Below are 56,004 nucleotides of genomic sequence, written 5' to 3'. Positions count from 1 at the left end.
TCAACCCTGCCTTCAGTTTCGCCACGACGATGATGATGCAGTGGCCGTGGATTTTGTCGAGCGGTTTCGAGGCTGTGTCAGGGAATGCGTTGGCTTGTTCGAAAGGCACGCGATGGTCGCCGTTGACTTCAACTGCGGTTATCTGGCCCGCGCCAGTTCCGAGGGGATACGGGCCACGCGTGTGCATCGCCCGTTGATCACTGCCGGTCTGGGAATGTACGTGCAAGGCGGGCAGCAGAAATCGATCATGAATTTTGCCCATAACAGGATCAACCGCGCGATGCCCGTTGTGACCCGACCCGATAGTCCTATGTGGGTACGGGGATTGAACCGGTTCAATGACTCACCGCGAACCAGAAACACGGATGTCGCGCTCAACCCTCTTACCCGGCAGCAGGAGCTCGAGTTTCAAACCCGTTTCGCCATTGATCCGGACATGGTCAGACGGCGTCACGCCAAACCCTGACGCTTACGTGCCCGGAACAAGGTGAACAGACCGGCACCCACGATCAGGACAGCACCCAGCATCGTCAGGCTGTCAGGCCATTCGTCAAACACGACCCAACCCAACCCGAGCGCCCAGATCAGGCTGGAATATCTGAACGGTGCAACGAATCCGACATCTCCCTGCCGCATGACCATGACGCTGAACAAATAGCCAAGCAACACAAACACGGCCGCCGCCGCGACCAGAGAACCCGCCGTTACCGAAACCGCAACCCATCCTTCGAAAACCGAAGCTATTGCCGCAGCCCCCGCTATGGAAACCGAGGTGGCAAGGGTAACCAGCATTGACGGCACGTCGGCTGACATGCGTCGTGTGATGAGGTCCCGAACTGTAATCGAAACCACTGCAACCAGCGCATAGATGGAATACACGCTGAACCCCTCTGGCCCGGGTCTTACGATCAGCAGCATTCCGACGAAACCCACGGCGATTGCCAAAGCGCGTCGCCAACCAACCTGTTCGGAAAAAACCAGAGCAGCACCCAATGTTACTGTAAGAGGCAATGCCTGAAGAATGGCCGTAACATTGGCAAGCGGCATGTTCTTCAGCGCCGTCAGGAAAAAGAATGTCGCCGCAAGCTCTGCAAGGCAGCGCAGTGCAACCAGCCACTTGTCATGGCGCGAAAAATTCAGATGCAACGTGCCCAGTGACCGGGCAAGCACATAGATCAGAAATACTGCCAGAAACCCGCGCATGGCCACCAACTGAAACAATGGCAGATCCTGCAAGGCAACCTTCACCAGCGTATCGTTCAGGGTAAAGGCAGCCATGCTGCCCATCATCAGCAAAGCGCCTTTGGTGTTTGGAGTCATGCTGCTTCGGGCTCCGGGGCTATTGATCGCCCCGCATTGGCCGCCGAGACGGGCTGGATGTCAACAACGCACAAGGGGTGCAGAGATCATCAACCGAATGGAAGGATGGTCCCGAACAGGTTCAGGCTGGAAGGCTCTGTCGTGTCTTTTACAAACTCTACCCAGTCTTCCCCGTATACAAGTTCGAAAAACACAGGATATTTCCACACGAAATTATGAAAGGAAAAGGTCGTCACCAACGCACCAACCGTGAGCGCCCCGGCGAACTCTCGCAGTTTACCTTTCAGAAACAGCATAACCATGATGCAGGCCCCGCCTGCGAGGCCGAGGCTTACGAAATCCTGCGTTCCTACCTTGCCGGGCACCGGAATGCCAACCGATTGGTATTGAATCAGGCGGGACAGGAAGACCGCAAAAACACCCAGTAAAAAAGCCCCCAGAAACGCAGCGGGATACCCCAGACGTTGCCAGATACTCTCGGTTCGAGGCATAGGCGACTTGAGTGTGTTTTCTGCCGAACGCTTTTTGATCCGCGCCACCCGGTCCTCGAAAGAGTTGCTTTTGGTGTCCATTGTTCAGCTCAAAATAATCCGAAAACACAGTACAGCGCTAAACCACCGATTGCAGAACCACAAGCCTGATGAAATCGCGTCAAAGGCTGTGCTCTGTCACTACGGTTCACAATTGCGTACCAGGAGAGGCGACAAAAAAAGGCCCCACGAAATCGCAGGGCCTTTTTTGGTTCTGAATGACGTGGTTTATTCGCGGCTTTCCGGTGTTTCGACCAGAACGTCCAGCTCATCCCCGACCATATCATCATCCATGATCGGCGCGGCCAGGGCGGCGGCGGCCTCGGCCTCTTCCCGGCGGGCTTCGATGACCACGTTGTCACGCGACTGCGCGATGTGGCGGACGGCCTGAGTGGCCCCACCGGTACCGGCGGGAATCAGACGACCAACGATGACGTTCTCTTTCAGGCCAACCAGCTTGTCTTTCTTGCCCTGAACCGAAGCTTCGGTCAGCACGCGTGTGGTTTCCTGGAAAGACGCCGCCGAGATGAACGAGCGCGTCTGCAACGAGGCCTTGGTGATCCCCAGCAGGATCGGCTCACCCTGAGCAGGGCGACCACCGCGGGCGATGGTCTTCTCGTTGGCCGCGTCGAACTCCTGCTTGTCGACATGTTCGCCCTTCAGCAGGGTGGTGTCGCCCGAATCCAGGATCTCCCACTTCTGCAGCATCTGGCGCACGATGACCTCGATGTGCTTGTCGTTGATCTTCACGCCCTGCAGACGATACACGTCCTGCACCTCGTCGATCATGTAATCGGCCAGCGCTTCGACACCCATGATGGACAGGATGTCATGCGGCGCAGGGTTACCGTCCATCAGGTATTCACCCTTCTGGATGAAGTCCCCTTCGGCGACCGGGATGTGCTTGCCCTTGGGCACCATGTACTCGATGGTCTCCATGGACTCGTCAGCCGGCTCGATGCTGATGCGGCGCTTGTTCTTGTAGTCGCGGCCAAAGCGCACATAACCATCGGCCTCGGCGATGATCGCGTGATCCTTGGGACGGCGCGCTTCGAACAGTTCGGCCACACGCGGCAGACCACCGGTGATGTCCTTGGTCTTGGCACCTTCGCGCGGGATACGCGCGACGACGTCACCGGCTTCGACCTTCTGACCGTCTTCGACCGACAGGATCGCATCCACCGACATCGGATAGTGAACCGGGTTGCCCGCATCGTTGCGGACCGGCTCGCCATCTTCGCCAACCAGAATGATCTCGGGCTTGAGGTCGCTGCCTTTGGGGGCGGCGCGCCAGTCGATCACGATCTTCTGCGTCATACCGGTTGCTTCGTCGGTCTCGTCGCGGACAGCGAGGCCCGAAACCAGATCGACATATTTCGCAGTACCGGCTTTCTCGGCGATGATCGGCAAGGTGTACGGGTCCCACTCGAACAGCTTGTCGCCACGGGCCACCTTGGTGCCGTCCTTGACGAACAGCTTGGAGCCGTAGCCCAGCTTGTGGCTGGCACGCTCTTCGCCGTGTTCGTCCTTGATCACCAGCTTCATGTTCCGGCCCATGACCAGGCTTTCGCCGGCTGCGTTGACCAGAATCTGCGGGTTCTCGAAGGAAACGATACCTTCCTGGCTGGCTTCTTGGAACGACTGCTGACCACCTTGCGCAACACCACCGATGTGGAAGGTCCGCATGGTCAGCTGTGTACCGGGTTCACCGATCGACTGAGCCGCGATGATGCCGACAGCTTCACCTGTGTTCACCATCGTACCGCGTGCAAGGTCACGACCATAGCAGGTCGCACAGACGCCTTCCTCGGACTCACAGGTCAGAGGCGAGCGGATGCGCATCGACTGAACGCCGGCTTCGTCGATGGTATCGGCCATACGTTCGTCGATCAGCTGACCGGCTGCGACGATCACCTCATCGGTGCCCGGACGCAGAACATCGTCAGCGGCTACACGGCCCAACACGCGCTCGGCCAGCGAGGCGACAACCTCACCGTCGTTCACGGCTGCTTCGGCTGTGATCGCACGCTCGGTGCCGCAGTCGATCTCACGAACGATACAGTCTTGCGCCACGTCCACCAGACGACGGGTCAAGTAACCCGAGTTCGCCGTCTTCAGAGCGGTATCCGACAGACCCTTACGGGCACCGTGGGTCGAGTTGAAGTACTCGAGAACGGTCAGACCTTCCTTGAAGTTCGAGATGATCGGCGTCTCGATGATGTCACCGTTCGGTTTGGCCATCAGGCCCCGCATACCGCCCAGCTGTTTCATCTGAGTGACCGAGCCACGCGCACCCGAGTGGGCCATCATGTAGACCGAGTTCGGCTCCATGTCCGACCCGTCTTCGGCCTTGGCAACGTCCGAGATCGTGCTCATCATTGCCTCGGTCACGCGGTCGTTACACTTCGACCAAGCATCGACAACCTTGTTGTACTTTTCGCCCTGAGTGATCAGGCCGTCCATGTACTGCTGTTCAAAGTCTTTCACCTGGCTGCGGGTGTCATCGACGATGCTCCACTTGTCCTTCGGAATGACCATGTCATCCTTGCCGAACGAGATGCCCGCCTTGAACGCTTCCTTGAAGCCCATCGACATGATCTGGTCACAGAAGATCACCGACTCTTTCTGACCGCAGTAACGGTAGACGGTGTCGATCACCTGCTGCACTTCTTTCTTCCGCAGCAGACGGTTGACCAGATCGAACGGCGCCTTGTTGTTCATCGGCAGCAACGCACCCAAACGCAGACGGCCCGGAGTGGTTTCATAGCGCTTCTGAACTTCGTTGCCTTCCTCGTCGATCTGCGTGATCCGGGCAGTGATTTTCGAGTGCAGATGCACCTCGCCCGCATCCAGCGCGTGCTGAACTTCTTCGATCGATCCAAAGACCTTGCCTTCGCCCGGCATGCCTTCGCGTTCCAGGGTCACATAGTACAGACCCAGGATCATATCCTGCGACGGAACGATGATCGGCGCACCGTTTGCAGGCGACAGAACGTTGTTCGTCGACATCATCAGAACACGGGCTTCCAGCTGGGCCTCAAGGCTCAGCGGGACGTGCACAGCCATCTGGTCACCGTCGAAGTCGGCGTTAAAGGCCGAACAGACCAGCGGGTGCAGCTGGATGGCTTTGCCTTCGATCAGGACCGGCTCGAACGCCTGAATGCCCAAACGGTGCAGCGTCGGCGCACGGTTCAGCATGACAGGGTGTTCGCGGATCACCTCGTCGAGGATATCCCACACTTCGGGACGCTCTTTCTCGACCAGTTTCTTCGCCTGTTTCACGGTCGAAGACAGGCCCTTGGCTTCAAGGCGCGAGTAGATGAATGGCTTGAACAGCTCCAGCGCCATCTTCTTGGGCAGACCACACTGGTGCAGCTTGAGTTCCGGACCGGTCACGATGACCGAACGGCCCGAGAAGTCGACGCGTTTCCCCAGAAGGTTCTGACGGAAGCGACCCTGCTTGCCTTTCAGCATGTCAGACAGCGATTTCAGCGGACGCTTGTTGGCACCGGTGATCACGCGGCCACGACGGCCGTTGTCGAACAAGGCGTCCACGGATTCCTGCAACATCCGCTTTTCGTTGCGGACGATGATGTCAGGCGCACGCAGTTCGATCAGACGCTTCAGACGGTTGTTCCGGTTGATGACGCGGCGATACAGATCGTTCAGATCCGAAGTCGCGAAACGGCCACCATCCAGCGGAACCAGCGGGCGCAGTTCCGGCGGAATGACCGGGATCACGGTCATAACCATCCATTCGGGCCGGTTGCCCGACTCGAGGAAGGCTTCAACAACCTTCAGACGCTTGATGATCTTCTTGGGCTTCAGTTCGCCGGTCGCTTCGGCCAGATCAGCGCGCAGCTGCTCGGCTTCGGCTTCCAGATCGATCTGGGCCAGCATCTCACGGATGGCTTCGGCACCGATATTGGCGGTGAACGCGTCCATGCCATAGGCATCCTGCGCGTCCATGTACTCTTCTTCGGTCAGCATCTGGCCATAGGTCAGGTCGGTCAGACCGGGCTCGATGACGACATAGTTTTCAAAGTACAGAACGCGTTCCAGATCGCGCAGCGTCATGTCCAGCATCAGACCGATGCGGGACGGCAGCGATTTCAGGAACCAGATATGTGCGACGGGCGCGGCGAGTTCGATGTGGCCCATACGCTCGCGGCGGACTTTTTGCAGGGTGACTTCCACACCGCATTTCTCGCAGACAACGCCGCGATACTTCATCCGCTTATATTTGCCGCACAGGCATTCGTAGTCTTTGATCGGGCCAAAGATACGCGCGCAGAACAGACCGTCGCGTTCAGGCTTGAACGTCCGGTAGTTGATGGTTTCGGGTTTCTTGATCTCGCCATAGGACCAAGACAGGATCCGCTCGGGCGACGCCAGCGAGACCTTGATCTCGTCGAAAACCTTCGGGGGCGTCAGCGGGTTGAACGGGTTGTTGGTGATTTCCTGGTTCATTTGTTACCTCAAATCTTGCGGAAGGGGGGACGGGAGAAAGGGCAGCGCCCTTACTCCTCAACCTCCGCATCCAGGAGTTCCATATTCAGGCCGAGGCCACGGACTTCTTTAACCAGAACGTTGAACGATTCCGGTACGCCCGCTTCAAAGTTATCCTCGCCCTTGACGATCGACTCATAGACCTTGGTCCGGCCGGCGACGTCATCCGATTTAACGGTGAGCATCTCCTGCAAGGTGTAGGCGGCGCCGTAAGCTTCCAGAGCCCAGACTTCCATCTCACCAAAGCGCTGACCACCGAACTGCGCCTTACCACCCAGCGGCTGCTGAGTAACCAGGCTGTACGGCCCGGTCGAACGCGCGTGGATTTTGTCGTCCACCAGGTGGTGCAGTTTCAGCAGGTACTTGATGCCCACGGTCACCGGACGCGCGAATTGCTCACCGGTACGACCGTCGAACAGGATCGACTGACCGCTTTCCGAGAAGCCCGCGCGTACCAGCGCGTCGTTGACGTCAGCCTCTTTGGCGCCGTCAAAGACCGGGGTTGCGATCGGAACACCGCGGGTGACGTTGCTGGCCGCTTCGATCAGCTGGTCCTCGTCCATGCCGCTGATGCCCTCTTCATAGACATCCTCGCCATAGGCGTGTTTCATCGCGTCACGTACCGGCGTCAGATCGCCCGAACGGCGGTATTCCTGTAGCGCCTCATCGATGTTCAGGCCCAGACCGCGTGCGGCCCAACCCATATGGGTTTCAAGGATCTGACCGACGTTCATACGCGACGGCACGCCCAGCGGGTTCAGACAGAAGTCGACCGGCGTACCATCGGCCAGGAACGGCATGTCTTCCATCGGAACAACCTTGGAAATCACACCTTTGTTCCCGTGACGACCAGCCATCTTGTCGCCCGGCTGCAACTTGCGCTTCACGGCGATGAAGACTTTGACCATCTTCATCACACCCGGCGGCAGATCGTCGCCACGACGGACTTTCTCGACCTTGTCCTCGAAACGGGCGTCCAGAGCGCGCTTTTGCACTTCGTACTGCTCGTTCAGAGCTTCGACGATCTGTGCATCCTGCTCGTCTTCCAGCGCCAGCTGCCACCACTGACCACGGGTCAGGGTTTCCAGCAGCTCCTCGGTGATCACCGACCCTGCCTTGACGCCTTTCGGGCCTTTGACAGCGGTTTTGCCCAGGATCAGACCTTGCAGACGCGCATAGATGTTGCGGTCAAGGATCGCCAGCTCATCGTCCCGGTCACGGGCCAGACGTTCGACTTCCTCACGCTCGATCTGCAGCGCACGCTCGTCTTTCTCGACACCGTGACGGTTGAACACGCGGACTTCAACGACCGTACCGTAGTCGCCCGGCTTCACGCGCAGCGAAGTGTCGCGCACGTCAGATGCTTTTTCACCAAAGATGGCGCGCAGCAGCTTTTCTTCCGGGGTCATCGGGCTTTCGCCCTTCGGAGTGATCTTGCCGACCAGAATATCGCCCGGCTCAACATCCGCGCCGATGTAAACAATGCCAGCCTCGTCGAGGTTGCGCAGCGCTTCTTCACCGACATTCGGGATGTCGCGGGTGATCTCTTCCGGGCCCAGCTTGGTGTCACGGGCGGCGACTTCAAACTCTTCGATATGGACCGAGGTAAAGACGTCGTCACGCGCGATACGTTCCGAGATCAGGATCGAGTCTTCGTAGTTGTAACCGTTCCACGGCATGAACGCGACGACCACGTTCTTACCAAGGGCCAGTTCACCCATATCGGTCGACGGACCATCAGCGATGACCTCGCCCTTCTGGACGGTGTCACCCACCTTGATCAGCGGACGCTGGTTGATGCAGGTATTCTGGTTCGAACGCTGGAATTTGCGCAGACGATAGATGTCAACGCCAGCGTCGCCCAGTTCCAAATCCTCGGTGGCGCGGATCACGATACGCTGGGCATCGACCTGGTCGATGATACCGGCGCGTTTCGCCTGGATCGCAGCACCCGAGTCGATCGCTACCTTTTCCTCGATGCCGGTACCGACCAGCGGCGCCTCGGCCCGCAGCAGTGGAACCGCCTGACGTTGCATGTTCGAGCCCATCAGAGCGCGGTTGGCGTCGTCATTTTCAAGGAACGGGATCAGCGATGCAGCAACCGAGACCAGCTGTTTCGGCGACACGTCGATCAGGTCCACATTCTCGCGCGGGGCAAGCGTGTAGTCACCAGCCTGACGGGTCGAAACCAGATCGTTGATGAACTTGCCATCCGTATCCAACGTCGCGTTGGCCTGCGCCACGGTGTGACGCATTTCCTCGGTCGCGGACATGTAGTGGACCTCGTCGGTCACCTGCCCGTCTTTTACGACGCGATAAGGTGTTTCGATGAAGCCGTACTTGTTCACGCGGGCAAAGGTGGCCAGCGAGTTGATCAGACCGATGTTCGGACCTTCGGGCGTTTCGATCGGGCACATCCGGCCATAGTGGGTCGGGTGAACGTCGCGCACCTCAAAGCCCGCACGTTCACGTGTCAGACCACCGGGGCCAAGCGCCGAAAGACGGCGTTTGTGGGTAACCTCGGACAGCGGGTTGGTCTGGTCCATGAACTGCGACAGCTGCGAGCTGCCGAAGAATTCACGAACTGCGGCCGCCGCCGGTTTCGCGTTGATCAGGTCCTGCGGCATGACGGTGTCGATCTCGACCGACGACATACGCTCTTTGATGGCACGCTCCATGCGCAGAAGGCCGACGCGGTACTGGTTTTCCATCAGTTCGCCGACCGAACGCACACGACGGTTGCCGAGGTGGTCGATATCGTCCACATCGCCTTTGCCGTCGCGCAGTTCCACCAGCGCCTTGATGCAGGCCACGATGTCTTCGCGGCGCAGGGTACGCAGGGTGTCCGGCGCATCCAGTGCCAGACGCATGTTCATCTTCACGCGGCCAACAGCGGACAGGTCATACCGCTCGCTGTCGAAGAACAACGTGTCGAACAGAGCCGACGCGGCCTCGACGGTGGGCGGCTCACCCGGACGCATGACGCGGTAGATGTCCATCAGCGCGCTTTCACGGTTCAGGTTCTTGTCCTGAGCCATGGTGTTGCGCATGTATGGGCCGACATTGACGTTGTCGATGTCCAGAACCGGGATGTCGGTGATACCCGCGTCGATCAGTTCCTTGACGGTACCGCCGATCAGGTCGCCATCCTTATCGTATTCCAGGGTCAGCTCATCACCGGCTTCGACATAGATCGCGCCGGTTTCTTCGTTGATGATGTCCTTGGCGACAAACTTGCCGACGATGTGATCAAACGGAACCAGCAGATCAGTGACGGTGCCTTCGTCGATCAGCTTCTTGACCGCGCGCGGGGTAACTTTCTTGCCCGCTTCGGCAATCACTTCACCGGATTTAGCGTCAACCAGATCATAGGTCGGGCGGGTGCCGCGCACGCGCTCGGGGAAGAACGGTGTGACCCAACCCTTGTTCTTGTCCAGCTTGTAGGACACGGTATTGTAATACGCGTCCATGATAGCTTCCTGATCCAGACCCAGCGCATAGAGCAGGGTTGTCACCGGCAGTTTGCGGCGACGGTCGATCCGGGCGAACACGATGTCCTTGGCATCGAACTCGAAGTCCAGCCAGCTGCCGCGATACGGGATGATGCGGCAGGCAAACAGCAGCTTGCCCGAGGAATGAGTCTTGCCCTTGTCGTGGTCAAAGAACACGCCGGGCGAACGATGCATCTGGGATACGATCACACGCTCGGTCCCGTTCACGACAAAAGTGCCGTTCGGCGTCATCAAAGGCATATCGCCCATGAAGACATCCTGTTCCTTTATGTCCTTTACCGATTTTGCGCCGGTGTCCTCATCGACATCAAAAACGATCAAACGCAGTGTTACCTTCAGCGGCGCGCTGTAGGTCATGTCGCGTTGCATACATTCTTCGACGTCGTATTTGGGCTTTTCCAGATCGTATTTCACGAATTCCAGAACGGAGGTTTCGTTGAAATCCTTGATCGGGAAAACCGACTGGAACACGCCCTTGATGCCTTCGCCGTCGGTGGGCTGCTCTGCATCGCCGGAGCGCAGGAAAAGATCATAAGAAGATTTCTGTACCTCAATAAGGTTCGGCATTTCCAGCACTTCGCGGATTTTGCCGTAATATTTACGAAGACGTTTCTGGCCAAGGAACGTTTGAGCCATGTCAGATGTCACCTTTCGATGTTCTCAGCGGGCAAAGACACCGTCGGGCCCCGGCATCTTGCACAATCGAGACAACACGTCCGGATCAATTCATGGCCACCGTCCCGAAGGCGGCCTCCCGATCCGAAAACCGTGTCTTAGAAAACGCCTCGCGTCTTGAGGCCCTTTCTAAGACAGGTTCGGCTGGACCCGGATTTCTCCGGACCCAGCCAAATTTTTCGGCACATCAGCGATGCACCTGAGGATAAGCTTAGGCCAGTTCGACTTCGGCGCCAGCTGCTTCCAGCTTGGCTTTGACGTCTTCTGCTTCTGCTTTGTCCACGCCTTCTTTGATCTTGCCGCCGGCTTCGACCAGTTCCTTGGCTTCTTTCAGGCCCAGGCCGGTGATGCCGCGAACTTCTTTGATGACGTTGATTTTCGATGCGCCGGCGTTCTTCAGAACGACGTCGAATTCGGTTTTTTCTTCCTCGGCTGCGCCGCCGGCGTCGCCAGCTGCACCTGCGACCATTACGGCGCCACCAGCTGCGGGCTCGATGCCGTATTCGTCTTTGAGGATGGTTTTCAGTTCTTGTGCTTCCAGCAGGGTCAGACCCACGATGCTTTCTGCGAGTGCTTTCAGATCAGCCATTTTATCAGCTCTTTCCGTTTACAGTGTGTGTTCCAACGTCAGGGCACATGCCCCACGCAGATCATTCAGTGCCAACCGCTTACGCAGCTTCCGCCTTCTCTTCGATGGTGGAAAGGATGCTTGCGATATTGCTTGCAGGTGCGCCAATCGCGCCGGCGATGTTCGAAGCAGGTGCGCCAATGCAGCCAACGATCGAAGCAATAAGCTCCTCGCGAGACGGCATTTTCGAAACAGCTTCGACGCCTTTGCGGTCCAGAGCGTTCTCGCCCATTGCACCGCCAAGGATTTCGAACTTTTTGTTCTCCTTGGCGAAGTCCTCGGCCACCTTGGCTGCTGCCACGGGGTCCTCGGAATAGGTCAGAACGGTCATCCCTGTCAGCAGGTCGGCCATGTTTGCACACGGCTTACCCTCAAGGGCGATTTTGGCGAGCCTGTTTTTGGCAACACGCACGGAACCGCCCGCTTCGCGTGCACGCGCGCGCAGGTCCTGCATCTCGGCAACTGTCAGACCGGCGTAGTGGGCAACCACTACGACGCCAGAGCTTTCGAAGATTTGGCCGAGTTCCTCGACCACTTTCTCTTTCTGGGCTCTATCCACAGTTCTCTCCAAGTTAGGGGCGAAATCTCACCCCGGCTCATATTTGCCGCAGCTTTCGCTCCGGCGTTCAGGTCCTTGTTACGGGATTGGCCAAAATGCGCCCGAGGGTGGGACCCCCAGAATTCTTTGGTCTTACCCGTCTCAGGCAGGGAATTAAGGGACCGAATGGACCCACCCACCGTCTTGGACGAAACGAAACAAAGCGCACGACGAATCGCACGCTTTGTTCCGCAGGTCTTCTTAGGGCAGATGGAGGGGGTTTCCAAGGGGTAAATTGCACCCAATTCAGATCATACAGCACCCAAATTCCAAGGGCATGTTTTCAGAACTTTCCGTTGTCGTTTTTCCATTCCTCGCGCGGCGGAACCGCTTCGATGGTGCTCCAATGTTCGACGATCTGATCAGCGTCCCAACGATACAAATCATAAAAGCTGGAATGCACCCCATTTCTTTCCCCTTCACACATGCAAAGGACGAAATTTCCCTCTGCCAAAACCCGATGCAAATGCTTGTAGACAAATTTTGTCCCGCTTTCGCTTGTTCCTTCCAACACGTTCTTGAGCGCTACGATTCCGTCGGCCATGTCCGGATTGTGCTGTTTTAGATCCTCTGCAACAAAGTCCGCCAATCTGTCAAACCTGCGCTTTATCAGAACGTCTGTTACAAACATGCTGCTAGCGGCCCGGTTTTCTTCCGTCTTCTCCAGGTCCGTTACTTCGGTGTGACCATCCAGCATTCCACGCCCAGAAAGGTTTGGACCGCGCAAGGGCTGAATGTTGTCCCAATGCTCTACGGCTTTGCCATCTTCGAACCGAAACACCTCGAACGCGGCGCGCAGGCTACTGAAATCGTACTCAATATGCGCAAAGGCAAAGTCGCCATCCTCGAAAACCCTTTTAAATGTAACCTTGGGTGAGGTTTTGGACAGCCTTGCGAACAGGTCGGCAATACCTTCGCTGCCTTCGTGAGTTTGAGGGTTGTGCTGGATGTACTTCTCTTCATTCACAACCGCTGCCGCCATGGCGTCACCGGTCTCCAAACCCTTAAGAAATCTTTGGAGGAGTTCGCGCTTAGTTTCCATAGCCATGGTCCGTTCGATTCCTAGAACTGAAATGCATGCGATTTATCTTCGCACCGAACCCGGCAAAATGAAAATCCCGGGCAGTTTGCACCACCCGGGATCAATTCTTTTCATCAGATTTGTCTGACTTACTCGCCCGAGGCCTCTGCTACATCAACGGTCACACCGGGGCCCATGGTCGAGCTCAGCGCGATTTTCTTCATGTAGGTGCCTTTGGCGCCCGACGGTTTCGCCTTGGCAACAGCTGAGACAAACGCGCGGACGTTTTCAGCCAGTTTGGCTTCGTCGAACGACGCTTTGCCAACACCGGCATGCACAACGCCGCCTTTTTCCGCCTTGAACTGAACTTCACCGCCCTTGGCTGCTTCCACGGCCGCTTTCACGTCCATAGTCACGGTGCCAACTTTGGGGTTCGGCATCAGGTTGCGAGGACCCAGAACTTTACCCAGACGACCGACAATCGGCATCATGTCCGGGGTCGCGATGCAGCGATCAAATTCGATGGTGCCGCCCTGAATGGTTTCCATCAGGTCTTCTGCACCGACGATATCGGCGCCTGCTTCTTTTGCTTCGTCTGCCTTGGGGCCACGAGCGAACACAGCAACGCGCATCGCTTTGCCGGTGCCGTTCGGCAGGCCGACAACACCGCGAACCATTTGGTCTGCGTGACGGGTGTCAACGCCCAGGTTCATCGCGATTTCGATGGTCTCGTCGAATTTCGCGGTTGCGTTGGCTTTGACCAGGGCAACTGCCTCATCAACCGACAGGTTTTCCTTGCCGACGACGGCTTCGCGCGCAGCGCGGGTACGTTTACCGAGTTTTGCCATCTTACTTCACCTCGATGCCCATGGAGCGGGCCGAGCCCAGGATGATCTGCATTGCGCCTTCGATGTCGTTGGCGTTCAGATCTTTCATTTTGGCTTCGGCGATTTCGCGAACCTGCTTCGAGGTCACGGTTGCCACGGTCTCACGACCTGGGTTTTCCGCGCCGCGGGGACGGTTACGCTTGCCAACCGGCTTCAGACCAGCTGCTTTTTTCAGGTAATAAGACGCGGGCGGCGTCTTGATGTCCATTGTGAAGGACTTGTCCTGATAATAGGTGATCACGGTCGGGCACGGAGCGCCGGGCTCCATGTCTGCTGTCTTGGCGTTGAACGCCTTGCAGAATTCCATGATGTTGATGCCGCGCTGACCCAGCGCAGGACCAACTGGCGGCGACGGGTTCGCCTGACCTGCAGGAACCTGCAGTTTCATTGTACCAGCAAGCTTCTTGGCCATTTGGTTTTCCTTTCAACTTGGGTGAAACGCGTCTCACCCAGATTATGTTGCGTGGTCCGGTCCAGGATCGCGACCCCGGCAACCTCCCACGAGAGAATCTCGCCCGAAGACGATAGAGGCGGCGTTTACATGGGATCAGGAGAGATGACAAGTGGTTGGCGCACCATTCGGGTTGTACCGAATCAAACCCTGAGAGGATTCTTGCTGCCTGCGTGATTAAACGCGAATGTCCGCGCGGTTTCAAATTCCTCTAACAATCTGCAAAGACATGTAAAACCGCCAGTTTGCAGCCAATCGAACGCGACATTGGCGCTTGCTTCGCCATAACGCAGATGACCGTGCTATACTCCTTAAAAATTGTGATTATTGGTGGAGGTTAATTATGATACTTCGTTTAGCTTTAACTCTTGGCATCGCCTTTTCTCTTGCTGCTGCCATCCCTCAAACGGCACGGGCCGACGCTGGAGAGTTTCTTGGTGGTGCGGTCGTCGGCGGGATCGTTGGTTACGCAATCGGCAAGGACCAACAAAAGAAAAAATCTCAGAGAACAACTTCATCGAACCGCACCTATCGGTCAGGTATTCCATCGACCACGCAAGGCGCGCAAACTCAGACCGCGCTCAATTACTTCGGGTACAATGCAGGAAGGGTCGATGGTCAGGTCGGTCGTGGCACCCGGTCCGCAATCGAACGCTATCAGGCCTCGATGGGTTATCCTGTAAACGGCTACGATTTTCAGCCGTATCAGTATGACTTTCTGATGCAAGCCTACTATTGGGCCACAAGCGGTGGACAGGCGGCCACTCAACTTGCGGGCCAACCGCTTCTAATGGCGTATCGCCGTCAGGTGCAAACGGGATCCGCTTTGGCTACTGCCCCTCAGGCTCCGGCACAAAACGCCCCGGCACAACCTGTTCCGGTTGCGACACCGCAAGAACCTGAGCCCGAGACAACCGAAACAACGTCTGCCAGCCTACCGAGCCTGTTTTCCGGCGGCACCGGAGGCCCGTCGCTGGCCAATCGCTGTAGCGGGGTCATGCTGCAAACATCTACCAATGGCGGCTATACGACCCTGGCGAACATGTCCGATCCCGACTTTGCGCTCAGCGAACAGTTCTGTCTTGCCCGCAGCTACGCGATGGCGCGCGGTGAAGATCTGATTCAGGATATCCAGGGGCTCACGCCGGATCAGGTGAGTGCCCAATGCGACTCGTATGGTGAAATGGTGGCGCCTCAGGTTGATGCCCTGTCGATCAACTCGAAAACCGAGGCTGAAACCCAGATGCGCAAGCTGGCGCTGGACTCGGGCCTCAGCCCCCAAGATCTTGCCGCAACAAGCAAGGTCTGCCTTGCGATTGGCTATCGTCAGGACAACATGGATGCCGCGCTTGGGTCTGCCCTGATGCTGGTCGCAATGGGTGAGCCCGCCTATGGCGAGCTGATTGGCCACCATCTGCGCGAAGGCTTCGGTGTGCAGAAACGTCGCGATCTTGCGATGCAGTGGTATGACGCAAGCCTGTCGGCACTGGACGCCGGATCGCAGGCTGTGTTCCTGCCTTCCCAGACCGACCGCCCGCAACTCTTGCGCGCGGCCATGGTTCAGGCGCAATAGGTCGATACGTTTTCAGCGAATACCCAAACAAAAAACGCCGCGTTGCCCTTGGCATCGCGGCGTTTCAATTCTCGAGAAACATTTCCTCAGCTTTGCTTGGTGACCTGCGTGAAATCCAGCTCGACCGGAGTTTCCCGGCCGAAGATCGAAACCGAAACCTTCAGCTTCTGGTTCTCGTCGTCCACACCTTCGACCATACCGTCGAAATCTTCGAACGGGCCGTCGTTGACTTTGACCTTCTCGCCGACCTCGAAGCTGATCATCAGCTTGGGTGCTTCTTCACCTTCCTGAACACGGTTCAGGATCTGATTCACTTCGGCGTCGCGCATCGGCATCGGGCGGCCTTGCGGGCCCAGGAAACCAGTGACGCGGTTGATCGAGTTGATCAGGTGATACCCCTGATCCGACATTTCCATATGCACCAGAACGTAACCAGGCATAAAGCGGCGTTCGGTCGTGACCTTCTTGCCCCGGCGCACTTCGATCACCTCTTCGGTGGGCACCAGAACTTCGTCGATATCGTCCTCAAGGCCCTGTTCAGCCACCGACGTGCGGATCTGTTCTGCGATCTTCTTTTCGAAATTCGAAAGAACGCTGACCGAGTACCACCGTTTCGCCATGAACCTGTCGTCCTTGTTTGTCTTCGGGGCATCAAGCGTACCGGACACACCCGTCATTAAAATCTTGTCACACCATCCGGAATAAAAAGCGGCGCGCAGCCCGAATCGCCACACGCCCATTCCGAATAGTACCGCGTCACCTACTCTGACATTGCCCGCAGCGCAAGGGGGCAGAGACGTTTCAGCGCGCTGATCCCGTCTAGCTGAAAGCACCCAGGATCAGTTGAAGACCACCCCGAATACCCAAATCGACCAAAGCGAAAAATACAGCCGTCAGCGCCGCCATGATGAAGACCATTACCGTGGTCAACAGCACCTCGCGCCGGGTCGGCCAGACGACCTTGGAGACTTCGGCACGGACTTGCTGAATGAACTGGATCGGATTGGTGGTGGCCATTTGGCGTGTTCTCTCTGCTAGCGGATGGGCCGGACATAGCCGGGCATTGCGGCAATTTCAAGGGCAGTTGGTTCAACTCTGCCTCTATGGGGCATTCGTTCAGGGTTTGGGTTTGTCATCCCATTCGTCGCTCAGGATCCGGCGCGCATCACCTTCGGGGTCTTCGTACTGGTTCGTACGAACGGTATATACGAAGGCAGCCAGACCAACGCCCCCCAGGAACAGGGAAATCGGGATCAGATAAGCAAGCACTTCCATTCAGGTTACCTCAGCCGCAGGGCGTTCAGGGACACGGTAATGGACGAGGTCGACATCGCCAGGGCCGCGATCAGCGGTGTCGCCAATCCGATCACGGCCAGAGGAACGGCGATCACGTTGTAAACGGTTGCGATCTGGAAGTTTTCGCGAATGCGTCTGGTGGCTTTGACGGCCGTGTCACACGCATCCGCAATGGGCGAAAGATCATTGCCCAACAGCACGATATCCGACGCGACCCGCGCCGCATCCAGCGCAGAGGCCGGAGAGATCGACACATGCGCCCCGGCCAAAGCGGCGGTATCGTTCAGCCCGTCGCCAACCATCAGAACTTTGTGGCCTTCATCGCTGAGATCCTGAATGCGTCTTGCCTTGTCCTGCGGCAAAGCCTCGGCGATCCAATCCGTGATTCCCAGTTTTTCGGCCAAGGCGCGCACCGCCCCCTGCGAATCCCCTGAAATCAAAAGTACACGTTTGCCCGAGGCACGCAGGGCATCCACCGCCTCAGCGGCGCCCGGGCGCAACGCGTCCGAGAATCGGAAGGCCACGGGTGCGTCCTCGCCGATTGCAAGCCAGGCCGAAGTATCGGTGCCCTGATCCGCGCCGACCCAGGCCGCCCGCCCCAGACGAACACGTTGACCACGGAATTCGCCCTCGGTGCCATAGCCGGGAACCTCGGCTATTCCCCGCACATTTGCTGGTTTGATCCCTGCCGCGCGCGCCGCTTTTGCCAGTGATACGGACAAGGGATGTGCAGAAGCCTCGGCCAGCGCCAGAGCGACCTCGACCTTGGCGCGTGCATGGTCTGCCAGATTGACCAGTTCCGGCGCGCCGGATGTCAGCGTGCCTGTCTTGTCGAATACAACCGTGTCGGCTTCGGACAGCCGCTCCAGTGCCGTGGCGTGCTTGATCAGCATTCCCTTGCGGAACAACCGGCCCGACGCGGCCGTGGTTACCGCTGGCACGGCCAGACCCAACGCACAGGGGCAGGTAATAATCAGAACAGCCGCCGCGATATTCAGCGCCGTGCGCAAGTCACCGGAATAGATATACCACCCAACAAAGCTGAGCACCGACAGAATGTGAACGCCGGGCGCATACAGCTTGGCGGCCTTGTCGGCCAACGAGGTGTACCGGGACCGGCCAGACTCGGCAATGGCGACCAGATCAGCCATACGATGGAGCGACGTGTCTTCACCCACCGCCGTTGCCCGGATTGTCAACGGACCCGTCAGGTTGACTTCACCCGCGCTCACAGCCTGCCCGGCCTCGGCAAAGACTGGCACCGTCTCACCCGTCAGAAGGGATCGATCCAGTTCGGACTGACCCGACACGATCTGGCCGTCCACGGGCATGCGCCCACCCGGTCGCACAAGGATCAGATCACCGACGCGCAACTCGGCAACGGGAACTTCATCTTCAACCCCATCGGCGACACGAATGGCGCGGGGAACTTCCAACGCGGTCAATTCCTCGGCCGCAGATCGCGCCGCGGCACGGGTGCGGTAGTCCAGATACCGTCCGGCCAGCAGAAAGAAGGTCAATGTCAGGGCTGCGTCGAAATAGGCATGTTCACCGCTCAACGCGGTTTCCCACAGCGACGTGACCAGCGCCAACAGGATCGCCAGTACAATCGGCACATCCATATTCAGCCGTCGCACGCGCAGGGCGCTCCAGGCATTGGCAAAGAACGGCTGGGCCGAGAACGCAATGGCCGGCAGCGCAATGGCCGCTGAAATCCAGTGGAACATGTCCCGCGTTGCATCCGTCGCACCGGACCAGACCGACACCGACAGCAACATCACGTTCATGGATGCAAACCCGGCCACGGCCAGCCGCATCAAAAGATCACGCCCGGCCTTGTCCGTCTGCGTTGCGGACAAAGCCCCCGGATCAAGCTCATGTGCTTCGAATCCTGCCTGTTCAAGCACCGGGATCAGATCGCTTGCACGCGTTTCCGGCGTGGCTTTGATCATCGCGCGTTTGAGCGTCAGGTTCACCCGGGCGTCTTCGACGCCGGGATGCGCGTTCAGCTCACGCTCGACCGTCGCGATACAGGCCGAGCAATGAATGCCCGGCAGCGACAAAGCGATCTGCACATCCTCCGGTATGGGCCGGGCCGGTTCGGCCGGGGCCGCAAGGCAGCCCGGACAGGCTGCTGTGCCGGATGAAAGCTGAGCCGTCATGCTTACCCCTTCACGTAAAGCGGGACGCGCTGCGAGAATTCGGCACCGTTTCCGTCACGCGCCACCAATCGGATGTTCCAGTTGCCCTTACCCAGTGTAGCAGGCGTGGCATAGGCTGTACCGTCGAACGTAAAATCCGGCACGAAGTCGTCGCGCACATGGGTTGCCCTGCCGACCACGGCCTGCAATTCGCTCACCTCAACCGGCGCACCGCTTTCGTCGGTGATGTGCAGGATCAGAAGGCCGCCTTGGGTTTCCGCCCGAACTGTCCAGCCCAGCGCCTGCTGCTCTTTCAGGCGCTCGTTGAACTCCTGACTGGCGACGTAGGAGTTCTTGACCTCCAGCCCGGGAAAGGTTTTCACCGCATTATACGCCAGCACGAGGTTCACCGCGATGATCACGCCAAAAGCGCCGACAAACACGGCCAAAGCGTGCTTTCCGGTGAATTTACGTTCGGCCATGATCAGTTTCCTCGTCCGTTAAACGTGGTGTCCTTGTAGGCGCGTTCGCCGCTGCTGAGGTCTTCGACCCAGATCCGTACTGGTGTCGCCTCTGCTGTGGCCGGATCGCTATCGCGAGAGGCCACGATATATACACGGGTCAATTGTGCCGTATCCGCCGTGACATTCACAGTATCGATTTTGGTTCCCTCGATTTCCAGTCGCATCGCCGGATCGCCCGCCAAAGACAGTTTGAACAGACGGTCCTCACCGTGCTTATTGCGCAGACGAACGTCATAGGTGTTGCGGATTGTACCGTCCGACAGGGTGACGAAAGTGGGGTTGCGGACCGGCGCGACCGTCAGATCGATGTCAGAACGGATGAAGAGCGCAAACAACAGCCCGAACCCGACCAGCGCCCACAATGCGGTGTACATGATCGTACGCGGCCTCAGAATGTGCTTCCAGACATTCTTGGCGGGCTCGCCGGATCGCTCATGCTCTTCATCGCTCAGCGCCATGTAGTCGATCAGCCCTCGTGGCTTTCCGATCTTGGCCATCATGTCATCACACGCGTCGATGCAAAGGGCACAGGTGATGCATTCCAGCTGCTGGCCATCCCGAATATCGATTCCGACAGGGCAAACATTCACGCAGGCCATGCAGTCGATGCAATCCCCCAGTTCAGAATCGGCCGTCCGCTTGCCTTTGCCGCGCGGTTCACCTCGCCATTCGCGATAGCCGACAACCAGCGTGTCCTCATCCATCATCGCCGCCTGAATGCGCGGCCAAGGGCAGGCATAGATACAGATCTGCTCGCGGGCGAACCCGCCGAAGAAGAAGGTTGTACCCGTCAGGATCAACATCGTCGTGTAGGCAATGGGATGCGCGTTGCCCGTCACAAGATCACGGGCCAGCGTAGGCGCATCCGCGAAATAGAACACCCAGGCACCACCTGTCGCCAAACCGATCAGAAACCAGACCGCCCATTTGGTGACCCGCAAGCGAGCCTTTCGGAAATCAAGCTTTTCCTGACGGTGCAGGCGCAGGCGGGCGTTTCTGTCGCCTTCAATCCACCGCTCGACCAGAATAAACAGATCCGTCCAGACGGTTTGCGGGCATGCATACCCGCACCAAACGCGACCCAGAGCCGACGTAAACAGGAACAGACCCAAACCTGCCATGATCAGCAGACCAGCGACAAAGTAGAATTCGTGCGGCCAGATCTCGATCCAGAAGAAATAAAAACGTCGATTTGCAAGATCCAGCAGGACAGCCTGATCAGGCAGGCTGGGGCCGCGATCCCATCTGATCCAGGGTGTCACATAGTAGATGCCCAGTGTCACGATGAGGATGATCCATTTCAGGTTTCGAAACGGCCCCGAAACACGTCTTGGAAAAATCGGCTCACGCGCGGCGTAAAGGCTGGGGGCGGGATCGGAATCGCTCACTGGCTGGCTCCACAAATGGGTCTTCTGAAGACGTCTTGTTCCAGATCATGCCTAGGCGAACTTTGACATGGGTCAAAAAGCGCATCGAGCAAACATCTTTTAAAGATCAGCCCATCTTGCCGGCACCGGAGATCAGGTATTTTAGCCGATTTTCAGCCTATTTTGGCGGAAAATCTACTTGTGGCGCGATACCAGCTGCACGTGGGACATGCAGTTTTCCAAGTGCCGACCAATTGTCGCAGCCCCGGGTCAGCCCTGCCCGAACGCGGGTGATCAGCCGTCGTTGCAAAGAACGGAATGGCAAAACAACAGGAATTCAGTGTAAAAAAGCACCGGCTGTTCAGGAAACGCGCGAACAGATGGAACAGCCGGTGCTACAGCCTTCGGGCGGCCAGCCGCCCGAAGGTGCCCTCTAGGTCTTACTGGCCACCACCCAACTGGTGGACATAGGCGGAAACCGCACGGATCTGCGCCTCGGTCAGTCGGGTATCCCAGGGCGGCATGACACCAAAGCGGCTGTAAGTCACTGTTTCGGTCAGAGCTTCTTCGCTACCGCCATAAAGCCAGATCGCGTCGGTCAGGTTCGGCGCCCCCTGGAAGATGTCACCTTTGCCATCTTCACCATGGCAGGACGCGCAATTGTCTTCGAAGACAACCTTGCCCGCCTGTGCCGCCGCGTCATCGGTCTGAGCGTTGCTCAGCGACATGACATACTGAACCACCTGCGTGATTTCGTCATGCTCCAGGATTTCACCGAAGGCAGGCATCTCGGAATAGCGCGCATCGTCACTTTCTTCGTTCCGGATACCATAGCTGACGGTGTAGACGATATCTTCCATCGTACCACCCCACAACCAGGCATCATCCAGCAGGTTCGGGAAACCCGGCGCGCCCTGCGCACCAGAACCGTGGCACTGTGCGCACCAGGTACGGAACACGGCACCGCCAGAGTTCACGGCATATTGCTGAAGCTCAGCGTCCTTCGCGATGTCTTCCAATGGTGTTTCCACTAGTTTGGCGTTCCAGGGTGCATTTGCCTCTTCGAATGCGACCATCTCCTGCTGGACCAAAGCCCGTGAAGACCAGCCCATGACGCCGGCGGTTGCCGACTGCACCAGGGGCCATGCTGGATACATGATCGTGTAGATCACGCCCCAGAAGATAGTGGCGTAGAAGGTCCATAGCCACCAGCGCGGCATCGGGTTGTCGAACTCTTCGATCCCGTCCCAGCTGTGGCCGGTTGTATTCGGATCACCCGGCTGTTTTTCAGGTGTCTTGCTCATTGCCGCGCCTCCTTGGATGTGGCGGGTTTGTCTTGATGCCGGAAGGGGATGTTGGCGGTGTCCTTGTATTCCTTGCTGGCACTGGGGCGGAAAACCCAGATGACGATACCAACGAAGAAGGCGAACAACAGCAGCAGCATCCAGCTATCCGCGAACTGCCTGAGAATTGTGTATTCTTCCATCACGATCCTCCTTTAGCGGCTTGCGTCCGGGGTGAAGGTCGAGAAATCGACCAACGTGCCCAACATCTGAAGATAGGCAACCAACGCATCAGCTTCGGTCAACTCGGGCTGGCCGTCGAAGTTGCGCACGTTGACCTTGTCGCCATAGCGCTCGAGCAGCCCGTCATAGTCGCTGTCCGGGTCAGCCTGAGCGAGGAAGTCGGCTTGTGCGTTTTCCAGCATCTCTTCGGTATATGGCGTACCGACCAGAGCATTGGCGGCCATCACATCACCGATGTACTTTCCGTCAATTTTGCGATGTTCGAGGAAGCCGTATTTCGGCATCACCGATTCCGGCACAACGGATTGCGGATCCCGCAGGTGGTCGACATGCCATTGGTCAGAATAGCGGCCACCGACACGCGCCAGATCCGGTCCGGTCCGTTTGGACCCCCACTGGAACGGGTGATCGTACATCGATTCCGCCGCCAGCGAGTAGTGGCCATAGCGTTCGACCTCATCCCGCATCGGGCGGATCATCTGGCTGTGGCAGACATAGCAGCCTTCGCGGATATAGATCTCGCGCCCCGCCATTTCGAGAGGGGTATAAGGGCGCATGCCCTCCACCTTTTCGATTGTGTTCTCAAGATAGAACAGCGGGGTGATCTGAACGATGCCACCGATGGTCACGACCAGAAAGCTGAAGATCAGCAGGAGGGTCGCGTTGGTCTCGAGGATCTTGTGTTTGTCGAGAATTGCCATTGCTCCGGCCCTCCTTATTCAGCCGGGACCGCGACGGTCAGGCTGGCCTCTTTGGCCGGCGCTTTCCGCACAGTCATCCACAGGTTGTAGCACATGATCAGCGAACCGGCGACGAACATCACGCCACCCAGAGCACGCACCACATACATCGGGAACTTGGCAGCCACGGTGTCGGCGAACGAGTTCACCAGGAAGCCGTTGGCATCCACTTCGCGCCACATCAGGCCTTCCATGATACCGGTGACCCACATCGACGCGGCGTAAAGTACGATACCGATGGTGGCGAGCCAGAAGTGCCAGCTGACCATTTGCAGCGAGTACAGACGCTCACGCTTCCACAGGACGGGCACCAGGAAGTACAGCGCACCAAAGGTGATCATGCCGTTCCAGCCCAGCGCGCCCGAGTGCACGTGACCAATGGTCCAGTCTGTGTAGTGCGACAGCGAGTTCACCGCGCGGATCGACATCATCGGGCCTTCGAAGGTGGACATGCCGTAGAAGCCGACCGAGATCACCATCATCCGGATCACCGGGTCAGTGCGCAGCTTGTCCCATGCGCCCGACAGAGTCATCAGACCGTTGATCATACCACCCCAGGACGGCATCCACAGGACCACCGAGAACACCATGCCCAGCGTCGAAGCCCAGTCAGGCAGCGCGGTATAGTGCAGGTGGTGCGGACCGGCCCAGATATACAGGAAGATCAGTGCCCAGAAGTGGATGATCGACAGCTTGTACGAGAATACAGGGCGTTCGGCCTGTTTCGGGATGAAATAGTACATCATGCCCAGGAAGCCGGCTGTCAGGAAGAATCCCACCGCGTTGTGGCCGTACCACCACTGGATCATGGCGTCTTGTACGCCCGACCAGACGATGACCGATTTCGAACCCCAGATGCTGACGGGAACGGTCATGTTGTTGACCAGGTGCAGCATCGCGACGGTGACGATAAAGGCGAGGTAGAACCAGTTGGCCACATAGATATGCGGCTCTTTCCGCCTGACGATCGTGCCCAGGAACACCGCCAGGTAGGCGACCCAGACAATGGTCAGCCACAGATCGACATACCATTCAGGTTCGGCATATTCCTTGGACTGCGTTCCGCCCAGAACATAGCCCGTCGCCGCCAGCACGATGAACAGCTGATAGCCCCAGAAAACGAACCAGGCCAGATTGCCGCCCCAAAGACGCGCGGCGCTGGTACGTTGAACGACGTAGAACGACGTTGCGATCAGCGCGTTGCCACCAAAGGCAAAAATCACTGCCGACGTGTGCAGCGGACGCAAACGACCGAAATTCAGATACCCCTGTGCCCATTCAAAGTTCAGCACCGGAAAGGCGAGCTGAAACGCGATGAAGGTCCCGGCCAGAAACCCGACCACGCCCCAGAAGGCGGTAGCGATCACGCCATAGCGGATCACGTCATCCATGTATTCGCCCGAGCGATCGACTAGAATATCTGGCTCGTCAGTGTTTCGAAGCGTCCAGATAAACAGGCCACCGGCGATAAGCATCACCAGCAGTGCATGTACCTGATACGCCAAATCGCGTGCATAATTGGTTCCGATCGCTGCAAACAGCGCGATCAGACCAAGCACGATCAGCTTGATGTAATTCGACATATTGCGTCCCTTTGCCATGCCCCGCGCGTTTTTGATTCTTGTACGCGCGAAACCCATTTGACTGGCTGCCGTTCTGAAGCACGGCAGCTGTTACTGCTTTGATCTGTATCAAGACAGTTCTGCGTTTTCTGTGACACGCATTGTAGAGGAAATAGGCCGACTGGTCACATGAGACCAAATGCCCGAATCATGAGGTCGCAATGACTTACAAATCACTACTCACTGTCATGACCGAAACACAGACGGCACCCGCCGCTCTGGCGCAGATGGTGGCCCTGGCAGAATCGCAGGATGCACATGCCGAAGCCCTGTGCCTTGGCGTCGATCGCAGTCAGACAGGTTATTACTATGCGGGTGCCAACGCGCTTATCGTTCAGGAAACACTGAGCCGGGCCAATGCCGAGGCCCAGGAGCTGTTGAACTTTGCCAATGACTACCTTGGCAAGTCCGGCGTTCGTTGGTCCGCCGAGCACGGCGTCGCGCAGATCGCCGATATCGGACGCCATGTTGCGCATAGGGCACGGTTTTCCGATCTGGTGGTCCTGCCGCACCCTTATGGCAAAGACCGCGGTGCCGAGGCCGAGCCGATCATCGAAGCCGCCATGTTCGAAGGGCATTGCCCGGTTCTGGTCGTACCGGACGACGTCGAGCCGCTGTCGGTGCCGCGCAATATCATGATAGGTTGGAACGAAAGCGTAGAGGCCATGTGCGCCATTCGTCACGCCCTGCCCTTCCTGAAACAGGCCGAGCTGGTCCGAATCGTGGTCATCGATCCGCCCCGCCATGGGCCGGACCGGTCTGATCCGGGCGGAATGCTGTCACAGATGCTGGCCCGACACGGGGTCAAATGTGAGATTGATGTGCTGAGCAAAAGCATGACGCGCGTGTCGGATATTCTCAACCGTCACGCATCCGATACAGAATCGGATCTGATCGTCATGGGCGCTTACGGTCATTCCCGTTTTCGCGAGGCCATTCTGGGCGGCGCAACCCGCAACATGCTGGAGCAGTCTACCGTACCGGTATTCCTGGCCCATTGATCCGCCCTTCAAAAGCCGCCCGACGTGGCGGCTTTTGTCATCCTCTCTTTTGTCATCCTCTGCGGATCAGGCCTATCAGGAACAACAGGATCACGGCACCTGCTGTTGCGAAGAGGATAGATGACAGCAGGCCGCCGCCAACGGCGAATCCAAGCGCCGGAAAAATCAACCCCGCCAGAAACGCACCTACGATTCCGACAACTATGTTTCCGAAAAGACCAAAACCCCTGCCCTCCATGATCTTTCCGGAAAGCCAACCGGCGATTGCGCCGACCAAAAGCATTGCCAACAAACTGGTAAATTCCATGCCGAGCTCCTGAATTAGATATCTCGCGAAAAAGACTGCGGCGGCTGTTCGTGGTCAAAAGCCGATTACGTCAGACCGGAAAGCCGCCATCCGAATCGTCACCTGCCTCTTCCATCAGGCGGCCCAGATCGGGGATGGTCACGTGTCGCTTTCCTTCAAGTGTGATCACCCCGTCTTTTTTCAAAGCTGATATCTGGCGACTGACCGTTTCCAATGTCAAACCCAGGTAATCCGCCATTGCTTCTCGGGTCAGGGGCAGGTCGAACACGATAGATCCAGTCAGACCCTTTTGGCTGACCGAAGCGTCCCGGCGCGCAATGATCGACAGCAGGCTGGCAATCTTCTCACGCGCCGTTTTGCGCCCCAGAACCAGCATCCACTCGCGGGCGGCATCAAGCTCGTCCAAAGTCATCTGCAAAAGACGATGGGCGATATGCGGGGTGTGGTCCATCAACTCTTCGAACGGTTTTTTGCGGAAACAGCACATCACGACATCCGTCGTGGCCTGAACATCATAGGGCGCAGTATCGCGACCCGGGCGGCCAACGAAGTCGCTTGGCAGCAGCAGACCAACCATTTGGGTGCGGCCATCTTCCATCGTCTGGGTCAACGATGCGATTCCGGCCACAACCGAGCCGACAAAACTCATCTGATCCCCAGACCAGATGATCGTCTGACCAGCCTCGAAACTTCTGTAATATTTAATGCTTTCAAGCTCTTCCAGCTCATCGGCATCACACCGGGCACAGACGGCGCGATGACGAATCGGGCAATCTCCGCAATTTGAATGGTCAAATTGTGCTTTTACTGTCATGCGCGTTCCCACTTGATCTCCATCAAAGCACCTGTGTCGCCTGTCGCATAAGGGTATCGCCATGATAGTGAAACCACAATTGGCAAAGCTTGGACTTTTTGACGCGAAAGTACCGCGTTACACAAGCTACCCCACCGCCCCCCACTTCAGCAACGACGTGGGAGCAGATATGTTCGGCGACTGGATTTCCGGGATCAAACCCGGCAGTGCAATTTCGCTGTACGTTCATGTCCCATTCTGCCGCAGGCTATGCTGGTTCTGTGCCTGCCGAACACAAGGGACACAAACCGATAATCCGGTAATCGCCTATGTCGATGTTCTGAAGGCCGAACTGGACCTTCTGGCGGCACGTCTACCTGAAGGAGTGGTTCTGTCGCGCCTGCACTGGGGCGGCGGCACACCAACATTGCTGAACGCCCAATTGATGCGCGAATTGGCACAACACATCCTGGGTATCGTACCCATGGGGCCGAATGCCGAATTCTCGGTCGAGATCGACCCGAACGAGATTGACGAGGCGCGTTTGGATGCGCTGGCAGACGCGGGCATGAACCGCGCCTCGATCGGGGTGCAGGATTTCGATGACGAAATCCAAAAAACCATAGGCCGTATTCAAAGCTATGACACCACGCGCGACGCCATCGACATGATCCGTGAACGTGGCATCACCAGCCTGAATGCGGATATCCTTTACGGTCTGCCACATCAGACCAAGGCGCGCATGACGGAAAGCGTGCAGAAACTCCTGTCGCTCAACCCGGATCGCGTGGCACTCTACGGTTATGCCCACGTGCCTTGGATGGCCAAGCGGCAGCAGCTGATTCCGTCGGACGCCCTGCCCACACCGGAACAGCGCCTTGAACTGTTCGACACGGCCCGACGTTTGTTCCTTTGGGACAATTATGCCGAGATCGGTATCGACCATTTCGCCACTCAGGATGACGGTCTGACCCACGCTTTGCGCGCGGGCCGCCTCAAGCGGAACTTCCAGGGTTACACCGACGATCAGGCCGATGTTCTGATTGGTGTCGGGGCCAGCTCGATCTCTCGTTTCCCGCAAGGTTACGCGCAGAACGCTCCGGCCACCTCTGCCCATACTAAAGCCATTCGCGATGGGCAGTTTTCGACTTCCCGAGGGCACCTTTTCAAAGGTCAGGACATTCTGCGTGCCCGTCTGATCGAGGCATTGATGTGCGATTTCAAGATCGACTCGGCGGAAATCCTGCGGGATCACGATATTTCGGCCTCTGACCTGGACGAGATGTACCGCGCAGCCAACGCATCTTTCGACGGAATGCTGCAAATCACCGAAGCCGGGCTTTTCATACCGCCCGAAGCGCGGGCGCTGACCCGGATGATCGCCCGCAGCTTTGACGCCTATGACCTCAGCAAAGCCGGGCACAGCTCGGCCATCTGACCCTTTTTCGGCGGGCAACATTCGGCCCGTGACGCGCAAAACACATCAGGGGCTTGACGCACGCCTGCGGTTTTTCCCACACTCATGTTGTAGGGCGGCATCTCGCTCTGCGGTCTGAGGCGGGCAAAATACAGACAATCCTTGTCGGCGCCAACGCGTCGGTCGGTCCCTTTCGTGTAGCCAATCTGCAACCTGAAAGAGGGACAACACTCATGCGCGTTTTCACCGTCCTCGGGCCCAGCCAATCGGGCAAATCTACGCTTGTCGAGGCCATCAGCCGCCTCGACGGGCGCCCCACCACATTCGATGTTTCCGGAACCGTGCATTTGCACGGTTTTTCTTACCTGGACGAGCCCTGGTGCGCGATCGCCGTCGATGGGGGCGGCGATGCACTGGCCTATGTCGGCCCTGCAATGGCGATTTCGGACGCCGCCGTGGTCGTGGTGCCCCCCGACCCGAATGCCGCCGTTCTGTGCGCGCCCTACCTGCGATTGGTCGAAGAGGCCGGCATCCCCTGTTTTCTGTTCATCAACCGGATGGACAACCCCAATGGCCGCGTCCGCGATATCATCGCCGCTCTGCAAACATACTGCACCCACCACATTGCGCTGCGTCAGGTGCCGATCCGCGAAGGGGATACGATCATCGGGGCGGTTGATCTGATCTCGGAACGGGCCTGGAAATATCAGGAGGGCCAGCCCTCGGCCCTGATCGAACTGCCTCAATCCGTCGAAGACCGCGAGCAGGAAGCGCGAACCGAGCTGCTCGAAACCCTGTCCGATTTCGATGACAACCTGCTGGAACAGCTGATCGAAGACAAACAGCCGCCAAGTGACGAGGTCTATGATCTGGCGGCACAGGTCCTGAAGAACCACCAGTTGATTCCCGCCTGCCTGGGTGCCGCAAGTCACGGCAACGGGCTGACGCGTCTGATGAAGGCGCTGCGGCACGAAGCCCCCGAATTTGACATCGCCGCCGGGCGCGACGAGGCCGCAGACAGCGCCCGCGCCATTGCCGGTTTTGCAGATGTCAAAAAGCACATCGGAAAAATCGTGGTTCTGCGCGGCCTGGGGGACGGCGTGCAAGCCCATGAAGCCTTGGGCGGTGAGACCGTCGGCAATCTGACAACGCTGGATGCCAAAACCCAGATCGCCACGCTTGAGGCCGGGCAGATTGGTCTGGCGGTGAAATCCGATCACCTAAACCCCGGCTATATCTACGACAGCAATTCGGCGACGGAACTGCCGGAATGGGCAGCCTCGCATCCGGTGGCGCATCGTCAGATCGTCTCGCCCGCGCATGAGCGGGACGATGTGCGCCTGTCAAACGCCCTGAGCCGCCTGGCCGAAATCGACCCCGGCCTTCACCTGCAACAGGATGAGCTTACCGGCCACGCCGTTCTTGGGTCTCAAGGTCCGCAGCACATGCGACGCGTGACCGCCAAACTGGCCGAGGATTTCGGGATCGAGATTGAAGCCGACCCGGTCGAAACCGCCTATCGCGAAACCATCCGAACACCTGTCGAACATCGCCACAGACACCGCAAACAATCCGGCGGGGCTGGGCAGTTCGCGGATGTCGTGATCTCGGTCGCGCCGCTGCCGCGCGGATCTGGGTTCCAGTTCGAAGAGGTGGTCAAGGGCGGCGCGGTGCCCAAGAATTACATCCCATCCGTGGAACAGGGCGCCAGAGACGCGCTGGAGCAAGGCCCCGAGGGCTTTCCGGTGGTGGATGTGAAAGTCACGCTGCATGACGGCAAACATCACAACGTGGACAGTTCCGATTATGCCTTCCGCACCGCGGGCAAGAACGCCGTGCGCGAAGCGCTGCCACAGGCCAAGCCCGTTGTTTTGCAGCCGATCCTGAACGCCGAAATCCACCTGCCTTCTGATTTTGTTGGCGACCTGGTGCCGACGATCAGCTCTCTGCAAGGACAGGTTCTGGGATTTGAGGGCAACCCAAACGCATCAGGCTGGGAGATTTTCAACGCTCTGATTCCCGCCGTGGCCGAGGATGAGTTGCATCGCACTCTTGCCAGCGCCACGCGCGGAACCGGGTGGGTCAAGCTGAGCTTTGATCACTATGAAGAACTGCGCGGGCCGGTGCCAAAGTCGGCATCACGCGAAGCGGCCAACGCACACTGACATTTCCAGAATTCCTCTGATCGGCCCCGCCGGTCAGAGGGCATCCGGGACCACGTCCCATTTCTTTAAAAAGAGCTAGAGAGGAGTCTTTGTTATGGGATATTCAAAAGCCATCCTGAGCACAGCTGCCGCAGTATCCTTAGCACTGTTTGCCAGTGAAGGCCTTGCGAAAGGAAAACCCAAGGGCGCATCGGCAACTGATCCCCAGCAAATTGCACAGTTGTTTTCAGGGAAAACGTCAAACTGGAGCCGGGGCAGCAAATTTTATTGGGCTCCCAACGGTGTCATGCATGGCGTTGGCAAAAATGGCGACTCCATCGGTATCGGTAAGTGGTACGTCACCAACAAAGGAAAACTGTGCAACGAGACGACTTGGTATTGGCCTGAGAACGGTCAAACAAAGTCAGAATTGTACAATGAGTGCTGGGAGTTCGTAACAGCGCCAGACGGAACCATTTGGGAACGTTACCTTCCTGAGAAATCAGACTGGTACAAGCATAAGTACGAAAAACAGGTCAAAGGCGACACCCAAAAAAGAAAATTCAACAAGATCAAGAAATATCTGGGGCTTTGATCTCTGGCCGGGCGGGTAACAACCCGCCCTACCCCGCCGCAGCAATCAATTCGCGGGTATAGTCGGTCTGGGCATTTTCGAACAAATCCTCGGCCGTTCCCATTTCAACCACATCTCCGTTTCGCATGACGATCACCTTGTGCGACATCGCCCGCACAACTTTCAGGTCGTGACTGATGAACAGATACGCCAGCCCGTATTTCTTTTGCAGATCGCGCAGCAGATCGACGATCTGAACCTGAACCGTCATGTCCAGCGCGCTGGTCGGTTCGTCCAGAACCAGCAGCTTGGGGCGCAAGACCATCGCGCGCGCAATCGCGATGCGCTGACGCTGACCGCCCGAAAACTCGTGCGGATACCGGTCCATCGCCGCAGGATCCAGGCCCACCTCGGTCATCACCTCAGCGACCAGTTCACGCGGCGCGCGATGAGGATCAATGTTGTGAATGGCCAGACCTTCCGCGATGATCTGCTGACAGGTCATGCGTGGGCTGAGGCTGCCGAACGGGTCCTGAAACACTATCTGCATATCCTTGCGCAGTCGGCGCAGCTCTCGTGTGGACCATTTTCGAACATCCTGATCGCGGAAGGTGATGCCGCCTTCGGACGCGATCAGACGCATGATCGCCAGCGCCAGCGTGGTCTTGCCCGACCCGCTTTCGCCCACGATCCCCAAGGTCTCACCCGCGCGCACGCTCAGCGTGGCGTCATTCACCGCCTTCACATAGCCGACCGTGCGTTTCAGAAACCCGCGCTGGATCGGGAACCAGACCTTCAGGTGATCGGTGCGCGCGACTTCCTCGGCATCTGTCGCAACGGCGTCTGGCTGGCCCGAAGGTTCCGCAGCCAGGAGCTTGCGGGTATAGGGGTGCTGCGGGTTGTCGAAGATCTCGGCGGTCGCGCCGGTCTCGACGATCTCACCATCCTTCATCACACAGACCCGGTCGGCGATGCGCCGCACGATGCCCAGATCGTGGGTGATGAACAGCATCCCCATGTTTTCGGATTTCTGCAAACTGGCCAGCAACTCGAGGATCTGTGCCTGAATGGTCACATCCAACGCCGTTGTCGGTTCATCGGCGATCAGGATGTCCGGCTTGTTCGCCAGCGCCATGGCGATCATCACGCGCTGCCGCTGTCCGCCCGACAACTGGTGCGGATAGCTGTCCAGCCGGTCTTCGGGGTCGCGAATACCGACCTTGTTCAACAGTTCAAGAATCCGTTCGCGCGCGACATCACCCATGACCCCCTGATGCAGGGCCAGCGATTCCGCCATCTGCTTCTGGATCGTGTGCAGCGGGTTCAGCGACGTCATCGGCTCTTGGAAAATGAAGCTGATGTCATTGCCGCGCACCTCCATCAGGCGTTGCTCCGAGGCGCCGATCATCTCCTGCCCGTCATAGGTGACGGACCCTTCGACGATCGCGCTGTCGCCCAGCAAAGATACGGTGCTGAGCGCGGTGACCGATTTGCCCGATCCGGATTCGCCCACCAGCGCCACGGTTTCCCCGCGATCGACATGGAATGACACGCCCCGAACCGCGGCACTGATCTGACCATCCTGCCGGAACGAGACCTTCAGGTTGTTTACATCCAGCAGGCTCATGAGAAGGTCTTTCTGGGATCGAACGCATCCCGCACGCCTTCAAAGATGAAGACCAGCAGGGACAGCATGATGGCAAAGGTGAAAAAGGCCGTAAACGCCAGCCATGGGGCCTGAAGGTTCTGTTTTGCCTGCAAGGTGAGCTCCCCCAGCGAGGGGGCCGAAGACGGAAGACCAAAACCCAGATAATCCAGCGAAGCCAGCCCGCCTATGGTGCCCGTGACGATGAAGGGCATGAAGGTCAGCGTGGCCACCATTGCGTTGGGCAGCATGTGGCGGAACATAATGGTCATGTTGCCCACACCCAATGCCCGTGCAGCGCGCACATATTCAAGGTTTCGCGCCCGCAGGAATTCTGCGCGCACCACGCCAACCAGCCCGGTCCAGCTGAACAGGATCATCAACGCGACCAGCAGCCAGAAACTTCGCCCCAATACCGCGAACATGATGATGATGACGTAAAGCGATGGTGTCGCTGACCAGATCTCGATGATCCGTTGAAAGATCAGATCCAGCCAACCGCCAAAGAAACCCTGTATGGCACCGGCAAAAATACCGATCAGACTGGCGGCGCCCGTCACCAGCAGCGTGAACAGGATCGACAGGCGGAAGCCGTAAATCACCCGTGCCAGCACATCGCGCTTGGTGTCATCGGTGCCCAGCAGGTTCTGGCCATTGGGCGGCAAAGGTGCAGCCCCGGGGCGATCCACAGACGTGTTGTAGGAATAGGGGATCAGCGGCCAAAGCGACCAGCCACGCTCGAACCCCTCCGCCTGGAACGTGCCGGCGTCGATCTGTTCGATAATGCCTTCGGGATCGTCAAAACACTGCTCAAGCCCGCCACTGTCTATCAGGCACTGAACCTCGGGGTCGCGATAGATCGCCTCTGTCTGGAAGTCTCCGCCAAATTCGGTTTCCGCGTAGAAGTTGAAGACCGGCATGTAAAACTCGCCCCGGTATTTCACCAGAATCGGTTTGTCGTTGGCGATGAACTCGGCAAACAGCGACAGGCCGAACAACACGGCGAAGATGATCAACGACCAGAAGGCGCGCTTGTTTCGGCGAAAATTGCTCCAGCGGCGCTGGTTCAGGGGGGACAATGCCATTTACCCCTCCCGCTTTTCAAAATCGATGCGCGGGTCGACCAGCACATACATCAGATCGCTGATGATGCCGACCACCAGCCCCATCAGGCCGAAGATGAACAGCGTGCCGAAGATCACCGGGTAATCACGCGCCACGGCGGCTTCAAAACCCAGACGTCCCAGACCATCAAGTGAGAAGATCGTTTCGATGATGATCGAACCTCCGAAGAACACGCCGATGAACACAGCCGGAAATCCGGCTATGACGATCAGCATCGCGTTGCGGAACACATGGCCATACAGCACCTTGCGTTCGCTCAGGCCTTTGGCGCGGGCGGTCATGACATATTGCTTTTTGATTTCATCAAGAAAAGAGTTCTTGGTCAGCAGCGTCAATGTCGCAAAGGCCGAGATCGTCAGCGCAATGGTCGGCAACGCGATATGCCAGAAATAATCTGCGATCTTGCCAAAAAGACTCAGGCTGTCCCAGTTGTCGGATGTAAGCCCCCGCAACGGGAAGATCTGCCAATAGGATCCACCGGCGAAAAGCACCAGCAGCAAAATGGCAAACAGGAAGCCAGGGATCGCATAGGCCACGATGATCGCTGCGCTGGTCCACGTGTCGAACTGCGAACCGTCCCTGATCGCCTTGCGAATGCCCAGAGGGATCGAAACCAGATAGGCGATAAGCGTTGACCACAGGCCCAGCGAGATCGAGACCGGCATTTTCTCGAGCACCAGATCAATCACGCTGATCGAGCGGAAATAGCTCTCGCCGAAGTCCAGCGTCAGATAGTTGCCCATCATGATCAGAAAACGTTCCAGGGGCGGTTTGTCGAAGCCGAATTCCTTTTCAAGTTCAGCGATGAACTCGGGCGGCAGGCCCCGCGCACCGACATATTTGTCGTCGAAAACACCGCCCGCCGGCTCTGACCCCGCGCCGGCATCGCCCGCACCCGCAAAACCGGCGAAAACATCCCCCTGACCTTCGATCTGGGCAATGATCTGCTCGACCGGTCCGCCAGGCACGAATTGTACTAGCGTGAAGTTGACGATCATGATGCCCAGAAGGGTCGGAATGATCAGCAACAAACGTCTTAGAACATAGGCGCCCATGTTATCGCAGCGCGCCTTTCGCTTTCAGTGCGGCCTCTTTTTCCGGATTGATCCACCACAGATCCAGATAGCCCAGCGAATAAGGCGGCAGGTTTTCCGGGTATTCATACATATCGTAATATGCCACCCAGTGGTCAGCGATGTATCCTACGGGGATCACGAAGAACTCGTACCGCAAAGCGCGATCCAACGCCTTCAACGCCATGTCCTGATCCGCCTGATTGTCGGTATCAAAGGATGCTTCGATGATTGCGTCAACCAGTGGACTGGCCAGTCCGGCCGGGTTGAAAAGACTGAATGCGGCCTCTTCCGACCCGTACATCTGGCTCAACCCGCCACCGGTCGACAAAAAAGACCCGTAACGTGTGGAATAAACCATGTCATAATCCCGCTCGCGGCTGCGCAGCGTGTATTGCGCCGGGTCAACCTTTTCCGCCGACGCATCCACGCCAATGGCTTGCAGGTTCTGGACATAGGTTTCAATCATCGTGGCCGTCGAGGTCGGCAGGTTTGAAGGATAGGGGATATCCACCTTGAGCGTCTGCCCTTCCGCGTTGCGCCGCACGTTGCCATCGCCGACGGGCCACCCGGCCTCGTCCAGCAATTTCGCGGCTTTTCGCAGATTTCTGCGATCGTTCAGGCGCGCGGGGTTTGACTCGTGGACCGTCACGGCAGGTTCTGAAAGAAGGTCCTCGGGCACAACCTCACCCAGCGCTTGAAGAAACGCCAGTTCATCGCCCTCGGGCAGGCCTTGCGCTTCCAGCGGGGTGCCTTGTGTAAAGGAATTGCGCGGTGAATTCAGACCAAACAGCAGGGATTCATTTGCCCATTCGAAATTGAAGGCCAGTGCAAGGGCCTTGCGTACGTTCTTGTCGGAAAACTGCGGTTTTCCGAGGTTGAAGACGAAGCCTGACGGTGTTGGCGGGCTGCCATCCGGTATCTCGTCCCGTACGATCACACCTTCGTTCAGCTTCGGAAAATCATACGCCGTCGCCCAAAGCTTGGGATCGCTTTCAATCCGCAGCGTGTATTCACCGGCCTTGAACCCCTCGAACGCCGCTGTCTGATCGGCGAAATACTCGACGCGAATGGTATCGAAATTGTTGCGACCGACATTGAATGGCAGATCTTTACCCCAATAGTCGTCGCGTCGCTTGTAAACGATACGGCGATTAATGTCATAGCTGTCGAGTTTGTAGGGGCCCGAGCCGACCGCAACTTCCAGACGCGGCTCATCCAGACGCCGGGACTCGTCCGCCTCGAACCATGCTTTCGAAAAGACGGGGGTCGACCCAACGGTCTCGATCAAACTGCGGCGTGTGACTTCCGGATTGAACGTGAACTTGACCGTGTGATCATCCAACGCTTCGGCCCCCGTCACCATGCGGCCCACGGCCTGGGCGTACGAAGGCAGGCCCTGTTCGATGAACAGGCGGTGGCTGTAGACAACATCCTCGGCCGTCACCGGCGTGCCATCCCAAAAGGTTGCTTCGGGTCGCAAATGGAAAATGACGTAGTTGCGCCCTTCATCATATTCCAGACTTTCCGCCAGCACGCCGTAATACTGTCCGACACCGTCATCAGAGCTTTCGAACAGGCGGTCATATTGCAGCGTCGTCAAGGCGCCTGCGCGCCCCTTGCGGGAATAGGGATTCAAGGAATCGAACGTCCCCGAAGCCGCCAAGGACAACTCACCACCTTTGGGCGCATCTGGATTCACGTAATTCAGATGCGGATAGTCAGCAGGGTAATCCAGATTGCCGAAATACGAGTATCCATGACTGCGGGTAACCCCCTCATCCAATGCCAAAGCAGCTTGCGGTGAGAGCAGAACAGCACAAAGCCCGAATATGCCAGCCAATGGCCTGACCTTAAGATCACGTGCAGCAGGCATTAGGGATATCATGGGGCTCATCCTCTGGGTTATTGTAATCTTTTATGTCGCATACGCTAGCTAAAGTGCCAACGCTGACAGTTTCAAGTTTAGAATGCGTGAGCGCTTTGTGAAGTTCCCTTCAGACAAAAAAAAGCCGCTGCGCGGGGCAGCGGCTCTGAACTTCAATGGTCTCTCAGGCAATCAGTTGCCAATTGTCTGCAGATAAGCAATCAAGTCCGCGCGGTCCTGAGGTTTTTTCAAGCCAGCAAAACTCATCGATGTTCCCGAGATATAGGCGCTTGGGCGTTCCAGGAAGGCATCCAGCGCTTCGGGCGTCCAGTTGCCGCCATGGGCCTGCATGCTGGCTGAGTAACCGGTGAAACCTTTTGCCGAGGCAACCGGGCGATCAACTACGCCATACAGGTAAGGGCCGGTTCCATTCGCCCCGTCTTCCAGCTTGTGGCACGCGGTGCACTTGCGGAATACTTTCGCGCCCTTCTCAACGTCAGCGGCGGCCAGCAGATCTTCAAAGACCACTTCTTCGCCGTCGGCGCTTTCGCCCGAGCTTTCGGTTTCGATAATGTAGGCGGCCTCAGCCGAGCCATGGCCACCGGAAGAATAGAGGATGTCAGCCCCCCATTTGGCCAGAAGCAGCACCAGGAAAGTGCCGAACAGGCCAGCGGCGGCCTTCGTAACTGTCATCGTGTCGAACATTGATCGCGTGTCCATTTCAGCTGTCTGCGCAGGTGTCTAAGGCTTCCACTTGCGAGAGGCAAGGTATAGACACCGCGACGAAACGACCAAATCGCGAACTTGTTGCATGGAATCGACCAAATGACCAATCGCATTGCTTTTCAGGGCGAACCCGGCGCCTACAGTCACGAGGCCTGCCGCAACGCACGACCCGAAATGGAGGCCCTGCCCTGCCGCACATTCGAGGATGTGATCGAATCAGTTCGCTCGGGCGCGGCCGATCTGGCGATGCTGCCGGTCGAAAATACGACCTATGGCCGGGTTGCCGATATTCACCGGCTGTTGCCCCATAGCGGGCTTCACATCATCGATGAAGCGTTCGTGCGTGTTCACATCAACCTACTTGGTGTACCCGGCGCAAAACTGGAAGACATCACCGAAGCGCATTCCCATCTGGTGCTGCTGCCGCAATGTTCCAGCTTTCTGAAAGAATACGGTATTCGCGGCCGTGTCAGTCCCGACAATGCCCGCGCCGCGCGCGAAGTGGCCGAAATCGGGGATTTGCATTCCGCCGCTCTGGCCAGCGAGCTTGCGGCTGAAATCTACGACCTGAACGTGCTGGCCCGCCATATCGAGGACAATGACGACAACACGACCCGTTTTCTTGTCATGTCACGAGAGGCGGATCTGTCACGTCGGGGTGAGTATGGAATGATCACCAGCTTCGTGTTTCAGGTCCGCAACATCCCGGCCGCGCTGTACAAGGCCATGGGTGGCTTTGCCACCAACGGGATCAACATGACCAAGCTGGAAAGCTATATGGTCGACGGGTCCTTCACTGCAACGCAGTTTTATGCGGATATCGTTGGACATCCCGAAGACCGCAACGTGCAGCTGGCAATGGACGAGCTGGAACATTTCACGACCAATGTCGAGGTTCTTGGCGTCTACCCTGCGGCCCATCCTCGCGGCTGACAGGTCACGCGAAAGACTGGTTGAATTCCGATTGGCGCAGGTCACTGCGCCATGCCTGAAGAATTGCCTGCACGTTGGCCTCGATGCCGTCCATGGAATCAATTTCGATATCGTAAACTCTGCCAGCGTGGATCATGGTTTGGTCCCGTTGGGCGCTTCCCACCGGACGGTCGCCGCGCAATCGTTCGCGCGCGTTCAACTCGGGAACCGGGCAATGGACAGCCACGAACAGAACATCAAACGGGCGGAAAAGGTCGCGCAAATCTTTGTCCCACCCCGGCGTATCCAGAATATGTTCCAAAATCAGATTGTTGCCCGAGGCCGCGTAGGCAGCCAGCGACTGATGAAACCCATCAAAGACTGCCGATCGGTCGTCGGACCAATCGAACTCGCCACGGCGATAGCGATCCAGCGGCAGAACACCACAATCTCGCAAGTGGTCGATCGAGATATGCCAGAACGGCTTCGCTATCTTCTGTTGCAAAGCCTGTGCGATCGTCGATTTTCCACTGCTTGATGCGCCATGCAGAAAAATGATCTGCGACATCTGCGGTTTCTTTTCCAAGCCTTGCCCAGACCAGCCAGTGGACCCCATTCACGCCCCGTGCAGGTGACGCTGCTCCAGTTCACGCGCAAACTCGCTGAACCGCAGCTGGAATTGCTTGCGGAACTTTGACTGTCCAAGCTTCATGGACTGCAACAGCAACCGCGCGGGCAAGGACTTTGCGGCCAGGGACATCTCGATGCTCAGGCGCGTCCGGCGCGGAGACAGGGCCAGAAAATCAACTGTCGTCAGGCCGGTCATCCCTTTGCTGGCCGCCTCGAACCGCATTTGCGACGGCTTGTCATAGTCCGTCATCACCACCGACATCTGACGCGGCTTTCCACGCAACTTGAATTCGGTTTTCCATTCAGTGCCGGCAACCACCGTCGCATCAGCCTCCAGACGCCGCACGTCGATACCACGACGCATCGCCATACGTTCGAACCTTTCGAAATCCGACACCATGTCGAACACCGAATTGATCGGGGCTTCGATATCTTCGCGCGCTGAAAACTGCATAATGACCTTTGCTGTTTATGGCTTCACCAGTTTTTCCTCAGTCCAGCGTATCCGCAAGCCAGTTCTGAAGCAGAAAATGAGCGATAGCCCCCTTGCGAGCGGGCAACAACCGGGGATGTTCGCCGGCAAATGCCTGCATCATTTCGGATTTGCTGACCCACATCGCCTCTTCGATCTCGACCGGATCGATAACGATGTCGCGCGACAGGGCCTCGCCGGCGCATCCGAACATCAGGGATGCCGGGAACGGCCAGGGCTGGCTGGACAGGTAAGACACCGCGCCAACAGGTACGCCTGCCTCTTCCATCACCTCGCGACGCACCGCCGCTTCGAGCGTTTCGCCGGGTTCGACAAATCCCGCCAGCAAGGAAAACATGCCCTCGGGCCAACCCGGAGACCGTCCCATAAGCACATTGTCCCCATGCGTAATCAACATGATCACAACCGGATCCGTGCGCGGAAAATGTTGCCCGCCGCATGACGGGCAACTGCGCTGCCATCCCCCTTGCGACATATCGCTGGCTGCGCCGCAGCGGGCGCAGAAGCGATGTGTTTCGTGCCAACCGACAACCGCCTTGGCCGATGCGGCCAGTTCGGCATCACGAGGCGACAATCGCGCCATGATCCGGCGAAGCTCGGCAAAAACATGCCCTTCAGGCAAATCCGGGTGATGCTGTTCGGATCTGTCCACGAACTCTCCCAGGCCGGTCAGATCCAATCCCTCTGCCCCCCAGGCCGAGATATCCGCGGCAAACAGGGGTGCGCCCTCTGCGCTCAGGCCCAGAAAAACCGGTGCTTCGATCACGCCGCCGGGGCCATCGCTGACCAAAGGGTGAGTCATCTGCGTCAGGGCAAGCTGATCCAGCGCCGCGCCCACGACCAAAAGCTTGCCTCGCCACAGCAATATGCATCGCGCAGCGGGGTCGAGCGCCATCTCGGCCAGCTTCTCTGAATCCCCACGAAGATGCGCTGCCCGATTCAGACCCGAGCCACCGAAAGTCACCTGCTCTGCGTTTTTCATTGGAATTCCTTCTGGTCTTGCGCACAGGGCTGCCATGTCTCAGGCCCTGTTGCAATGGCAATTCAAGACGCAAAACGCACAGACGCGCCGCCGAAAAGCCGCATGGCGGCCTCGGAAAAATCATCTAGACTGCGCTTTGATGATTTTAGCCCATTACCACATTCAAAAGCAGAACAAAAAAAGTGAAGCAAAACCCATCGACGCAGGTTCAACCCACAAAAGACCGTGGGCGTATTCGTATTCTTGCCACCTCCGACCTGCACATGCATCTGACCGGTTTTGACTATTACGCGGACACACCGGACCCGACGCTTGGGCTGACACGCACCGCCAGCCTGATCCGCAAGGCCCGACACGAGGCCACAGACGCGCTGGTGCTGATGTTCGACAACGGGGATTCGCTCCAGGGAACGCCGATGGGCGAATGGGCCATTTGGAACGACAATCCCCACCCGATGATGCAGGCATTCAAGGCGCTGGACTATGATGCGATTGGTCTGGGCAACCATGATTTCGGGTTCGGGCTGCCGACATTGGACAAGACCCTTGCACAAGCCCCGTGCCCGGTTCTGTGCGGCAATCTTTATCGATCCGGAGAACACCAATCATGGCAGCGTTTTGCGATCCTCGACCGTATCGTTAGGGTGGGAAACAAGGATATACCCATTCGCGTCGGCGTGTTTTCGGTTCTGCCACCGCAGACAACACGTTGGGAAGAACACAATCTAAACGAAACCGTAGAGGCGGACGACATCGTTGTCGCGGCACGGTCCCTGACGCGTGTCTTGCGCGAAAAGGGGTGCGATCTGATCGTGGCGCTCGCCCATTCCGGGCTTGGACACCCGGACGCAGCGACCGACACTGAAAATGCGGTTATTCCCCTGGCCGCGATCGAGGGCATCGACGCTGTTGTCGCCGGGCACACTCACCTGACCCTTCCCGCACGCACCGGCGCGCAAACCCCGAATGTGGATTACGTGAAAGGGCTGGTGCATGAAACGCCGGTTGTCATGCCCGGCTCGGCAGGCGCATATCTTGGAGTAATCGATCTGGCCGTTACCCCACAACCCCAGTCGGGGCTGCGCGTCGTCGACAGCCACGCCGAATTGCGCCCGGTTTCGGTGGGCGGCACCGCGATTGGCGAAGATTTGGAAATCGCGCATCTGGTTGAACCCGCACATCAGCAGACCCGTCAGGACATGGCCGCGCCCGTTGCACGCGTTTCGGACACATTGCACAGCTATTTCAGCTTCTGTGCGCCGGATCGTGGGTTGGCGCTTGTGGCCGCCGCACAGGCGGCCGCGTTGCGCCCTTTTTTACACGGCACCACGCTTGCAGAGCTGCCGCTGTTGTCAGCCGCGTCACCGGCCAAATGCGGCGGACGCTCTGGCCCCCGGCACTATACGGACGTGCCGCCCGGTGAAATCTGTCTGCGTCACGTGGCGGACCTGCATGTCTTTCCCAACGAGTTGCGCGCGGCTCAGATCACGGGCGCGCAGCTGCTGGAGTGGTTGGAGATGTCAGCCAGCGCATTCAACCAACAATTCCCCGACGCCGAGGCAGAGCTGTTCGACCGGGATCGGGCGGGATACAATTTCGATGTCATCTTTGGCCTGTCCTATCAGATCGACCCGTCGCAACCGGCGCGTTACGATGTCGGGGGGCAAATGATCCATCCCGGCCACAGGCGGGTGCATCATCTGACTTGCGCAGGCCAGGCCGTGCAACCCGATCAGGCATTTGTCGTTGCGCTCGATAATTATCGCGCAAGCGGGGGCGGACATTTCCCGCATGTGTCATCGGCCCCGGCCATCGATCTGCCCCCGCTGGATATCCGGGACATTTTGCGGGATTACATGACGCACCGCCTGCCACCCGACCCATTGGCCCGACAACCTTATCCGTTCTCTCTGATGCCGAAATCGGGGGTGACGACCATTCTTCGGACCGGTCCCGGTGCTTTCAAGTATGTCGACGAATTGAACAGGTTTGCCCCCAAGATTCTGGAGCCTGACGAAAACGGTTTTGCACGCATTCGGCTGACGCTCTGACGGGTTGTCTTTTGCCGAAGCCTTCCCTATATCCAGAGTCGAGAGGTTGGCGCGGGCGAGCGCCTCGCCAACCTGGTCAGGTCCGGAAGGAAGCAGCCACAACGAGCCCCGCTTGGGTCGATGTCCAACCTCTCACTTTACGAACCTTGGCCGCAGGAGGGCTTTATGATTGTAGCAAAGACCCTTCGGGCAGCACGGTTCTGACCTCACGGTATCGACTGACTGCCTGAACACATGACCCGGGGATGAGCGATCGCCATCCGTCGGGAGTGCTGTTTCTGACGACAGGCAAACCAATGTTTCTTGCACTTTCGGACCTTGGATGGTCCTCTCACTTTGCTGCGCAACACGCGGCTTATCCTTCCTGCACACCTTTTCGCATCACTTCCGTTCATCGGGACCGCCTGATCGGGCTGAACCCTGACGGCGAAGTCCCGTTGCTGACCCCCGATCAAACGACCGGCAGCTATGCTGTTGGCGATTGGGTTCTCGTCGATGACGACAAACGCGTGCGCCATTTGCTCGACCGGCGCAGCCTGCTGCATCGACGCGCCGCCGGTACAGGCCCCGCAATGCAACTGATCGCAGCCAATGTCGATGTGCTGTTCATCGTCAGCTCGTGCAATGCCGATTTCAACCTGCCCCGGCTGGAACGATATCTGGCGCTTGCGTATCAGGCCGGGTGTTACCCGGTCGTCGTTCTGACAAAGGCCGACAAATCGGCGGACCCTGACAGTTTCTCGGGACAGGTGCAATCACTGGACCCGTTCCTGACGGTTCTGGCGATCAACGCGCTGGACCCGGCAGAGGTTGAAAAGGTTCTGTCCTGGTGCCCCAAAAGCCAGACCGGGGCGCTGGTTGGCTCGTCGGGCGTTGGCAAGACGACACTTGCCAATACCATGACCGATCAGGATCTTGCCACCTCGGACATTCGCGAGGATGACGCGCGGGGCCGGCACACGACGACCGCGCGCGCATTGCACCGGATGCGCAACGGCGGCTGGTTGATCGATACACCCGGAATGCGCGCATTGCGCCTGCTGGACGCTCGGGACGGGATCGACGACGTTTTCTCGGACCTTACCGAGTTGAGCCGGGACTGCCGTTTTTCGGATTGCCAGCACAGCTCCGAGCCCGGATGTGCCGTGCAAAAGGCGATCAGCCACGGCACGCTTGATCCGGCTCGATTGGACCGGTGGCGCAAGCTTCGGCGCGAAGATCAGCGCAATTCTGAAACCGTCGCGCAGTCCCGGGCGCGGGACAAAGCGTTCGGCAAGATGGTCCGTGGCGTCATGAAGGAAAAGAAACTTCGCACCCGGTGATTGTTGGACGGTGCCCGGCCCGTCCTGCGCCGCGTCTGATCAGGCGATCAGTCGCGGCCAAACCGCTGCATTGCGCCGGGCAAATGCTCCGATATGACCCACCTCGGGCAACCCGAAATCGGCGGGGCTCAGCAGGTGGCGGTTGGCATCGGGGCCGTAAAGATCCGCAAGCCGCCAAACCGCTTCCGGCGGCACCATCTGGTCGTCCTCGAAGGTGAACAAATCCACGGGCGTTCCAGAATCCTTCCACTGCGCCGCAGGTAACTCATGCCCGATTTCAGGCACATAATTCAAAGGCGCGGTACACCATTTGCGCCACTGCCAATAGACCGATGCCGGCAGATCCGAGCCGAACCCGATCGCCTTTCCGGGAAGGTAGCCAAGGGCTCGGGCCAAAAGCGGCGCATGACCATACCAGAACAATCCTGCCAAACCCCGATAGGGCCATGGATGGTCGCTTAGGGTTACCAGCCCCGAACACACACAGATCATCCGGTCAATCAGATCGATATCCGGCTGCACAGGCCCCAACATCGCGCCGATCGAATGGCCGATGGTCCAATGCTGCGAATTGGGAAACCGTCTGCGCATTTCCGCCCGTGCCGCGGGCATGTCGATCAAGGCCCAATCCGCCATGGTCGCACGCGAATCTTTCAGGCGGCCGGTCAAGGAATGCCCGTAATCGCGATAGTCATAGGTCAGGCAGGCCATACCCTGCTCGGCAGCAAGCCATCGTGCGAAATGACGGTAATAATCGCGCGGCACACCCGTTGCACTGTTCAGAACGACGACGATTTCGGGCGAAGTCAGCGGGCTGTACAACCGGGCAGACAGTGTTTTCTGCCCGGACGGAAAGCGAAACTCTTCGGTCAATACCGTTTGCTCTGTGTCCAACATGTTCTCTGGCTTTGCGCTTGGTAAATCCGGTTTCAGAACCTCAACACCCTCGACACTATGCATGAACCAACACCGTATCCAGCATGACCAAGCGTCCGGCCAAAAGATCGGCTTGACTCGGTGCGTACTCAAACGCTAGCGGTTGTGTGATGGTTTCCGGCCTCCACAAGGGGTCGGGATGAAAAGGGAACACGGTGCGGTAATGTCTGGTCATGCAGGCAACAACCAAATCCGCGACTGCCCCCGCAACTGTAAGCGGTAAGCGATGCCGAAACACCACTGGCCCCGACGGCTGGGAAGGTCGGCAAAGCGATGACCCGCAAGTCAGGAGACCTGCCATCGGAAACGAAACCGAAACTCGGGCGGGGTGTCCGGGCAGGTCCTGACGGCATCACGCTGTTCCACCTGTCCCAAATATCCTGTCCACCAAGCGCGGAGGGCGCAGGATGATCTGGAAGACAAAAACACATGAATTCAGTGCAACGGTATGTCAGCGGACGGGCAAAACCTGCCCCGCTTTGGCGCGGCTGGCGCGCTCGATATCCGAAGCCATGGCCCAGGCGACCTCGGCCACCAGTGACGATTTCGAGATTGAGGGCAGCAGCGAGCTGTCACATTGCACCGAAGGATGTCATGCAATTTTCCGCGCGCGATCAGACAGCATTCGTGTCTTTTGCGGGACGCAGCCCGAAACCGCGATTGAGCCGCTGAACGGCTATGCCGACCTGATCTTCGGAAACACGGTCAGTGCGATGCCATCCGGCGTCGTGAAAACCCCACCCTGCGCGATGATCGAAGTTTCCACGATCCGGCCGCGAAAACCTGTTTGCGCGCCCGCGCAGATTTCAATCTGAATCCAGACTGACCTGTGCCTGGGCGCGCCGAGAGGCCCAGGCCATTTGCGCATCCGTTTCGACGGCGCAAGGGCGCACCGCCCGCAATCGTTGCAGCGCCGTGTCCGCGCGTTCGCCGCATTCGACCATCAGCCGCAGGACAACCATACCTGACCTGCCACATCCCCCGCGGCAGTGCACCAATACGCGACCTCCGCCGGACAGCGCATGCCGGGCCGCGGCGCTGACGGACGGCCACGCGTCATCGATCGCTTTTGTCGGCGCTCCGAAATCTTCGATGGGCAGGTGAACCCATCGGCTGGCGCGGCTTTGAATATCGCTGCCAAATTCCTGCGCCCCGTCCTGAAGCATTTCGACATCCGTCGTCATCGAAACAACAAGCCCCGGCTGCCACGCAGCGATCATGTCCAGGTCGCTGGAGTAATCTCCGCCGCGTCCGGGCATCGAGGTCAGTGCCAGCGTTCCGCCACCGACTTGCAGGGCGTAGATCACCAACTGCGACATGAATCCTGTCCTCCCCAAAAAACTCTTTACAAAAATGAGCCATTAAATCCGCTGATGCAGTTTAGTGCGAAAGCGACTCGTTTCTAAATCAAAAATCATCGCGCCACGCTGTGGACGCGGGCAACGGTGGCCACTACGCTGTGCCCAAGCACCGAATCCCAACGAGAAGACATGACAGACAGCTCCAGCCCCGCCTATCAGGTTCTCGCCCGCAAATATCGCCCGGAAACCTTTGCCGATCTGGTGGGTCAGGATGCCATGGTGCGCACCCTGAAAAACGCGTTCGCGGCCGACCGGATCGCGCAGGCCTTCATCATGACCGGCATTCGCGGCACCGGCAAAACCACGACCGCAAGGATCATCGCCAAGGGGATGAACTGCATCGGACCCGACGGAACCGGTGGCCCCACAACCGAGCCCTGCGGTCAGTGCGAACATTGTGTTGCCATCATGGAAGGCCGCCATGTCGACGTGATGGAGATGGACGCCGCCAGCCGTACGGGCGTCAACGACATCCGCGAGATCATTGACAGTGTCCGCTATCGCGCCGCCAGCGCGCGTTACAAGATTTACATCATCGACGAGGTTCATATGCTCTCGACCAGCGCGTTCAACGCGCTGCTCAAGACGTTGGAAGAACCGCCCGCGCATGTGAAGTTCATCTTTGCAACCACTGAAATCCGCAAAGTGCCTGTCACCGTGCTGTCCCGCTGCCAGCGTTTCGACCTGCGCCGGATCGAACCCGAAGACATGATTGGCCTGCTGCGCAAGATCGCCGAAGCGGAAAACGCCCAGATCGCCGAAGACGCGCTGGCGCTGATCACCCGAGCAGCGGAAGGATCGGCCCGGGATGCGACCTCGTTGCTGGATCAGGCGATTTCGCACGGGGCTGGCGAGACGACCGCCGATCAGGTCCGTGCAATGCTTGGACTGGCAGACCGTGGCCGGGTTCTGGACCTTATGGATATGATCCTGCGCGGTGATGCCGCCGGAGCACTTACCGAGTTGAGCGGCCAATACGCCGAAGGCGCAGACCCGCTGGCGGTGCTGCGCGATCTGGCCGAGATCACGCATTGGGTGTCCGTAGTGAAGATCACGCCTGACGCGGCGCAGGACCCGACGATTTCTCCGGACGAACGGACCCGGGGCCAACACATGGCCGAGGCTCTGCCGATGCGGGTTCTGACCCGGATGTGGCAAATGCTGCTGAAGGCGCTCGAGGAAGTCTCGGCTGCCCCCAACGCCATGATGGCCGCTGAAATGGCCGTTATTCGCCTGACCCATGTGGCGGATTTGCCCAGCCCCGAAGAGCTGATCAAACGGTTGCAAGATGCCCCGCCACCGCCGCCGGGCGGGCCCAATGGCGGCGTTTCGATATCTCGACCGGGCACCGGTCCGGCGCCGGCTGGCGCGGCCCATCCACCTGCCTATGCGCCGTCCCCTCGCGGTTCCGGTGGCGCACCGGTTGCAGCCCTGGCGCAGGATGCCCAGACGGCTCTTGCCCGGTACCCGACCTTCGACCACGTGGTGGAACTGATCCGGACCAATCGCGACGTGAAGTTGCTGGTCGAGGTGGAAAACGGCGTGCGCCTCGTCTCCTATCAACCCGGACGAATCGAATTTACGCCCGCCGCCCAGGCACCGGCAGATCTGGCGCCACGACTGGGCTCAGCCTTGCAACGCTGGACAGGAAATCGGTGGGCTGTCTCGATCGTCTCGGACGGAGAAGCCCCCACAATTGCAGAAATACGGGACGAGGCCGAGCTGGCACTGAAATCCGAGGCCGAAAAACACCCGTTGGTGCAGGCGGTACTGGCGCAATTTCCAAAGGCGAAAATCACCAGGATCGAAACGCCGGAGCAACGCGCCGCCAAGGTCGAGACCGAAGCGCTTCCCGAGGTGGAAGACGAGTGGGACCCGTTCGAGGAAGACTAACCCCGCCGCCCGTCACCCCCTGTTTCAAACGAAGCTGAACGAAGTTTCAATCGAACACATCCGCCTGCATGTCTCAGATCGTTTGTTGCGACACCGGCCAGCGGTAGGCGGCCCGTGACACTTCTGATCCGGATGCCGCGTAGCCATTCGAACCACGCCCAGATTTTCTTTGCCCTGTGTGATCAGTCTCGGCAGCAGGCCATATGCGCGCCAAGGACGATCTAGGCTTTTCGGACCTGCAGGCGAATATGGCGTCGCAGACGGGCGGCACGATCCTGCTGACGCCTGCGCCGATCAACATGTCGGCCGGAACGATAGAGCCTCCGACCGGCGGGAGAACCCTTGTGCCATGTGGCTGCTGCCCGTATCTAGAGCGCAAACGGAGACACAGGAGAATACTATGCTGAAAGGACTCGGCGGGCTTGGCGGTCTGGGCGACATGGCCAAGATGATGAAATCCGCGCAGGACCTGCAAACCAAGATGACCGAGATGCAGGAAGAGCTGAACAACATGATGGTTGTCGGCGAATCCGGTGCAGGCCTGGTCAAGGCAACGGCGACCGCCAAGGGTGAACTCAAAGGTCTGGATATCGACCCGTCCATCTTCAACGGCGATGACAAGGAAGTGGTCGAAGACCTGATCCTGGCCGCCATCAAGGATGCGCAGACCAAGGCAACCGAACGTTCTCAGGAAGAAATGGCCAAGCTGACCGAAAGCATGGGCTTGCCCGCAGACATCAAGCTGCCGTTCTGAGCTTCATCTTTTCTGAAATACTCCCGCCGGAGGCTCCCTCCGGCGCAAGACAGGATTGGCCATGAGTTCGAACAGCGACATCGACAACCTGATCGACCTGATGGCCAAACTGCCGGGCCTGGGCCCGCGCTCGGCCCGCCGCGCGGTGCTGCACCTGATCCGAAAACGCGCCCTGCTGCTGACGCCCCTGTCTGATGCCATGCAGCAGGTCGCGATCACGGCCCGCGAGTGCCTGAATTGCGGCAACGTGGGCACCACTGACATCTGCGACATCTGCAACGATGAGGCCCGCGCAACCGGCGAGTTGTGCGTGGTCGAAGACGTCGCCGACCTCTGGGCGATGGAGCGTGCCGGAGTGTTCAAAGGCCGCTATCACGTTCTGGGCGGCACACTGTCGGCGCTGGACGGGGTCGGCCCCGACGAGTTGCGCATTCCCCGCCTCAAGGACCGGGTTGTGGCCGAAGGGATTTCCGAGGTCATCCTGGCGCTGAACGCCACCGTCGATGGCCAGACCACCGCCCATTACATCGCCGATCAGCTTGAGGGGCAGGTCCGCCTGACTTCGCTGGCGCAGGGTGTGCCGATTGGCGGAGAACTGGATTATCTGGACGACGGGACGATCACGGCCGCGCTGCGGGCGCGGAAGGAAATCTAGCTAACCTCAGAGGATCGGGGCGATAACCGCGCCATCGCCCCAGCACGTATCGACGCGGGCCTACGGGCTTCAGGTATATGCGCCAGACGAGTAGGTCAGCTCATACGAGTGGCTGTAGATTTCGAATACGATACCAAAGGGGTCTTCAACATAGACCATTCGGTAAGGCTTTTCTCCGGGATAGTAGTGCCGTATCGGCATCCTCTGCTTTCCACCAGCCTGCACAATCTTTTCGACCAGACCTTCGACGTCAGGGTCCTGAATGCAAAAGTGAAACGTGCCATTTCTGCGGAAATCGATGTTGTTTTCAGGCTCGTAATTCCCGTCAAACTCGAAGAGTTCAATTCCAATCCTGTCCGCTGTCGCGAGATGTGCGATACGCAGTTTCCTCCAGTCCGGGCCAAAGACATCCGTGCACATAACGCCAATATCCGAGTCATCCTCGACCACGTCGGTGGGCGGCATGATGACGTAAAAACCCAAGACCTCGGAATAGAACTTCACGGCTTCGTCCACGTTTGGAACGGACAACCCGATATGTGAAAAAGTCCTTGGAAACTGAGACATAGAAGGCTCCTTAATCTGCTAAGACGTAAAACTATTGGACAGCGTTTAGTTTTCAAGTTGCTTCCCATGCCTTCATAGCAGGGTTCACCCCGCTGCATGGGTCATGACCCGGAGACAAAATACTCGCTACAAAGCAAAAGGGGCTTTGCCTTCCGTGCGCGCGTAGTAGAATGCCTCGGACTTGATCCCTTTGATTGGAATACGTTATGGCCCGCCTTCTCGCCCTCGCCTTCGCCACGTTCACTGCAACCGCCGCCCTGTCGCAGGACCTTGTGGACAAGGGCTTTGTCGAAGGTTGGAACATCATGATGGACCCAGCGCTTGGCAACGGGTGCTTGATCCAGACGGTGTATCAGGATCTCTCGGTGGTGCGGCTGGGCTATGATGCGCTGGGCAATCGTGGGTATTTCGCCGTGTACAACAAGGCATGGGGCGACATTAAACAGGGTGAGAGTTATCCGATCCGCTTTGATCTGGACGGCAAAAGCTATGATGCGACGGCCATCGGGTTCAACGAACGCGACGTGCCGGGCGCAACCGTGTTTTTCACCGACCGGAGCTTTGTGAACGCCATCGCTCAGAACAAAACGATGACCGTCTACAATCCGGCAGGTGAAGTGGTGATGGCCATCGATCTGAAAGGCACCGCCAAGGCGCTGGACTATGCGCGGGACTGCCAGAACAAAAAGCTTTAACGAATCGGATCGAACAGGGCGTCCTTGGCGGTGCAGTCACGGATCACGCCGCGGCCACAGGGTACGGGATCAAGATCGCGGGACAGGCACAGGCGGACCTCTTCGATATAGCCCTGTTTGCAGGTGATCGTGATCATGTCGCGCTTCAACTCAGGGTTGGCCTTCAGGAATGCCTCCTCGACCACCGAAGCCGGCAGTTTGACGGATGAATCCAGCTTGCGGAACACCTCAGGGCGCTTGACCGCTTCATAAGCCCGCCGGGACAAGGCAAAGTAGTCGGATGCCGACAATCCCGAGCATGTGCCGTGTTTCTTCCATTGATGCCAAGCAAGGCCGGAACTTCCCTGAATATCCTCCATTTCCCGCGTCATGCGTCGCGAAGGTGGGCTTTCGGGGGTACGACAGTAGGACGGCCAGCCCTGATGGAACTGTGGCCATAACCCGTGCAGTATCCAGCCGTGATCATGCCGATCGTCACATTGATCCGAGCCGCGCGCGTCACCTTCGCGGGCGCACCAGTTGGGCGACCAGCTGAGCGACAGCACGTAGTAATCGAACTCGCCCGCCTTTTCGCCCTCGGCCAGCGCAGCGACCGCGCTCAAGACCCACAAAACCAGCCCCGTAATCCCTTGGCGCATTCGCCTCTTCCCTTCTTGCCTTTGCGCGACTATATACGGGCGAAGTTCCCCGACAACGGAAACCTGCCCCAAAACCAAGGGGCCGCCGAATTCCGGCGACGGGACAGATGTATGCATAGGAGACGGGCTGATGGCAAAACCGCTTATGGCCAAGGCAACCGCCGTATGGCTGGTGGACAACACCACGATCAGCTTCAAGCAGATCGCGGATTTCGTAGGAATGCACGAGTTGGAAGTGCAGGGTATCGCTGATGGCGACGTCGCCGCCGGCGTCAAGGGCTTTGACCCAATCGCCAACAACCAGCTGACCCAGGAAGAAATCGACGCGGCACAGAACAACCCGCTTCACAAGCTGAAGCTCAAGTTCAACCCATCGGCCGCCGGCGAGGAAAAGCGCCGGGGTCCGCGCTACACGCCGCTTTCGAAACGCCAGGACCGTCCGAACTCGATCCTGTGGCTGGTCAAGTTCCACCCGGAACTCAGCGACGGCCAGATTGCCAAGCTGGTGGGCACCACCAAGCCCACCATCCAGTCGATCCGCGAACGCACGCACTGGAACATCGCCAACATGCAGCCGATTGATCCGGTTGCTCTGGGTCTGTGCAAACAGTCCGAACTGGACACGGCCGTACAGAAAGCGGCGGCCAAGAAGGCAGCTGAAGGCGGCGTGATGAGCGATGACGAACGTCGCAAGCTGGTATCGACCGAGCAGTCGCTGGAAATGGACGCAGCGCCGAAAATCCCGACCGCAATTGAAGGTCTGGAAACCTTCTCGCTGTCCGACGAGCCGTCGGAAGAGAAAGAAGATGAACCGATCATCGACGCAGACAGCTTTTTCAACCTGCCCAAGGGTGGGGCGGATGACGAAGACGAAGACGATCTTCGCCCGTAACGCGCAAACAGCCTCGGCCATTTCGGCTGGGGCTTTTTTCACGGACTTGCCATGCTGAACGTTCTATCTGCGGTATTTGGCCCGCACCGCGCCGTCACGATTTATGCCTTTCTGAAAACGTGGGGGCTTGGTCTGGCCGGCGGCGTTGTCATGATTGCCATCGTCACGACATTGTTTCTGCTGGGGGATGAAGGCGAACACGAGCATGAGGCGTTTCTGATCGTCCCGGTTCTGTCTGCAACTCCGGTGAACGGAGATCTGAAGAACGGCGTCGTGGCATCGGTCCGCTTGCCGGATGGGTCCGCCACATCGATTACGTCCACAGATGCGCAGATTTCGCAGACAGTGGGAACGACGGCCTGTGTCGAAAAACGCGTTTACGTCGAAAGCGGAGAAGCCCGATACCGGTTCAAACTGCCACGTCTGTGCGACGGTAGTTGATCGACGGAACCGAACGGATAAAAGCCGCCCGATGTGACACCGGGCGGCTTTTGCGTTCATACCAATTGAAAGATGATACCAGCCACGATTGCGCCACCGACCCCCAGGGTCAGATAGGTTGCAAAGACACGTGGTTTGACCAACGACCAGACTGCAGCCATCGCCGGGATGGAACTGACGGCACCGGCAACCATGAACGACATGGCCGCACCCTCTGTCATACCTTGCTCCATCAACCCTGCCAGCAAAGGCGGCGCCACGTAGGAGTTCAGGTATGCCGGCATACCCACCAGCGCAGCAACGATGATCGGCAGCACGCCTTCTCCGCCAACCAAGCCTGCGATCAGGTCGGCGGGGACATAGTTGACCAAGAGCGCCTCAAGCACATAGGCCAGCGCCAGCCATTTCAACAGGAACAGACCGTTGTGCACGAATTCCGAACGGAACCGGACGCGGCGCTCGGGCTCCTGCCAGAATTTCCAGACCGGTTTGTCATCCGTTTTCGGACCACATCCGCAGCACCCGGCGGGCTTGTATTCGCGCAAGGGCTGGGCAAACGCGCCGTTGCGCATCAGCAACCGAACCGCGAACCCACCGAACAGGCCAAGCGCAACAGCCGCAACAGCCTTGCCGATGGCAAAGGGCCAACCCAGCGCACCGGCGGTAATCAAAAGCGTCGGCGGATCGATCAAGGGTGAGCTGAGCCAAAACGCCATGACTGCGGACAACGGCGCACCAAGGGCCAGAAGACCCGCAATAAAGGGGATAACCTCGCAAGAACAGAACGGTGCAAGACCACCGAACAAGGCAGCCAGAAAGATCATCCGGGTTTCGCGCCCCTCAAAGGCACGCGCCACCATCACCTCGGCGCCGGTCGCCTTGAGGTAAGACAGCAGAAGCACTGCAAACAGAATATACTGCCCTGTATGCGCCAGAGCCTTGGCTGCAAATGTCACCACTTCGGGCAAGTTTCCGGGATCCAGGATTGCCACCGCCGCAAGAATGACGACGATCAGCGTCCAGGGTGTCTTGATCAGGTCCAGCGCCACTTTGGCAGTCATGCGCGGGTTCTGTGTCAAATCAGCCATCGTTCGCAGCCTTTCCAACTTCGTCAGCGCAGCACTCGCTGAGAATGAATTGCGCCAGATTTCTCAATTCGTCGTAATTGGCGCGGTTGATCGTGGTTCGACCGACCTTTTCCTGTTCGACCACCCCACCGGCCGCAAGAAACCGCAGGTGATGGGCCAGGGTCGACGGGGCAATCCCCGTCCGATCTTGTATCTCGCCAACGGTCAATCCGGCTTTGCCAGCCCGGACCAGCGTCTTGAGGACTTTCAGCCGAGCTTCAGAGCCCATGGCAGAAAATCCGGCAGCAGCAGCTTCCCACATCTTTTATCTCTATTAAACTAGATTTCTGGCTATTTAGTCCGAAGGAACTCTCCGGTCAACCCAGCTGACAAAATTTCGTGACTGCGGTGTAAGTCCAGATTGCCCCGGCCTTAAGTCCACCCTATAAGCAGGCATGGGGATTTCGGTCGATACATTCTTTCTTGAGCTCAATGGTCAGGGCACATTGCAGGCCCAGATCCAGCAGATGATTGCCGAAGGCATCTTGTCCGGTCGCTTTCACGTCGGAGAAAAACTCCCTTCGTCACGCAAACTGGCCGCGCATCTGGGTGTCAGCCGAATAACGGTGACTTTGGCCTACACCGAACTTTTGGCCAATGACTATCTGACGGCCAAGGGGCGGTCCGGGTATTACGTTTCGCAAAACGCACCTGTCCCCCCCAAGTATTCGCCTGTCCAGCGCGGCACCGAATCCGTTGACTGGGACAAGGCGCTGGCGCGCCGCTTTCTGGACAGTGACGTTCTGCCAAAACCCAGCGACTGGCGAGAGTACCGTTATCCGTTCATCTACGGGCAGGCTGACCGAACCTTGTTTGACCACGCCAACTGGAGGTTATGCGCCGTCCGCGCGTTGGGACACAAGGATTTCGATTCGCTGACCGGAGATTACGTGGATCAGGATGATCCGTTGTTGATCGAATTTATTGCCCGTCACACTCTACCACGCCGTGGCATCGCAGCCCGCCCCGAAGAGATCCTGATCACTCTGGGCGCGCAGAACGCGCTCTGGCTGGCATCGCGCATTTTGCTGACCCACAATCGCACGGCCGTCATAGAAGACCCATGTTACTATGCGCTGCGAAGCCTTCTGAACCATTGGGATTGCGCGGTCACGCCCTTGAGCGTGGACCGGGACGGGCTGCCTCCCGAGGCGATTCCCGACGAAGCGGACGTCATCTTTACCACCCCCAGCCATCAAAGCCCGACAACCGCGACGATGCCGATCGACCGCCGCAACCAGTTGCTGGACCGAGCACGCGATCTGGATGCGATGGTCGTCGAGGATGACTATGAGTTTGAAATGGCCTTCCGAGGCGCACCTTCGCCGGCGCTGAAATCCATGGATCGGGATGGGCGCGTGATTTATGTCGGCAGTTTTTCCAAGTCGCTGTTTCCAGGATTGCGACTTGGATACATGGTCGGCTCAGAACCCTTTATCCGCGAGGCACGCGCGCTGCGCTCGTTGGTTCTGCGCCACCCACCAGGCCACATTCAGCGCACGGCGGCGTATTTCCTGTCGCTTGGCCACTACGACGCGCAAATTCGGCGTATGTCGAAGGCCTTGCAAGAACGGCGCGACGCGATGGACAAAGCCATCGCGGAAAGTGGGCTGACTGTCGCTGGACGGGGTGTGATCGGCGGCTCTTCAATGTGGATGTCAGCCCCTGAACATGTCGACACAACTCAACTGGCATTAAGGCTGCAAAACCAGAGTGTTCACATTGAGCCGGGCGCACCGTTCTTCTCGGGGCCGGACAGGCCACAAAATTTCTATCGCTTGGGCTATTCCTCAATTCCAACAGACCGCATCGCGCCCGGCGTGAAACTGATCGCCGACGCAATTCGGGCCGTTTGAGCCTCATCTGGACCTAATCCGGCTTTCGTTTTGGCCCTAACGCAGGTCGCACCCTTGCGCCAAAACCATATCAAACGCCGGGCACAGTGCCCGGTTTCACTCACTCTTGGTTGGAGAGCACTCAGATGAAGATGACGACGGAAGAGGCGTTTGTTAAGGTTTTGCAGATGCACGGGATTGAGCATGCGTTCGGGATCATTGGATCTG

The 56,004-nt window shown here is 58.3% G+C and carries 53 protein-coding genes, 1 other RNA gene and 1 riboswitch (1 of these 55 only partly in view); of the genes, 19 read left to right on the top strand and 35 right to left on the bottom strand.

The window, feature by feature from the left end; translation table 11 throughout:
* A protein-coding gene (locus tag ACR0C6_RS19580; RefSeq protein WP_480620751.1) for a putative rhamnosyl transferase crosses the window boundary here: on the top strand, window positions 1-466 show its 3' portion. The gene continues 341 nt to the left of window position 1, outside the view; 466 of the gene's 807 nt are visible here — the last part of the coding sequence; the start codon falls outside the window, past its left edge; its stop codon occupies window positions 464-466.
* Here ACR0C6_RS19580 and ACR0C6_RS19575 read toward each other — a convergent pair.
* The 9 genes from ACR0C6_RS19575 to rplK all read right to left on the bottom strand — a co-directional run bounded on the left by ACR0C6_RS19575 (window position 451) and on the right by rplK (window position 14,092).
* Window positions 451-1,320, bottom strand: a complete 870-nt coding sequence (locus ACR0C6_RS19575) for a DMT family transporter (protein ID WP_480620749.1) — start codon at window positions 1,318-1,320, stop codon at window positions 451-453. The genes ACR0C6_RS19580 and ACR0C6_RS19575 overlap by 16 nt on opposite strands.
* A gap of 89 nt (window positions 1,321-1,409) precedes the next feature.
* Window positions 1,410-1,892 carry a hypothetical protein gene (locus tag ACR0C6_RS19570; RefSeq protein WP_480620747.1) on the bottom strand — a complete coding sequence of 161 codons (483 nt, stop codon included), beginning with the start codon at window positions 1,890-1,892 and terminating at the stop codon, window positions 1,410-1,412.
* Window positions 1,893-2,078: 186 nt separating this feature from the next.
* Entirely contained in the window at window positions 2,079-6,320 is a 4,242-nt protein-coding gene (gene rpoC, locus ACR0C6_RS19565; RefSeq protein WP_480620745.1) for a DNA-directed RNA polymerase subunit beta', read from the bottom strand.
* Window positions 6,321-6,370: 50 nt separating this feature from the next.
* Window positions 6,371-10,507: a DNA-directed RNA polymerase subunit beta gene (gene rpoB / locus ACR0C6_RS19560; protein WP_171230644.1), complete on the bottom strand. Its 4,137-nt coding sequence runs from the start codon at window positions 10,505-10,507 to the stop codon at window positions 6,371-6,373.
* 250 nt (window positions 10,508-10,757) lie between these two features.
* Window positions 10,758-11,135, bottom strand: coding sequence for a 50S ribosomal protein L7/L12 (gene rplL, locus ACR0C6_RS19555; protein ID WP_152459178.1), 378 nt, complete (start codon window positions 11,133-11,135; stop codon window positions 10,758-10,760).
* A gap of 79 nt (window positions 11,136-11,214) precedes the next feature.
* Entirely contained in the window at window positions 11,215-11,733 is a 519-nt protein-coding gene (rplJ, locus tag ACR0C6_RS19550) for a 50S ribosomal protein L10 (RefSeq protein WP_152459179.1), read from the bottom strand.
* Between the two features lie 322 nt (window positions 11,734-12,055).
* A complete protein-coding gene (locus ACR0C6_RS19545; protein WP_480459147.1) occupies window positions 12,056-12,814 on the bottom strand; it encodes a nuclear transport factor 2 family protein in 759 nt (252 codons plus the stop codon).
* Between the two features lie 128 nt (window positions 12,815-12,942).
* Window positions 12,943-13,641: a 50S ribosomal protein L1 gene (rplA, locus tag ACR0C6_RS19540; RefSeq protein ID WP_152459180.1), complete on the bottom strand. Its 699-nt coding sequence runs from the start codon at window positions 13,639-13,641 to the stop codon at window positions 12,943-12,945.
* Window position 13,642: 1 nt separating this feature from the next.
* Entirely contained in the window at window positions 13,643-14,092 is a 450-nt protein-coding gene (gene rplK / locus ACR0C6_RS19535; RefSeq protein WP_152459181.1) for a 50S ribosomal protein L11, read from the bottom strand.
* A gap of 382 nt (window positions 14,093-14,474) precedes the next feature.
* On the opposite strand from rplK, the gene ACR0C6_RS19530 reads away from it, so the two are divergent.
* Window positions 14,475-15,704 (top strand): peptidoglycan-binding domain-containing protein, encoded by a 1,230-nt coding sequence (locus tag ACR0C6_RS19530; protein WP_480447620.1) that lies wholly within the window; start codon window positions 14,475-14,477, stop codon window positions 15,702-15,704.
* An 86-nt stretch (window positions 15,705-15,790) separates the two neighbouring features.
* Here the strand turns inward: ACR0C6_RS19530 and nusG are convergent, their stop codons facing one another.
* From nusG to ccoN, 10 genes are all read right to left on the bottom strand, one after another.
* Entirely contained in the window at window positions 15,791-16,324 is a 534-nt protein-coding gene (gene nusG, locus ACR0C6_RS19525; RefSeq protein WP_152459924.1) for a transcription termination/antitermination protein NusG, read from the bottom strand.
* Between the two features lie 199 nt (window positions 16,325-16,523).
* Window positions 16,524-16,721 (bottom strand): preprotein translocase subunit SecE, encoded by a 198-nt coding sequence (gene secE / locus ACR0C6_RS19520; RefSeq protein ID WP_050605011.1) that lies wholly within the window; start codon window positions 16,719-16,721, stop codon window positions 16,524-16,526.
* 99 nt (window positions 16,722-16,820) lie between these two features.
* Window positions 16,821-16,979, bottom strand: a complete 159-nt coding sequence (gene ccoS / locus ACR0C6_RS19515) for a cbb3-type cytochrome oxidase assembly protein CcoS (RefSeq protein WP_152459183.1) — start codon at window positions 16,977-16,979, stop codon at window positions 16,821-16,823.
* A gap of 5 nt (window positions 16,980-16,984) precedes the next feature.
* A complete protein-coding gene (locus ACR0C6_RS19510; RefSeq protein ID WP_480620742.1) occupies window positions 16,985-19,162 on the bottom strand; it encodes a heavy metal translocating P-type ATPase in 2,178 nt (725 codons plus the stop codon).
* 2 nt (window positions 19,163-19,164) lie between these two features.
* Complete coding sequence (locus tag ACR0C6_RS19505; protein WP_171230649.1) at window positions 19,165-19,623, bottom strand: FixH family protein; 459 nt, start codon at window positions 19,621-19,623, stop codon at window positions 19,165-19,167.
* 2 nt (window positions 19,624-19,625) lie between these two features.
* Window positions 19,626-21,053, bottom strand: a complete 1,428-nt coding sequence (gene ccoG, locus ACR0C6_RS19500) for a cytochrome c oxidase accessory protein CcoG (RefSeq protein ID WP_480447616.1) — start codon at window positions 21,051-21,053, stop codon at window positions 19,626-19,628.
* 419 nt (window positions 21,054-21,472) lie between these two features.
* Complete coding sequence (gene ccoP / locus ACR0C6_RS19495) at window positions 21,473-22,336, bottom strand: cytochrome-c oxidase, cbb3-type subunit III (protein ID WP_171642610.1); 864 nt, start codon at window positions 22,334-22,336, stop codon at window positions 21,473-21,475.
* Window positions 22,333-22,518, bottom strand: a complete 186-nt coding sequence (locus ACR0C6_RS19490) for a cbb3-type cytochrome c oxidase subunit 3 (RefSeq protein WP_480620740.1) — start codon at window positions 22,516-22,518, stop codon at window positions 22,333-22,335. Before ACR0C6_RS19490 ends, ccoP begins: the two co-directional genes overlap by 4 nt.
* 12 nt (window positions 22,519-22,530) lie before the next feature.
* Window positions 22,531-23,259 (bottom strand): cytochrome-c oxidase, cbb3-type subunit II, encoded by a 729-nt coding sequence (gene ccoO, locus ACR0C6_RS19485; RefSeq protein WP_171230651.1) that lies wholly within the window; start codon window positions 23,257-23,259, stop codon window positions 22,531-22,533.
* 14 nt (window positions 23,260-23,273) lie between these two features.
* Window positions 23,274-24,881 (bottom strand): cytochrome-c oxidase, cbb3-type subunit I, encoded by a 1,608-nt coding sequence (gene ccoN / locus ACR0C6_RS19480; RefSeq protein ID WP_171172554.1) that lies wholly within the window; start codon window positions 24,879-24,881, stop codon window positions 23,274-23,276.
* Between the two features lie 200 nt (window positions 24,882-25,081).
* On the opposite strand from ccoN, the gene ACR0C6_RS19475 reads away from it, so the two are divergent.
* The gene (locus ACR0C6_RS19475; protein ID WP_171233862.1) at window positions 25,082-25,921 is read left to right on the top strand and encodes a universal stress protein; all 840 of its coding nucleotides are present in this window, start codon (window positions 25,082-25,084) and stop codon (window positions 25,919-25,921) included.
* A 52-nt stretch (window positions 25,922-25,973) separates the two neighbouring features.
* Here ACR0C6_RS19475 and ACR0C6_RS19470 read toward each other — a convergent pair whose 3' ends face one another.
* Together ACR0C6_RS19470 and fnrL are read right to left on the bottom strand one after the other, a co-directional pair.
* Window positions 25,974-26,228, bottom strand: a complete 255-nt coding sequence (locus ACR0C6_RS19470; protein WP_152459192.1) for a GlsB/YeaQ/YmgE family stress response membrane protein — start codon at window positions 26,226-26,228, stop codon at window positions 25,974-25,976.
* A gap of 70 nt (window positions 26,229-26,298) precedes the next feature.
* Window positions 26,299-27,042, bottom strand: a complete 744-nt coding sequence (gene fnrL, locus ACR0C6_RS19465; RefSeq protein ID WP_152459193.1) for a transcriptional regulator FnrL — start codon at window positions 27,040-27,042, stop codon at window positions 26,299-26,301.
* A 61-nt stretch (window positions 27,043-27,103) separates the two neighbouring features.
* Between fnrL and hemN the strand changes: the two genes are divergently transcribed.
* The 3 genes from hemN to ACR0C6_RS19450 all read left to right on the top strand — a co-directional run bounded on the left by hemN (window position 27,104) and on the right by ACR0C6_RS19450 (window position 31,177).
* Window positions 27,104-28,459, top strand: coding sequence for an oxygen-independent coproporphyrinogen III oxidase (gene hemN / locus ACR0C6_RS19460; RefSeq protein ID WP_480620737.1), 1,356 nt, complete (start codon window positions 27,104-27,106; stop codon window positions 28,457-28,459).
* 212 nt (window positions 28,460-28,671) lie between these two features.
* Window positions 28,672-30,603 (top strand): elongation factor G, encoded by a 1,932-nt coding sequence (locus ACR0C6_RS19455; protein ID WP_480620735.1) that lies wholly within the window; start codon window positions 28,672-28,674, stop codon window positions 30,601-30,603.
* Between the two features lie 94 nt (window positions 30,604-30,697).
* On the top strand, window positions 30,698-31,177 hold the full coding sequence (locus ACR0C6_RS19450) for a DUF995 domain-containing protein (RefSeq protein ID WP_480620733.1): 480 nt from the start codon (window positions 30,698-30,700) through the stop codon (window positions 31,175-31,177).
* Window positions 31,178-31,205: 28 nt separating this feature from the next.
* Here the strand turns inward: ACR0C6_RS19450 and ACR0C6_RS19445 are convergent, their stop codons facing one another.
* From ACR0C6_RS19445 to ACR0C6_RS19425, 5 genes are all read right to left on the bottom strand, one after another.
* The gene (locus ACR0C6_RS19445) at window positions 31,206-32,783 is read right to left on the bottom strand and encodes an ABC transporter ATP-binding protein (RefSeq protein ID WP_480447611.1); all 1,578 of its coding nucleotides are present in this window, start codon (window positions 32,781-32,783) and stop codon (window positions 31,206-31,208) included.
* The gene (locus ACR0C6_RS19440) at window positions 32,780-33,886 is read right to left on the bottom strand and encodes an ABC transporter permease (protein ID WP_480447610.1); all 1,107 of its coding nucleotides are present in this window, start codon (window positions 33,884-33,886) and stop codon (window positions 32,780-32,782) included. The genes ACR0C6_RS19445 and ACR0C6_RS19440 overlap by 4 nt, the downstream gene beginning before the upstream one ends.
* A complete protein-coding gene (locus tag ACR0C6_RS19435; protein ID WP_480447609.1) occupies window positions 33,887-34,981 on the bottom strand; it encodes a microcin C ABC transporter permease YejB in 1,095 nt (364 codons plus the stop codon). It lies immediately after the preceding gene.
* A 1-nt stretch (window position 34,982) separates the two neighbouring features.
* Window positions 34,983-36,887 (bottom strand): extracellular solute-binding protein, encoded by a 1,905-nt coding sequence (locus tag ACR0C6_RS19430; protein ID WP_171207020.1) that lies wholly within the window; start codon window positions 36,885-36,887, stop codon window positions 34,983-34,985.
* Window positions 36,888-37,058: 171 nt separating this feature from the next.
* Complete coding sequence (locus ACR0C6_RS19425) at window positions 37,059-37,571, bottom strand: c-type cytochrome (RefSeq protein ID WP_152459925.1); 513 nt, start codon at window positions 37,569-37,571, stop codon at window positions 37,059-37,061.
* 120 nt (window positions 37,572-37,691) lie between these two features.
* Between ACR0C6_RS19425 and ACR0C6_RS19420 the strand changes: the two genes are divergently transcribed.
* Window positions 37,692-38,525 (top strand): prephenate dehydratase, encoded by an 834-nt coding sequence (locus ACR0C6_RS19420; protein ID WP_480447607.1) that lies wholly within the window; start codon window positions 37,692-37,694, stop codon window positions 38,523-38,525.
* A gap of 4 nt (window positions 38,526-38,529) precedes the next feature.
* Here the strand turns inward: ACR0C6_RS19420 and ACR0C6_RS19415 are convergent, their stop codons facing one another.
* Genes ACR0C6_RS19415 through nudC form a run of 3 tightly spaced genes read right to left on the bottom strand, consistent with a single transcriptional unit; the run spans window position 38,530 to window position 40,609 of the window.
* Complete coding sequence (locus ACR0C6_RS19415) at window positions 38,530-39,072, bottom strand: chloramphenicol phosphotransferase CPT family protein (protein WP_480447606.1); 543 nt, start codon at window positions 39,070-39,072, stop codon at window positions 38,530-38,532.
* 48 nt (window positions 39,073-39,120) lie between these two features.
* Window positions 39,121-39,588: an SRPBCC family protein gene (locus ACR0C6_RS19410; protein WP_480447605.1), complete on the bottom strand. Its 468-nt coding sequence runs from the start codon at window positions 39,586-39,588 to the stop codon at window positions 39,121-39,123.
* Window positions 39,589-39,625: 37 nt separating this feature from the next.
* Window positions 39,626-40,609, bottom strand: coding sequence for an NAD(+) diphosphatase (gene nudC / locus ACR0C6_RS19405; RefSeq protein WP_480447604.1), 984 nt, complete (start codon window positions 40,607-40,609; stop codon window positions 39,626-39,628).
* A gap of 54 nt (window positions 40,610-40,663) precedes the next feature.
* Between nudC and ACR0C6_RS19400 the strand changes: the two genes are divergently transcribed.
* The 4 genes from ACR0C6_RS19400 (at window position 40,664) to rsgA (ending at window position 43,982) form a co-directional block, all read left to right on the top strand.
* Complete coding sequence (locus ACR0C6_RS19400) at window positions 40,664-40,795, top strand: hypothetical protein (RefSeq protein WP_301282686.1); 132 nt, start codon at window positions 40,664-40,666, stop codon at window positions 40,793-40,795.
* Window positions 40,792-42,660, top strand: a complete 1,869-nt coding sequence (locus ACR0C6_RS19395) for a bifunctional 2',3'-cyclic-nucleotide 2'-phosphodiesterase/3'-nucleotidase (RefSeq protein WP_480620729.1) — start codon at window positions 40,792-40,794, stop codon at window positions 42,658-42,660. The genes ACR0C6_RS19400 and ACR0C6_RS19395 overlap by 4 nt, the downstream gene beginning before the upstream one ends.
* A gap of 39 nt (window positions 42,661-42,699) precedes the next feature.
* Window positions 42,700-42,798, top strand: an RNA gene (gene ffs / locus ACR0C6_RS19390) — signal recognition particle sRNA small type.
* 158 nt (window positions 42,799-42,956) lie between these two features.
* The gene (gene rsgA, locus ACR0C6_RS19385) at window positions 42,957-43,982 is read left to right on the top strand and encodes a ribosome small subunit-dependent GTPase A (RefSeq protein WP_480620727.1); all 1,026 of its coding nucleotides are present in this window, start codon (window positions 42,957-42,959) and stop codon (window positions 43,980-43,982) included.
* 39 nt (window positions 43,983-44,021) lie between these two features.
* Here the strand turns inward: rsgA and ACR0C6_RS19380 are convergent, their stop codons facing one another.
* Window positions 44,022-44,879: an alpha/beta hydrolase family protein gene (locus tag ACR0C6_RS19380; protein ID WP_480620725.1), complete on the bottom strand. Its 858-nt coding sequence runs from the start codon at window positions 44,877-44,879 to the stop codon at window positions 44,022-44,024.
* A gap of 133 nt (window positions 44,880-45,012) precedes the next feature.
* Window positions 45,013-45,234: riboswitch (cobalamin riboswitch) on the top strand.
* 91 nt (window positions 45,235-45,325) lie between these two features.
* On the opposite strand from ACR0C6_RS19380, the gene ACR0C6_RS19375 reads away from it, so the two are divergent.
* Entirely contained in the window at window positions 45,326-45,733 is a 408-nt protein-coding gene (locus ACR0C6_RS19375) for a hypothetical protein (protein WP_480447600.1), read from the top strand.
* On the opposite strand, the gene ACR0C6_RS19370 is transcribed toward ACR0C6_RS19375, so the two are convergent.
* Entirely contained in the window at window positions 45,725-46,237 is a 513-nt protein-coding gene (locus ACR0C6_RS19370) for a protein-tyrosine phosphatase family protein (protein WP_480447598.1), read from the bottom strand. The two genes, ACR0C6_RS19375 and ACR0C6_RS19370, sit on opposite strands and share 9 nt — an antisense overlap.
* Before the next feature lie 171 nt (window positions 46,238-46,408).
* On the opposite strand from ACR0C6_RS19370, the gene ACR0C6_RS19365 reads away from it, so the two are divergent.
* The 3 genes from ACR0C6_RS19365 (at window position 46,409) to recR (ending at window position 49,581) form a co-directional block, all read left to right on the top strand.
* Window positions 46,409-48,172 carry a DNA polymerase III subunit gamma/tau gene (locus tag ACR0C6_RS19365; RefSeq protein ID WP_480620723.1) on the top strand — a complete coding sequence of 588 codons (1,764 nt, stop codon included), beginning with the start codon at window positions 46,409-46,411 and terminating at the stop codon, window positions 48,170-48,172.
* Between the two features lie 400 nt (window positions 48,173-48,572).
* Window positions 48,573-48,926 (top strand): YbaB/EbfC family nucleoid-associated protein, encoded by a 354-nt coding sequence (locus ACR0C6_RS19360; protein WP_152459206.1) that lies wholly within the window; start codon window positions 48,573-48,575, stop codon window positions 48,924-48,926.
* Window positions 48,927-48,987: 61 nt separating this feature from the next.
* Window positions 48,988-49,581: a recombination mediator RecR gene (gene recR, locus ACR0C6_RS19355; protein WP_152459207.1), complete on the top strand. Its 594-nt coding sequence runs from the start codon at window positions 48,988-48,990 to the stop codon at window positions 49,579-49,581.
* A gap of 69 nt (window positions 49,582-49,650) precedes the next feature.
* Here the strand turns inward: recR and ACR0C6_RS19350 are convergent, their stop codons facing one another.
* Entirely contained in the window at window positions 49,651-50,148 is a 498-nt protein-coding gene (locus tag ACR0C6_RS19350) for a lactoylglutathione lyase family protein (protein ID WP_152459208.1), read from the bottom strand.
* Between the two features lie 206 nt (window positions 50,149-50,354).
* Here ACR0C6_RS19350 and ACR0C6_RS19345 point away from each other — a divergent pair, with 206 nt between their 5' ends.
* Window positions 50,355-50,843: a hypothetical protein gene (locus tag ACR0C6_RS19345; protein WP_152459209.1), complete on the top strand. Its 489-nt coding sequence runs from the start codon at window positions 50,355-50,357 to the stop codon at window positions 50,841-50,843.
* On the opposite strand, the gene ACR0C6_RS19340 is transcribed toward ACR0C6_RS19345, so the two are convergent.
* Window positions 50,840-51,481: a ribonuclease T2 family protein gene (locus ACR0C6_RS19340; RefSeq protein WP_480447595.1), complete on the bottom strand. Its 642-nt coding sequence runs from the start codon at window positions 51,479-51,481 to the stop codon at window positions 50,840-50,842. The genes ACR0C6_RS19345 and ACR0C6_RS19340 overlap by 4 nt on opposite strands.
* Window positions 51,482-51,611: 130 nt before the next feature.
* On the opposite strand from ACR0C6_RS19340, the gene ACR0C6_RS19335 reads away from it, so the two are divergent.
* A complete protein-coding gene (locus ACR0C6_RS19335; protein WP_152459211.1) occupies window positions 51,612-52,373 on the top strand; it encodes a DUF1013 domain-containing protein in 762 nt (253 codons plus the stop codon).
* A 51-nt stretch (window positions 52,374-52,424) separates the two neighbouring features.
* Complete coding sequence (locus ACR0C6_RS19330; RefSeq protein ID WP_171331869.1) at window positions 52,425-52,814, top strand: hypothetical protein; 390 nt, start codon at window positions 52,425-52,427, stop codon at window positions 52,812-52,814.
* Between the two features lie 56 nt (window positions 52,815-52,870).
* Here ACR0C6_RS19330 and ACR0C6_RS19325 read toward each other — a convergent pair whose 3' ends face one another.
* Together ACR0C6_RS19325 and ACR0C6_RS19320 are read right to left on the bottom strand one after the other, a co-directional pair.
* A complete protein-coding gene (locus tag ACR0C6_RS19325) occupies window positions 52,871-53,902 on the bottom strand; it encodes a permease (RefSeq protein ID WP_480620719.1) in 1,032 nt (343 codons plus the stop codon).
* A complete protein-coding gene (locus ACR0C6_RS19320; protein WP_171207031.1) occupies window positions 53,895-54,203 on the bottom strand; it encodes an ArsR/SmtB family transcription factor in 309 nt (102 codons plus the stop codon). Before ACR0C6_RS19320 ends, ACR0C6_RS19325 begins: the two co-directional genes overlap by 8 nt.
* Before the next feature lie 133 nt (window positions 54,204-54,336).
* Here ACR0C6_RS19320 and pdxR point away from each other — a divergent pair, with 133 nt between their 5' ends.
* Window positions 54,337-55,797 carry a MocR-like pyridoxine biosynthesis transcription factor PdxR gene (gene pdxR, locus ACR0C6_RS19315; protein ID WP_480620718.1) on the top strand — a complete coding sequence of 487 codons (1,461 nt, stop codon included), beginning with the start codon at window positions 54,337-54,339 and terminating at the stop codon, window positions 55,795-55,797.
* The last annotated feature ends 207 nt before the right edge of the window (window positions 55,798-56,004 follow it).

The sequence above is a fragment of the Ruegeria sp. AL12 genome (assembly GCF_056540885.1).
This window is presented reverse-complemented; position numbering and strand designations above follow the sequence as displayed.

What these genes read in the sequence shown, in the direction of transcription:
- ACR0C6_RS19575 (WP_480620749.1), bottom strand. Translation starts at nt 1,320, where the DNA reads ATGACTCCAAACACCAAAGGCGCTTTGCTGATGATGGGCAGCATGGCT.
- ACR0C6_RS19570 (WP_480620747.1), bottom strand. Translation starts at nt 1,892, where the DNA reads ATGGACACCAAAAGCAACTCTTTCGAGGACCGGGTGGCGCGGATCAAA.
- rpoC (WP_480620745.1), bottom strand. Translation starts at nt 6,320, where the DNA reads ATGAACCAGGAAATCACCAACAACCCGTTCAACCCGCTGACGCCCCCG.
- rpoB (WP_171230644.1), bottom strand. Translation starts at nt 10,507, where the DNA reads ATGGCTCAAACGTTCCTTGGCCAGAAACGTCTTCGTAAATATTACGGC.
- rplL (WP_152459178.1), bottom strand. Translation starts at nt 11,135, where the DNA reads ATGGCTGATCTGAAAGCACTCGCAGAAAGCATCGTGGGTCTGACCCTG.
- ACR0C6_RS19545 (WP_480459147.1), bottom strand. Translation starts at nt 12,814, where the DNA reads ATGGAAACTAAGCGCGAACTCCTCCAAAGATTTCTTAAGGGTTTGGAG.
- rplA (WP_152459180.1), bottom strand. Translation starts at nt 13,641, where the DNA reads ATGGCAAAACTCGGTAAACGTACCCGCGCTGCGCGCGAAGCCGTCGTC.
- rplK (WP_152459181.1), bottom strand. Translation starts at nt 14,092, where the DNA reads ATGGCCAAGAAGCTTGCTGGTACAATGAAACTGCAGGTTCCTGCAGGT.
- ACR0C6_RS19530 (WP_480447620.1), top strand. Translation starts at nt 14,475, where the DNA reads ATGATACTTCGTTTAGCTTTAACTCTTGGCATCGCCTTTTCTCTTGCT.
- nusG (WP_152459924.1), bottom strand. Translation starts at nt 16,324, where the DNA reads ATGGCGAAACGGTGGTACTCGGTCAGCGTTCTTTCGAATTTCGAAAAG.
- secE (WP_050605011.1), bottom strand. Translation starts at nt 16,721, where the DNA reads ATGGCCACCACCAATCCGATCCAGTTCATTCAGCAAGTCCGTGCCGAA.
- ccoS (WP_152459183.1), bottom strand. Translation starts at nt 16,979, where the DNA reads ATGGAAGTGCTTGCTTATCTGATCCCGATTTCCCTGTTCCTGGGGGGC.
- ACR0C6_RS19510 (WP_480620742.1), bottom strand. Translation starts at nt 19,162, where the DNA reads ATGACGGCTCAGCTTTCATCCGGCACAGCAGCCTGTCCGGGCTGCCTT.
- ACR0C6_RS19505 (WP_171230649.1), bottom strand. Translation starts at nt 19,623, where the DNA reads ATGGCCGAACGTAAATTCACCGGAAAGCACGCTTTGGCCGTGTTTGTC.
- ccoP (WP_171642610.1), bottom strand. Translation starts at nt 22,336, where the DNA reads ATGAGCAAGACACCTGAAAAACAGCCGGGTGATCCGAATACAACCGGC.
- ACR0C6_RS19490 (WP_480620740.1), bottom strand. Translation starts at nt 22,518, where the DNA reads ATGGAAGAATACACAATTCTCAGGCAGTTCGCGGATAGCTGGATGCTG.
- ccoO (WP_171230651.1), bottom strand. Translation starts at nt 23,259, where the DNA reads ATGGCAATTCTCGACAAACACAAGATCCTCGAGACCAACGCGACCCTC.
- ccoN (WP_171172554.1), bottom strand. Translation starts at nt 24,881, where the DNA reads ATGTCGAATTACATCAAGCTGATCGTGCTTGGTCTGATCGCGCTGTTT.
- ACR0C6_RS19475 (WP_171233862.1), top strand. Translation starts at nt 25,082, where the DNA reads ATGACTTACAAATCACTACTCACTGTCATGACCGAAACACAGACGGCA.
- ACR0C6_RS19470 (WP_152459192.1), bottom strand. Translation starts at nt 26,228, where the DNA reads ATGGAATTTACCAGTTTGTTGGCAATGCTTTTGGTCGGCGCAATCGCC.
- fnrL (WP_152459193.1), bottom strand. Translation starts at nt 27,042, where the DNA reads ATGACAGTAAAAGCACAATTTGACCATTCAAATTGCGGAGATTGCCCG.
- hemN (WP_480620737.1), top strand. Translation starts at nt 27,104, where the DNA reads ATGATAGTGAAACCACAATTGGCAAAGCTTGGACTTTTTGACGCGAAA.
- ACR0C6_RS19455 (WP_480620735.1), top strand. Translation starts at nt 28,672, where the DNA reads ATGCGCGTTTTCACCGTCCTCGGGCCCAGCCAATCGGGCAAATCTACG.
- ACR0C6_RS19450 (WP_480620733.1), top strand. Translation starts at nt 30,698, where the DNA reads ATGGGATATTCAAAAGCCATCCTGAGCACAGCTGCCGCAGTATCCTTA.
- ACR0C6_RS19445 (WP_480447611.1), bottom strand. Translation starts at nt 32,783, where the DNA reads ATGAGCCTGCTGGATGTAAACAACCTGAAGGTCTCGTTCCGGCAGGAT.
- ACR0C6_RS19440 (WP_480447610.1), bottom strand. Translation starts at nt 33,886, where the DNA reads ATGGCATTGTCCCCCCTGAACCAGCGCCGCTGGAGCAATTTTCGCCGA.
- ACR0C6_RS19435 (WP_480447609.1), bottom strand. Translation starts at nt 34,981, where the DNA reads ATGGGCGCCTATGTTCTAAGACGTTTGTTGCTGATCATTCCGACCCTT.
- ACR0C6_RS19430 (WP_171207020.1), bottom strand. Translation starts at nt 36,887, where the DNA reads ATGATATCCCTAATGCCTGCTGCACGTGATCTTAAGGTCAGGCCATTG.
- ACR0C6_RS19425 (WP_152459925.1), bottom strand. Translation starts at nt 37,571, where the DNA reads ATGTTCGACACGATGACAGTTACGAAGGCCGCCGCTGGCCTGTTCGGC.
- ACR0C6_RS19420 (WP_480447607.1), top strand. Translation starts at nt 37,692, where the DNA reads ATGACCAATCGCATTGCTTTTCAGGGCGAACCCGGCGCCTACAGTCAC.
- ACR0C6_RS19415 (WP_480447606.1), bottom strand. Translation starts at nt 39,072, where the DNA reads ATGTCGCAGATCATTTTTCTGCATGGCGCATCAAGCAGTGGAAAATCG.
- ACR0C6_RS19410 (WP_480447605.1), bottom strand. Translation starts at nt 39,588, where the DNA reads ATGCAGTTTTCAGCGCGCGAAGATATCGAAGCCCCGATCAATTCGGTG.
- nudC (WP_480447604.1), bottom strand. Translation starts at nt 40,609, where the DNA reads ATGAAAAACGCAGAGCAGGTGACTTTCGGTGGCTCGGGTCTGAATCGG.
- ACR0C6_RS19400 (WP_301282686.1), top strand. Translation starts at nt 40,664, where the DNA reads ATGGCAATTCAAGACGCAAAACGCACAGACGCGCCGCCGAAAAGCCGC.
- rsgA (WP_480620727.1), top strand. Translation starts at nt 42,957, where the DNA reads ATGTTTCTTGCACTTTCGGACCTTGGATGGTCCTCTCACTTTGCTGCG.
- ACR0C6_RS19380 (WP_480620725.1), bottom strand. Translation starts at nt 44,879, where the DNA reads ATGTTGGACACAGAGCAAACGGTATTGACCGAAGAGTTTCGCTTTCCG.
- ACR0C6_RS19375 (WP_480447600.1), top strand. Translation starts at nt 45,326, where the DNA reads ATGATCTGGAAGACAAAAACACATGAATTCAGTGCAACGGTATGTCAG.
- ACR0C6_RS19370 (WP_480447598.1), bottom strand. Translation starts at nt 46,237, where the DNA reads ATGTCGCAGTTGGTGATCTACGCCCTGCAAGTCGGTGGCGGAACGCTG.
- ACR0C6_RS19365 (WP_480620723.1), top strand. Translation starts at nt 46,409, where the DNA reads ATGACAGACAGCTCCAGCCCCGCCTATCAGGTTCTCGCCCGCAAATAT.
- ACR0C6_RS19360 (WP_152459206.1), top strand. Translation starts at nt 48,573, where the DNA reads ATGCTGAAAGGACTCGGCGGGCTTGGCGGTCTGGGCGACATGGCCAAG.
- recR (WP_152459207.1), top strand. Translation starts at nt 48,988, where the DNA reads ATGAGTTCGAACAGCGACATCGACAACCTGATCGACCTGATGGCCAAA.
- ACR0C6_RS19350 (WP_152459208.1), bottom strand. Translation starts at nt 50,148, where the DNA reads ATGTCTCAGTTTCCAAGGACTTTTTCACATATCGGGTTGTCCGTTCCA.
- ACR0C6_RS19345 (WP_152459209.1), top strand. Translation starts at nt 50,355, where the DNA reads ATGGCCCGCCTTCTCGCCCTCGCCTTCGCCACGTTCACTGCAACCGCC.
- ACR0C6_RS19340 (WP_480447595.1), bottom strand. Translation starts at nt 51,481, where the DNA reads ATGCGCCAAGGGATTACGGGGCTGGTTTTGTGGGTCTTGAGCGCGGTC.
- ACR0C6_RS19335 (WP_152459211.1), top strand. Translation starts at nt 51,612, where the DNA reads ATGGCAAAACCGCTTATGGCCAAGGCAACCGCCGTATGGCTGGTGGAC.
- ACR0C6_RS19330 (WP_171331869.1), top strand. Translation starts at nt 52,425, where the DNA reads ATGCTGAACGTTCTATCTGCGGTATTTGGCCCGCACCGCGCCGTCACG.
- ACR0C6_RS19325 (WP_480620719.1), bottom strand. Translation starts at nt 53,902, where the DNA reads ATGGCTGATTTGACACAGAACCCGCGCATGACTGCCAAAGTGGCGCTG.
- ACR0C6_RS19320 (WP_171207031.1), bottom strand. Translation starts at nt 54,203, where the DNA reads ATGTGGGAAGCTGCTGCTGCCGGATTTTCTGCCATGGGCTCTGAAGCT.
- pdxR (WP_480620718.1), top strand. Translation starts at nt 54,337, where the DNA reads ATGGGGATTTCGGTCGATACATTCTTTCTTGAGCTCAATGGTCAGGGC.